Genomic DNA, 54070 nt, shown 5'->3' on the forward strand with positions numbered 1-54070 from the left:
TAGGCAGTGGCGATCGCATCGACGCGGCGCGCCAGCAGGCGGTTCACCCGGCCCAGCACCGCGTTCTGTTCATGAATGGCGGTTGGAATGCCGTCTGCCAGCGCGCCCAGCAGCGCAGGCATCGCGGGGTAGCCGCCGAAGCCGACAACGGCGGTCGGGCGGAATGTCTCGTTCAGCCGCCGCGCCATGGCCCGCCCCGCCAGGATCGCCTTCAGCGCGCCCAGCCAGCTTTTCGGATTCCTGGTCATCCGCCCGGCGGGCAGCACATGGACCTGCGCCTTGTCGAAGATGCCGGGAATCTTGGCGCCGCGTTCATCGGTCACCAGCGCGACATGATGGCCACGCAGCATCAATTCCTCGGCCACGACGTGCGCCGGAATCATGTGACCTCCCGTCCCGCCGGCGGCGAGGACGAAGTGTCGGGAAATGCTCATCGACCACTCCATTTGACGACCGTGTGCCGACCCATGAAGGGGTTGCGCCGCGTGAACGCGAGCAGCAGGCCGACGCCGATACAAAGCGCCAGCATAGAGGAGCCGCCATAGCTGATAAAGGGCAGCGTCATGCCCTTTGAAGGAAATATCTGCGCATTGACGCCCATGTTGATGATCGCCTGCAGCCCGAACTGGGTGGTAAGGCCCGCTGCGGCCAGGATGGTGAAATTGTCGTCCTCGTCCAGCATGCGCAGCAACACGCGCACCACCACCGCGAGATAGACGCAGGCGATGGCGATACAGGCGAGCAGCCCGAATTCCTCGCCGATGACGGAGAAGATATAGTCGGTATGCGCTTCGGGCAGGCGGAATTTGTTCTGGCCCCCGCCCGGCCCCACGCCTGTGAACCCGCCATGGGTGATGGTGCGAAAGGCCAGCTCCGTCTGGTCGGGCCCGCTATCCTGCGCCGCGCCGATGCCCAGGAAGTCGTTGATGCGCTGGCGCCCATTTTCATAGAACATGTACATCACCACCAGCCCGGCGAGGCCGGCGCCGGCAAGACCGCCGATCGCCTTCATCGGCACGCCCGACAACAGGAGCAGGCAGCTCCAGCAGGCGAGGAAAATCACCGTCTGTCCGAAATCCGGCTGCTTCATGAGGATGGCGGCAATCAGTGCGGTCAGCACCCCGGTGAGCGGGATGACGGGCAGGCTCACGTCCTTGCCGCGCAGTGACAGCAGCCAGGCCGTGGAGACGACATAGACCGGCTTCAGGAATTCCGAGGGCTGGAACCGGAAACCGGGCAGATCGATCCAGCGCCTCGCGCCGTTCACCGTCGATCCCAGCAGGGGAACGCACAACAGCATCAGGAAGAAAAAGACCGAGAGGAACAAGGCCAGCCGGCGCGCTTGCTGACGCGGCAGCATGGAAATGACGAGCATGATCGGCAGGCCGATGAACACCCACATCAGCTGGCGATAGAAATAGATGAGCGGAGTCACCGAGACGGTGCTGGTGGACCGATCGATAGCCGCGACCGGCGATGCGGCGGCCACGGCGACGAGGCCGATCGCCATCAATGCGACAATCAGCGACAGAAGGAGCCGGTCGATCTCCCAGAACCAAATCGCAAGCGCCGTGCGCTCGCGCGGAACGGTGCGGTTCCTGAACCCCTTCACAAGTTCGCCTGGCCTGAACATAGCCTGTGCCCCCTCTTCGCCCGCCTCAGCCGTCCATGTCGCCGTCTTCCAATGCCGCGACGGCCGCGACGAACGCATCGCCCCGGGCCTCGAAATCACGGAACTGGTCGAAACTCGCGCAGGCGGGCGACAGCAACACCACGTCCCCCGGCTGCGCCACCCGCGCGGCACGGCGGACGGCGGCCGACAGCATCTCGCTATCGTCCACCGCCATATGCGGACGCAGCAGGTCGGCAAACATATGGCCCGCTTCACCGATGGTATAGGCGTGGGCGATATTGCCGAAGTGCGGCGCGCACTCGTCGAGATTGTCCGTCTTGGCGAGGCCGCCGACGATCCAGTGAAGGCGCGGGCGGCCGTTGACCGGCGGATAGGCGGCCAGCGCCGGGGCCGTCGACGCGGGATTGGTCGCCTTGCTGTCGTTGACGTAGAGCACGCCGTTCAGCTCGCCGACCCGCTGCATCCGATGTGGCAGGCTGGCATAGCTTTGCAGGGCCTGGCCGATGATCGCGACATCGATTCCGAGCGCGCGACCGACCGCGATCGCGACGGCCGCGTTCTGGGCATTATGCGGGCCTTGCAGCGCGGGCCAGCCAGCCTGGGCAGCGGAGTCGATGTCGCTCGCCTTTACCTCTACGCGGCGAGCGCCCGGCGTGGCGGCAATGGAGCGGCTTGGGTCGTCGTCGGTGGCGATCACGGCGACATGATCGGCCGACTGCATCTCGAACAGCCGCGCCTTGGACGCCACGTAGCCGTCAAAGCCATTGTAGCGGTCCAGATGATCCGGGGTGATGTTGAGCAGCACCGCCACGTCGCAATCGAGGCTGTGCGTCAGGTCGATCTGATAGCTGGACAGCTCGAGCACATAGATGCCGCCTTCGGGCAGCGGGTCCTGACCAAGGATCGGCAGGCCGATATTGCCACCCATCCGCGTGGGAATGCCGGCCGCTTCAATAATGTGGTGGACAAGCGCCGTCGTGGTCGACTTGCCGTTGGTGCCGGTGATCCCGACGACGCGATGCGCCGGGAGCGTGGGGCGAGCCAGAGCGAACAACTCTATGTCGCCGATCACCGGCGTGCCGGCGAGCTTCGCCTGCATGGCGATAGGGTGCTGGTTGAGCGGAACACCTGGAGAAACCACTACGCCGTCGAAACCGGCCAGGTCGATTTCCAATGGGTCGGCGATCTCCGCCTTGTCGGCGGCGAGTGCGCGCGCTTCCTCCCGATTGTCCCAGGCGACAACGCCGGCGCCGCTGGCGACCAGCGCCTCGACCGTGGCCAGGCCGGACCGTGCAAGGCCCAATACCGCGTAGCGTTTCCCTGCGAAGGCGCTTGATACCAGCCCCATGCCGCTCACCGCAGCTTCAGCGTGGCGAGGCCAGCGAGCGCCAGCACGAAGGAGATGATCCAGAAACGGATCACGACGGTCGGTTCGGCCCAGCCAAGCTGTTCGAAATGATGGTGGATCGGCGCCATCCTGAATACGCGCTTGCCGGTCCGCTTGTAGAAGAAGACCTGAATGATCACCGACATGGCTTCTACCACGAACAGGCCCCCGATCACGCCCAGCACGATTTCATGATGCGCGGTAACGGCGATCACGCCGATCGTCCCGCCAAGCGCCAGACTGCCGGTATCGCCCATGAAGACGGCAGCAGGCGGCGCGTTGAACCATAGGAAGGCGAGGCCCGCGCCAATGATCGCGCCGCACAAGATGGTGAGATTGCCCGCGCCCTGGACATGCGGGATGCCCAGATAGGCGGCATAGTCGGCCCGCCCCACCAGATAGACGATCGCCATGAATGCCATGCAGGCGATGATCACCGGCATGGTCGCGAGGCCGTCAAGGCCGTCGGTCAGGTTCACGGCATTGCCGAACGCCACGATCACGAACGCCGCGAAAAGGAAGTAGAAAGGCCCCAGCTCGATCGCCGGACCATTGTAGAAAGGCAGGTAAAGCGCAGTGTTGCCATGCTGATTGACGATGAGCCAGGCGGCGAAGCCGGCGATCAGGAATTCGAACGCCAGGCGCATCTTGCCCGACAGTCCCTTGTGGCTGGCCTTCGTCACCTTGTCGTAATCGTCAAGAAAGCCGATCGCGCCGAAGCCGAGCGTCACGAACAGGCAGGCCCAGACATAAATAGAACTCAGATCCATCCACAGCAGTACCGACGTGATCATCGATGTCAGTATCATGAGCCCGCCCATCGTCGGCGTCCCGCGCTTGGCAAGATGCGTCTGCGGACCGTCATCGCGAATGGGCTGCCCCTTGCCCTGGCGCACGCGCAGCCAGCCGATGAAACGCGGGCCTACCAGCAACCCGATGATGAAAGCGGTGGCGATCGTCGCACCGGCGCGAAAGCTGAGATAGCGGACGAGGTTCAACACCCCCGCAAAATCCATGGTCTGGGCGAGCCAGTAGAGCATCAGTTCTTTTGTTCCCCAAGCGCCGCGACCAGCCGCGACAAGCCGATGCCGTTCGACCCTTTGACCAGGATCGCGTCGCCCGCGCGCATTTCCCTGACTATGAGGCTCGTCGCGGCCGCTGTATCGGGCACATGGTCAAATGCGACAACACCACTCACCGCGCTGGCGAGCGGTTTCATCTCATCCCCCACCAATATCGCATAATCTATGTTTGCCGCAGCGATCGGTTCGGCGAGGGCGGCGTGCAGCTCAAGACTGTGCTCGCCCAGTTCGCGCATACCGCCAAGAACGGCGATGCGGCGCGCCGCCTGCTCCTTGCCCAGTTGCTTGAGCGTCGCCGCCATGCTGAGCGGATTGGCGTTATAGCTTTCGTCGATCACCAGGGCCTCGCCACCCGCGACCGCGACCCGGCGGCGCTCGCCACGGCCCGGCAGCCCGGGCATTTCCGCAAGCGCAAGCCCCGCCGCGCCCAGGTCGCCGCCCAGCGCTTCCACGGCCGCCAGGACGGCCAGCGCATTGGAGACCCAATGCTCGCCCGGCGCGCCCACGGTGAAACACAGCTCCGCGCTCGGCAGCTTCGCGGTGACGAGTGTGCCGCCATTGGCCGCCGGCACCATGTCGCGCGCGCGGACGTCCGCCTCCTCATCGAAGCCGAAGGTCAGGATGCGCGCGGCGTGCTGCTCCGCCTTTTCATAGAGAATCGCCACATGGGGGCTGTCATAGGGGATGATCGCGGTGCCATCGGGCTCCAGCCCTTCGAAGATCTCCGCCTTGGCCTGCGCGATCCTGTCTTCGGTGCCGAAAAATTCGATATGGGCCGGCGCGATAGCGGTGACGATAGCGACATGGGGCCGTACCTGACGGGTAAGCTCTGCCAGTTCGCCGGCGTGGTTCATGCCCATTTCAAACACGCCAAAGGCCGAATCGCGGGGCATCCGCGCGAGGCTCAGGGGCACGCCGACATGATTGTTATAGCTCTTGACCGACCGATGCACCTCGTCCGGGCACATGCGGTCGAGCGCCTGGAACAGCGCTTCCTTCGTCCCCGTCTTGCCGACCGATCCGGTGACGCCGACGACCTTGCCCTGCATACGGGCGCGCGCGGCGCGGCCCAGCGCTTCCAGCGCGGCAGTGCTGTCCGGCACGAGCACATGAGGCTGGGCGATGGGTTCGCTGACAATCGCGCCGGCCGCGCCCTGGCCGAACGCCTTGTCAACGAAGCGATGGCCGTCCGTGCTTTCCCCCTTCATCGCGACGAACAGGTCACCGCCCGTCACTTCCCGGCTGTCGAAGGCCACGCCCGAAACGGCAAAGGGCGTCGAAGCGACGCCCCCCGTTGCCTCAACGATTTCCTGGGATGTCCAGAGCTTGCTCAACCCGCGCACTCCCGGGCCACGGTGACATCATCGAACGGCAGGACTCGGTCGCCGATGATCTGCCCTTGTTCATGCCCCTTGCCGGCCAGCAACACAATATCGTCGGCCCCCGCCTGGGCCAGCGCCGCCGCGATCGCCGCGCGGCGCCCGCCGATTTCCTCCGCGCCCGGCGCCCCGGCCATGATGGCAGCGCGGATCGCCGAAGGGTCCTCATTGCGGGGATTGTCGTCGGTGACGATGACATGGTCGGAAAGGTCGACCGCGACCTTGCCCATTTGCGGCCGCTTGCCCGGGTCGCGATCCCCGCCTGCGCCGAACAGCGTGATCAGGCGCCCACGCGTATGGGGGCGCAGCGCTTCTATGGCGGCGCGCAGGCCGTCGGGCGTGTGGGCATAATCGACATAGACGGGCGCGCCCGACCTGGCGATGACCGCCCGCTCCAGCCGGCCGCGCACCGGCTGCACCCGGCCGAGCAGGTCCAGCACCTTCGCCACATCCTCGCCGCCGGCGATCACCAGGCCGGCGGCGGTCAGCGCGTTCGCGGCCTGATAGGCGCCGATGAGCGGCAGGTTGACCTTGTAGGACGTGCCGCCCGCTTCGACTTCCAGCGTCTGGCCCAACTGGGTCGGGGTGCGGTTGGCAAGGCGCAGCGCCTGCCCCTGCACCCCGACGCTCAGCACACGAAGCCCCCGCTTCGTAGCCCGCTGGAGAACCTTGTCGGACCATGCGTCGTCGGCCCAGATGACCGCGGCGCCGTCGCTCGCCACAACCTCGTCGAACAGCCGCATCTTGGCTTCGAAATAGCTGTCCATGTCGCCATGGTAATCAAGGTGATCGCGCGACAGGTTCGTGAAGGCGGCGGCCGATACCGGCAGCCCTTCGGTGCGATATTGGGAAAGGCCATGGCTCGACGCCTCAAAGGCGGCGTGGGAGATGCCCTCGCGCTTCAGGCCCGACATGTTCGACAGGAAGGTGACGATGTCGGGTGTGGTGAGACCGGTCGACACCTGGTCGACCGACGTGGTGACGCCCAGCGTACCGATAGAGGCGGAATGATGGCCCAGCATCCGCCACAGCTGGCGGGCCAGCTCGACGGTGGATGTCTTGCCGTTCGTGCCGGTAACCGCGACGGTCACATCGGGGAAGGGCGCGAAATAGCGGGCCGCGAGCAGCGCGAACAGCCGACGCGGATTGGCATGGGCGATGTGCACCGCACCCGTGACCGTCGCCTCCGGCCGGGCGACGACCGCCACGGCGCCAGCGCGCACCGCATCGGCGATGAAATCCTCGCCATTCACCCGCATGCCCTGGAAGGCGCCGAAGACGGTGCCCGGTGCAACCTTCCGGTTATCGATCGCGAAGCCCGACACCAGTGCGTCGAGCGGCGCACCCGTGTCGAGCTTCGCATCCAGCCCCTCGATCAGCGACCCGAGGCGCATTTATTCCTTCTCCCCATCACCATGGAGCAGCGGCATAAGGTCCGAAATATCGACATCGCGGCGCTCGTCGGGCAGCACGCCGACCATCGGTCCGATCCGCTCGACAACCCGCTTCACCACGGGAGCCGCCGTCCAGGCCGCCGTGCGCAGGCCATATTGCCCCGTCGCCTCGTCCATCGTGACGAGGACCACGTAGCGCGGATTGTCCATGGGGAAGGCAGAAGCGAAAGTCGTCACCAGCGAAGTCTTGTTATACCGGCCCTCTTCGGCCTTTTCAGCCGATCCGGTCTTGCCGCCGACACGGTATCCCTTGGCATCGGCGCTGCGACCTGTACCCGCCGCGACGATCATGCGCAACAGCTGGCGCATCCGCGCGCTGGTGGCGGCGGAAAAGACGCGGCGTCCCTGCGGCACCTCATCCGGCTTGAGTTTGCGCAGGGTGGCGGGCCGCCACAGCCCGCCATTGACCAGCGCCGCATAAGCCGAAGCGAGATGCAAAGGCGTTACGGCGATGCCGTGGCCATAGGAAACGGTGAGCGTGGTGATGCGGCCCCAGTTGACCGGCCACAGCGTGCCGGCACGTTCCTTCAGCTCGATCGGCGCGCGCTCATTGAAGTGCAGCTCCCGAAACAGATGCTGCAGGGGCTCCGCACCCAGTTGGTCAGCAATGCGCGCGGTGCCGATATTGGAGCTGTGCACCAGGATTTCCGGCACATTGATCCAGCGCCCGAGCGGATGGTCGTCCTTGATATGGAAGCCCGCGATGGCCAGCGGCGCGGTAGCGTCGTAGGTCTTGGACATCGAGGTGACGACCCCCCGATCCATCGCCGCGCCAATCGACAGCGGCTTGAAGGCGGATCCGAGTTCGTAACGCGCCTGGACCATGTGATTGCACAGCGGCGATTCGCTACAGTTCTTCCCCGCGTAATTTTCCAGCTTGTTCGGGTCGAAGACGGGAATGGACGCCATGGCGATCACTTCGCCCGTATTGGCGTCCAGGATCACGCCGCCCGCGCCCTTGGCACGGGTCTGCACCAACTGGGCGTAAAGCTCGCTCTCCAGCGCGCCCTGCACGCGGCTGTCGATGGACATGAAGAAGGGCTGGCCGCGCAACGCCGGGTCGGTCAGCCGATCGTTGAACGCGGCCTCGACCCCCATGCCGCCCTTGCCGTCCGCGCCGGGAGCAAAGCCCAGCACATGCGCCGCCAGGGTCCGCTGGGGATACAGCCGTTCCTTCTCGCGCGGGAACTCTATCCCAATCTCGCCCAGTGCATTCACCGCCGCGACTTCCTCGGGCAGCGCGCGGCGACGCAGATAGGCCCAGCCTCTGCCGGTCAGCTTCTTGTGGAAATTGGCTTCCGGCTCGTCGGGAAAGATTTCATGCAGTTTGCGCGCGAGTTCAGCAGGGTCGCCGATCAGCCTGGATGGCCGCACCGCGATCGAATAGGCGTCCATCGTGCGCGCGAGCGGCACGCCGTTGCGGTCGACGATGTCGGCGCGCGCGGGCAGTAAGCCTGCCGCGCTGTCATCGCCGGTGCCGGCATGAGCGAAGATGCCGACCCATGTCAGCCGCAGGATCACCACCGCGGTTATGCCCATGAACAGGATCAGCAGCATCATCAGCCGATTATGCGCAATCGCCGTCAGGTCGACCCGCTGCTTGCCCGCCCGCGCGCCGCCCGGCTGAACGATGAGGGTTGCCATCAGCGTGCTCCCTTCTTGCGTTCGCGCGCCGCCTTGGCACTGATATCGCCCATGGTGCTGTCATCCAGCAACTTGGCGTCCAGCATCGCCATGCGCTCGGCCCGCCGCGCGACCGGGCTGGGCTTCGACACGTCGGCGTCGTCCTTCGCCTTTTCGGCTGGACTCTTCGACGGGGCCTTGGCGATCTCATCGACATTGTCGGCCGCGTGGGCTTCGCGAATGACGGCAATGTCGCTGCGGATCTGGCTGGCAGCAGGGCTGGCAGGCGCCGCCTGGGGCGCGGAGGGCAGATCGGCCGGGGTCTGCACCATCGCCACCATCACCGGCGGCGCGACATAGTCTGGGCCATTGGGCTGCACCCCGTCCAGATGCGCCAGCGCCTGTTCGCCCGCCAGATATTGCTGGGCGGTCGGCGTCGCATACATGAAATCGTCCTGATTCCAGCGTTCCAGCTGGCGCATGCTGGCTCGCGCGCTGAATTCCGTTTCCAGATAGCGGATGTCCGCCCGCGCCCGCACGATCTGCGTCCGGACCTTCATGAGCTCGTTGCGCTCGGTCGCGACCTTCAGCGAAACGAGATAGGCTCCCAACGCCCCCAGTGCCACAAGCAGGATCCAGATCAGGCTCTGCAATCTCTTGACCGCGATCATGGACGGGCACTCCGGGGAGGTACGGGGGCGGACGTACGAATGGCGCTGCGAAGCGTCGCGGACCGGGCGCGGGGGTTGCGCGCCAGTTCGGTTTCGCCCGGACGTACGGCCTTGGCGGGCTTGTGGAAGGTGGGCGCGTTGCCGGCCTTGCGTTCGGGCAGGTGGCGCGATCCCGCCCCCTCCCGACCGCTGCGGTTGCGCAGGAATTGCTTGACGATGCGGTCTTCCAGACTGTGGAAGGTAACGACGGCCAGCCTTCCGCCTTCCTCCAGGATCGCCTCGGCCGCCTCCAGGCCCCGCTCCAGTTCCTCGAGTTCACGATTCACATGGATGCGGATCGCCTGGAAGGTACGGGTTGCCGGGTCCTTCTTGTCATGCGGCTTGTGGCCAAGCGCCCGGCGCACAACGCTCGCCAGCTGGCCGGTGCGTTCCAGCGGTCGCGCCTCGACAATCGCGCGCGCGACGCGACGTGATCGCGGCTCCTCGCCATAGCGATAGAGGACATCCGCAATCTCCTGCTCCGGGGCAGTGTTCAGGAAATCGGCCGCGCTCATCCCGTTCTGGCTCATCGTCATGGCAAGCGGCCCGTCCGACTGGAAGGAAAAGCCCCGCTCCGGCCGGTCTAGTTGCATCGAGGACACGCCGATGTCGAGCGTCACCCCCGCGACCGCCATCACTCCCCGCTCGGCCAGCAACGCTTCCATGCGGGAAAATTCGCCGGCGATCAGCGTGATGCCCTTCTCGTCGGCAAAGGCCTGCCCTTCCTTGATGGCATCAGGATCGCGATCGAACGCGAACACCTTCGCCCCCTTTTCCGCCATCGCGCCGGAATAGCCGCCCGCGCCGAACGTGCCGTCGACATGAAGCTCGCCGGGTTTGATGGCGAGGGCGTCAAGCACTTCGTCAAGGAGGACCGGGATATGGCGCGCGGCATCTGTAACAGGGCCGGCGGACGCGCTCACTTGACGCCCCCCGCCGCCCGCTGGTCGAGCCAGCGGCGCACCTTGTTGCGGATCAGTTCGGGCCGGTCCTTGCTGTCGACCAGCGTTTCAGGCTTCCAGATCTGGATATAGCGGCCCACGCCATAGAAGAAGACAGCATCGGCGATGCCATATTCGTCCTTGATGTCGGGGTGCATGGCGAAGCGGCCGCCTTCGTCGAAATTCACTTCCTCGATCGTGCCGAGGCGGCGTTCCATCTCCAGGTCGGCATGATAGTCGCGGCCCTGGGCGCGCGCCTCGCGGGCCAGGTCCTCGACCTCGTCGAACAGGAAACGGCGGTGCGACTCGCCAAAGCCGGTGGCGCAGGGGTTGTCGCCATGGACCGAGAGATAGAGCCGGTTTTCATTGCCGCTGGAAAGCTTCACCTGCCGGCGCATCTCCAGGGGCAGCACGAACCGGCCCTTGCCGTCCGCGACGCTGAACGCGTTGCCCGTAAAGAGAATGACGTCCGACACTTTTGGATGCTGCCCCTCTGTTCGCAGGGGCGCAGGCCGTCGTCCACCAAACCGCGCTCGTCACGGCCTGGTGCACAGGACTAGCAAAGCCTGACAACCCCTATGGCTTTCAAATACCAAGCCATGGGCGTCAAGAAAAGGGAAAAGTCGGGAGATTTTGGGAAATCCTGTTTTGTTCTGGTTCTTATCTCATTTTCTTTGTCATGACGGGGTCGGAAGGACGTTCGCGCGCGCCAAATAGACGCTGGTGCCCGGCGCGAAACAGCATCGCGCCCACCATTGCCCAGATAATCCCGACCAGGGCCGCCCAACGAACGGCGCTGACCAGCACGGGGCCCGACCAAAGCCAGCTTCGGCGGCCTGGAAGGTCTGCGCCAAGCGCCTGCGCCGCGAACTGCGGGGTGTCGGCCGTCCACTGGCCCGTGTCGAGCGGGCGGGCCGGGTCCGCCAGCCACATACGGTCGTCAATCAGGTCAGCGTCCGCCACGATCGTGGCATTTCCCTTGCCGACCTTGCATCGGGCGACGGCGCCTTGATCAAAGACGTGGCAATCAGGTCCTGTGGCCCGGAGGGAGGATGCCCCGTAGAGGGTGAGGAGCCGGCCGTCGACAAGGAAATGACGCCGCTCGTCCCTCTCTCCATCGCCGGGGAGCAGGCGGACGCCCCAATGGCCGAGCAAGCCGGCGAGCAGCGTCACAGGCGGCGGCCTTCGTCGGTCACCCATGGGCAGCGCCATCGGCCAATGCAGCTGAGGATCGGCAAGGAACAGAGCCTGCCCGCCCCCACGCACCCATTGGTCGAGCGCGACAAGCTCGACGGGCGACAGAGCGCGCGGTTGCGCCAGCAACAATCGCGGTGCCCCCGTGCCTGCCAGCGCGAGCGGACCGTCAACCGGCCGAACCTCAAATCGCTGGCGCAGCACGGTGATGATCGGCGCATCGGCGCGCGCAGCCGGGCCGGAAACGGCTTCCTCCCAGAACAACGGCAGGCTGGTGATGACGGCCAATGGGGGCCGCGCGCCGGCAATCGGCCCGATATGAGGGGCCTTCGCCTCCCGCCACGCAGCCAGAGCAAGGGCCGCGATTGCCAGCCCGATGCCAAGCCGCGCGCCCGCATTTGCGGGAAGAGGACGACGGCAAAGCAGAAGGCCCGCCGCGGTCGCCATCAGCGCCACGCCGGCGAACCCAAGCGCGCCGACAAAGGCCGGCGGCCGGACTGTCGCCAGACCTGCGAAGCTCATCACCGTCGCTATGGCGCCCAAACTCGCCCAGCAGGCAGCCCCGGCCCCTCGCCGCGCCTTGAGCAAGGCAGCGGCCGGCGGCAGCACGAGCAGCGTGGCGAGCGCCCAGCCACGCAGTTCCACCTGGCCGGTGCGAAGCAGCGGAACGAGACCCCCCACCAGCACCGCCAGCGCGGACCATCCCAGCAGGACGAAACTGCGCAGCGTGGCGGTCAAACCATCAACCCGGCATCAATGCGCCCCAGCTTGCGGGTCCTGGTCCATCGGCTTCTTGAGATTGGGATCGGGTTGAAGATCGGGCACGATCGGCACCTGCTCCGGCGCGGGCTGGACCCCCAATTCCGCCAGCGGTTCCTTGGGCGCCACGGCATTGACCTCCAGCGTCGGTACAGTCGGTGGCGGCAGGGCTGGATCGTCGATCCGCGCCTTGTCGATCACGATATTTGCGAGGCCGACGAGCAGCACCACGCCCGCCAGCCCGGTGAGACCGATCTGGACGCGCTGCAACCCTTCCTGTCGGCGGGATTGGTCAGCCATCAAAAAAAGCGCTCTTTTTATCGTCGCCGCGACCCGTGTCAGCGATCAACGATTGTGCGCGAGCCAGGGGAAGACCGTCAAGCCCTTCGATTCCAGCCATTCGCGATTATAGAGGGTCGACAGATAGCGGAATCCCGTGTCGCACAGGATCGTCACGATCCGCTTGCCCGGACCAAGCTCCCTGGCGAGCGCCACCGCGCCGGCGACGTTGATGCCCGATGACAAGCCCAGGCACAGCCCCTCTTCGGCCAGCAGCCGGCGCACCCAATAAAGCCCTGCCTCGTCCGAGATGCGGAACTGGGTGTCGATGGGCGCGCCTTCCAGATTGGCGGTGATGCGCCCCTGGCCAATGCCTTCGGCCACCGACGACCCTTCGGCTTTCAGTTCGCCATGGGCGTAATAATTGTAGAGCGCGGCACCATAGGGGTCGGTCAGCGCGATCGTGATGCCCTCGTCATGCGCCTTGAGCCCCAGCCCGACACCCGCGATCGTGCCGCCGGTCCCCGCCGCGCAGGTGAATCCGTCGATCTGGCCGTCGAGTTGCGTCCAGATTTCCTCGGCAGTGCCGACGATATGCGCCTTGCGATTGGCGATATTGTCGAACTGGTTGGCCCAGATCGCGTTTTCCGTCTCTTCCGCGATACGGCGAGACGTATGAACAAAGTGGCCGGGATTGGAATAGGCCGCGGCCGGCACCGTCACCAGTTCGGCGCCCAATGCCATCAACGTGTCCATCTTTTCCCGGCTCTGCGTCTCGGGCATGACGATGATCGTCTTGTATCCCTTGGCATTGGCGACCAGCGCCAGACCGATGCCGGTATTGCCCGCTGTCCCTTCGACGATGGTTCCGCCCGGCTGGAGCAATCCCTTTTCTTCGGCGTCGTTGACGATGAACAGGGCGGCGCGATCCTTCACGGACGCGCCGGGATTGGCAAATTCGCACTTGGCGTAAATCTCGCAGCCCGACTCTTTCGATGGCCCGGCAAGGCGGACCATCGGCGTGTTGCCAATCAGGGCGAGGCTATCTTTCTGCACCAGCATGTCTCTCGCATAGCGGAGCGGACGCATGCTTGCCAAGCGAGGGAATGCTGATTGGGCAAAAGACACATTTGCCACCGTTAACCCTTGACACTTCCGATGTCCCGGCGCGGGACGCGGGAACATCTGGTGAGGAAGTGGCAAGGCTTTTGGGTTAGGCGACTCCGGCATTGAGGAAGGAAGCGGACGATCTTGGCGACGCGCGAGCAAGGATGGTGGCACGGGGCCATGGCTTCCCTCGCGCTGCTCGCGCTTGTGGTCCCGCGTCTCATCACTGCTGCGCCGCTCGACCTGCTGGCCGACGCCTCCGCGCGTATTGACCCGGCCGAACAACCCGGCGCGAATTTCCCCGGTTCGGCCTTCTTCTTCGCGCAGGGCATGTTCGACGACTTGCCCGCGCGCGCCGGCGGCAACGCACATGTGCTGGCGCTGGACCAGATTCAGGCCGCGCCCGCCGCCATCTTTCGTGGTGCGACCCCGCTCGACGGCTATCGGGCGCTCAACTGCCTGACCTCCGCCATCTATTATGAGGCCGGGAACGAACCTGAGGAGGGGCAGCGCGCCGTTGCCCAGGTCGTGCTCAACCGGGTACGCAGCCCGCTCTGGCCGCACAGCGTCTGCGCGGTGGTTTACGAAGGGTCCGACCGCACCGACACGCTTTGCCAGTTCACCTTCAGCTGTGACGGATCGATGGCCCGGGGAAGCAACCCGCAGGCGTGGGCACGCGCTCGGCGGATCGCCGCGCAGGCGCTCGCTGGACAGGTTTACGCGCCGGTCGGCGTCGCGACCTTCTACCATACGCTGGCGGTCCACCCGGCCTGGGCGTCATCGAAACGGCCGGTGGCGGTAATCGGCGCGCATATCTTCTACCGCAGCGCAGGCTTCCAGGGTAGCGCAGCCGCTTTCCGCATCCCCTATTCAGGTCGGGAAATGCAGTCGGGGCCAGCGTGGCGAGCCTGGCCTGTCCGGGTGGTTGATGCCCCGTCGCAGCCGCTGTTCCGCTCCGCCGCCGCGCCCCTGCCCAGCCTGACGCCTGTGGAAGCGCCTCCCGAGCCGGTCCTGCCGCCCTCCACCATTCGGCCTGAATATCGCAATAGCGGACGGCCGCTGCTTTGATCGGAAACCGCCGCAGTCCAAAGGCTTTGGCTCCGAAAATGTGTAAGCATCTGAAACTCAAGAAAATAAAATCTGATTTTTTTTTAGCTTATGGTGGAACCAAATTTGCGGACCATTGGTTCTGCACCTCGGATAGCAAATCTTTTGCCCCCCGCTCTTGCTATCCAAAAAAACATGAGCCCGGAACGCATCTCCCCCCCCGACGCGTTCCGGGCTCAGATTTTTTGAGCGAAATCCCTGAAAACAAAGATCTTTGCGATGGCGGAACGTATCGCGGGTCCGCGGGTTGTCCTTTCGTCGCCGATCTGGCGAGACCAATCGGCTGAGTTTTTCCAAGGAGACGATCATGACCAAGAAGATCCTGGCCGCCCTGCTGCTCTCGGGCTCCCTGATGGTGGCGGCGTGCAACACGGTGGAAGGCGCGGGCAAGGACGTGCAGAGCGCTGGCGCAGCAGTCGAGAATGCTGCCAAGTAGGCCGCGATCGCCCCAGATTTCCCCTTCCCCTTGCAAGGCCCGCTTTCCGGCGGGCCTTTTTTTGGCGCCAGGCTGTTCAGGCCGGTGCGTCGCTTGCCGCCGCTTCGCGCGCCGCCTTGCGGTCGGTGAACCAGATCGCGACGATCGTGATTTCGTACAGCGCCAGCAGCGGGATCGCCAGCATCAGCTGCGAAACCACATCCGGCGGCGTCAGCACGGCAGCGAGGATGAACGCGCCCACGATCATGTAGCGGCGCAAACCGATCAGCTGGACGCGGCTGACGAAGCCGGCACGGTTGAGCAGCATCAGAAGGACCGGCATCAGGAAGCTGATCCCGAATGCCAGAATGAACTGCATGACCAAGGTGAGATAGGCATCGGCGCTGGGCAGAGCCTCGACCTGAAGGCCGCCGCTATTGCCTTGATATTGCAGGAAGAAGTGAAAAGCGGTCGGCATCACCACGAAATAGGCCAGGCTGGCGCCCATCAGGAACAGCACCGGCGTCATGACGAGGAAGGGCAGCAGCGCCTTTTTTTCCTTCGCGTACAGGCCGGGCGCAATGAAGGCCCATAGCTGGTTCGCGATGATCGGGAAGGACAGGCAAAACGCCCCGAAGACCGCGATCTTCACCTGGACGAAAAAGGCCTCATACAATTTGGTATAGACCAGCCGCCCGCCGCTATCGCCGAAGGCTTGCTTCAGTGGATGAACGAGAAAGCCGAAAATCTGCTGCGAGAAATAAAAGCAGACCGCGCCGCTGATGACCAGCGCCCACACGCATTTCAACAAACGGCCCCGCAATTCGATGAGATGGTCGAGCAGCGGCGCCTTGCTATCGTCAATGTCCTTCATGCCGGCGCGTCGCCCTTCCCCTGGCCGGCATTGGTCGCGATGTAGGGCGGCCCGTCAGCGGCCGATGCGGGCCGCGCGCCGGGAGCGGGCGCGGATTGCGCTACAAAAGGCGGGGGCGGCGCGTCAGCGCGGGGCGCGGGCAGCGGCTCCATCTGCGGCGCGGCCGGAATGCTTTCGGGCGGATGCTCCTGCATGATCCGGCGGTTCTGCTCGCCCCACTTCTTTTCGAGCTCTTCCATTTCGACTTCACGCACCATGGCGTCGATCCCGGTGCGGAAATGACGCGCCATGCCGCGCGCCTTGCCGACTATCTGCCCCACCTTGTAAAGTGCGCGCGGCAGATCCTTGGGCCCGATCACGACCACCGCAACGATCACGATCAGCAGAAATTCGGACGAACCGATGTCGAACATGCCAGGCTACCGCCGCTGGAGGAAATATCAGGCCTTGGTCTTTTCTTCCGCGGTCGCGGTCGGCGCGTCCTGCTCCGGCACCCGGTGACCTTCGATCCGGGTCGCGGGCTTGGCGGGCGTGACGTCGTCATCATCCTCGGCCATGCCCTTCTTGAAGCTCTTGATGCCCTTGGCAACGTCACCCATCAGCCCGGAAATGCGGCCGCTACCGAACAGCAGCATGACCACCAGGAGAACGATGACCCAGTGCATCAATGAAAAGGAACCCATTTTGACTTTCTCCTGAAACTAAGCCCTTTCTAGGCTTCTTCTTCATCATTTTCCAGAACGGATTGGGCGCCTAGACCCTCCAGTGCAAGATCGACCGGGTCGAGCAATCCGGCGGCGCGCAGATCATCAATTCCCGGCAGGTCGCGGCGGCTGCCAAGCCCGAAATGTGACAGAAATTCGTGGCTGGTCGCGTAAGTGAGCGGTCGACCCGGCACTTCACGGCGCCCGGCGGGCCGCACCCATCCCGCCTCCATCAGCACGTCCAGCGTCCCCTTGGCCACCTGCACGCCGCGAATGGCCTCTATCTCGGCGCGGCTGACGGGTTCGTGATAGGCGATGATCGCCAGAGTTTCCATCGCCGCGCGCGACAGCTTGCGGGTTTCGTCCTTTTCCCGGCGCAGAATATGGGCAAGGTCGGCGGCCGTCTGGAAATGCCAGCGCCCGCCCCGTTCGACCAGGTTGATGCCGCGACCGGCATAATGATCCGCGAGCGTGGCGAGCGCGGCGGAAAGGTCGCCGGCCTCACCCACATGCAACCGCAGGTCGCCCAGGGTGAGCGGATGTTCCGCGACGAACAGGGCAGCCTCCACCGCGCGCAGGAAATCGTCGGGTTCCTGGGTCACAGCAGCCTCTCCCCTTGTTGATCCGGCAGCGCCGCGCGCAGATAGATGGGCTGGAATATGCCGTCCTGCTGTATTTCCAGCCGGCCCTGCCGCGCCAGTTCCAGGGCAGCGACGAAGCTGCTCGCCAGGGCGGAACGGGCCATTGGACCGTCCTGATTGTCAGGCAGGAAAGATTCGAGCGCGGTCCAGTCGATCGCGGAGCCAACCAGCATGCTGACACGCTGGATCGCCTCATCCAGCGTCATGACCGGCCGCGCGGCCACCATGTGGACCACCGGCTGGGTGCGCGCCCTGATCTGGCCATAGGATTGCAGCAGGTCGTAGAGGCTGGCCGCCCATCTGGCCTTGCGCACCAGCCTCAAACCCTCGGGCCGGGGCCGGACGAACACGTCGCGGCCGATGCGATCGTGCGCCATCAGCCGCGCGCCCGCCTCGCGCATCGCCTGGAGCCGCTGCAGCCGCAACTGCAGCCGCAGCGCCAGTTCCTCCGGATCGGGATCGGGCTGGGCCTGCTTTGGCAGAAGCAGCGCTGATTTGAGGTAGGCGAGCCATGCTGCCATGACCAGATAGTCGGCAGCCAGTTCGAGTTTCAGCTTTCGCGCCCCTTCGATATGGGCGAGATATTGTTCGACCAGCGCCAGGATCGAAATTTCGCGCAAGTCGACCTTTTGTGTGCGGGCGAGCGCGAGCAGCAGGTCGAGCGGCCCTTCCCAGCTTTCGAAACTGACGGTGAGCATGTCCGGGCGGGGCGTCGAAGCCGGGGTAAAAAGCTCGTCCACCCTTCAACGCCTTCCCAACGAGGGGAAATGGCGGGTGAAGCCCGATGGAAACGGGTTTGCGCCATGGCAAGGGCGATATCCCTGCATCGGCCTTGCCGGTCCTCCCGTTGCCGGGGAGGATGTGAAAGCAAGCCCCTTCACGCCGCGACCGGCGCCAGCAGCGCATCGCGAGTGGCGAGCAACTGCTCGAGCGGCGGGCCATTTTTGCTGCCGCCAGCATGAGCCATCGCGCGATCCAGCCGCGCCCGCGACACCACACTGATGTCGGGGATCCGACTGGCGATCCCGATCATGTCATCCATCTTCGCCCAGCAGTTCAGCGCGAGGTCGCAACCCGCCGCCACGACGCCGGCGGCAAGGTCGGGGATGCTGCCCTGCAATGCCTTCATGTCGAGATCATCAGACATCAGCAAGCCGTCAAAGCCGATGCGCTGGCGGATGATCGTTTCGATGACCGAAAGCGACAGGCTGGCCGGCAGCTCGGGGTCCCAGGCCGTATAGACGACATGGGCGGTCATCCCGATCGGCGCATCCTTCAGCGCCCGGAAGGGTGCAAGGTCGGTCGCAAGCGCCGCATCGTCGGCGGTCACCACCGGCAAGTCCAGATGGCTGTCGACCATGGCCCGGCCATGGCCAGGCATGTGCTTGACGATGCCGACGACGCCGCCCTCGCCCAGCCCTTCGATGATCGCGCGGCCCAGGGCCGCCACGCGCATCGGTTCAGCGCCCAATGTGCGGTCGCCCATGATGTCGCTTGCGCCCTCCTGCCGGACATCGAGCAGCGGCAGCGCGTCGACGTTGATCCCCGCTTCGGCGAGCGTGACGGCAATCGCCTGGGCATTGGCCCGGGCGGCTGCCATCGCGCTGGATGGGGCGATATCATAGAGACGGTCGAACAGGGCGCCGGGCGGGAAGCTGGGCCAGACCGGCGCCTGCATCCGCGCGACGCGCCCGCCCTCCTGGTCGATCATGATGAGCAGGTCGTCGCGGCCATGCAGCGCCCGCAGGGAATCGGTCAGCGCCCGAAGTTGCGCCTTGTCGGCGATGTTGCGGCGGAACAGGATATAGCCAGCGGGCTGGGAATCGAGAAAGAAGGCGCGCTCGTCGGGAGTGAGGGTCTCGCCCGAAAGGCCGAAGATAACGGGTTTCATGGCGGCGGATGGTAGCGGGTGGAAGGCGCGGTGTCGAAGGGGTTTGTGCCGGGTCAGCGCGGGAGTCGCGGTTCCCGCCCCTTATGCGAGAGGGAGGAAAGCCCGCATCAGTTGACGACGATGCAGCTTTCTCCCGCCACCTTGAGCTTGCCGCACAGGGTGCTGGCCTGCTTGCCCGCCGTGGCGCGCAGGCGGTATAGGGTGCCGCCACCGACCTCCGTGGGCTCCACCGACATGGTGAGCGGGGCGAGGTAGGCGAAGCGTTTGGACAGGCGGGTCCAGGCGTCCCGCGCACCCGACTGACTGCCATAGGCGCCCAGCTGGATAACGGACCCGCCGGCGGTGCGACCGGGTTGCGCCGCCGCGGGCGCCACATGGGTTTCATCGGCCACGCGCGCGGTCACGCTCTGCGACGGCTTGCCCGGATGCGCCGGCGGCGTGTGCGCGGGCGCCGTCTGTGTGATCGGCGCTTCGGGCACGCGGCTGGGATCGATACGACCGTCGCGGGCCACGCCTTCGCTCGCGGCGAAACTGGCGTCGCCTTCGCCATCGAACTTTTTCGCGTCGGCCTGCGCGGCCGGAACCTTATAGTCTCCCGCCGGCGCCGCGATCAGCTTGCCTTCGCCAGCGTTGCCGCCATGCCGGTTCTGCAACAGCCAGACCGCGCCGACCACGCCAGCGACCAGCAACAGGCCGCACAGGATGAAGCCCAGGATCGGCGACAGGCGCCTTTCCTCTTCCTCCTCAATCGCGGGCTCGAGCCAGGGCAGACGCTCTTCGTCATCCAGATCGAGCCGCCCCCTCGCATAATCGCCCATCGTCGCCGTGCCTCCGCCCAAGCTCACTGCATTTCGGTCAATGCGGTCACGCCCATAAGGGCAAGGCCGTTGCGGATGATCTGCCCGATTCCGCGGCTCAAGAAAAGGCGTGCGGAAGTTGTAGCCGGATCGTCCGCCAGGATAACGCGCGCGGCCGGATTGTCGTTGCCGAGATTCCACCAGCTGTGGAATTCAGAAGCCAAGTCATTGAGATAAAATGCAATTCTATGGGGCTCGCGGGCTGATGCCGCCCCTTCCACCACGCGCGGAAACTGGGCTGCCAACTTAACAAGGTTAAGTTCGCTCGTCCCAAGGCGGGACAAATCCGGTGCGGAAAGATCAATTTGCGACTCCTGCGCGCGGCGGCCGAGCGAGGAGATGCGCGCATGGGCATATTGCACATAGAAAACCGGGTTGTCCTTAGATGCCTCCACCACCTTGGCGAAATCGAAGTCCATCTGCGCGTCCGCCTTGCGCGTCAGCATGGTGAAGCGGACGACATCCTTGCCCACTTCGCCCACGACGTCGGCCAGCGTCACGAAATTGCCGGCGCGCTTGGACATCTTCACCGGCTCGCCATCCCGCAGCAGGCGGACCATCTGGATCAGCTTCACGTCGAAGCGCGCCTTGCCCTCGGTCAGGGCGGCGACGGCGGCCTGGATGCGCTTGACCGTGCCGGCATGATCGGCGCCCCAGATGTCGATCAACTGGTCGGCGCTTTGCGCCTTCTGGAAATGATAGGCCATGTCGGCGCCGAAATAGGTCCAGGCGCCGTTCGACTTCTTGATCGGGCGATCCTGGTCGTCGCCGAATTTCGTCGATCGGAACAGGGGAAGCTCCACCGGCTCCCAATCCTCGGGCGTTTCGCCCTTGGGCGCTTCGAGCACGCCGTCATAGACAAGGTCGTGCGCGCGCAACCACGCTTCGGCCGCCTCGGGCTTGCCGGCGGCCTGGAGTTCGGCTTCGGAGGAAAAGACGTCATGGTGGATGCCGAGCAGCGCCAGATCGCTGCGGATCATCTCCATCATCGCGGCGACCGCGCGGGTGCGGAACAGGACCAGCCACGCGCTTTCGGGCGCGCCGACATAGGCGTCGCCATAATCGGCCGCCAGCGCCTGACCCACCGGCACCAGATAGTCGCCGGGATAGAGGCCCTCTGGGATGTCGCCGACTGCCTCGCCCAACGCCTCGCGGTAGCGCATATGGGCCGATCGGGCGAGCACGTCGACCTGGCCGCCGGCATCATTGATATAATATTCGCGGATGACCTTGTGCCCGACATATCCGAGCAGGGTCGCAAGCGCATCGCCGACCACGGCGCCCCGGCAATGGCCCATATGCATGGGGCCGGTCGGGTTGGCGGAGACATATTCGACATTGACCGTGACGCCCCGGCCGACATCGGAACGGCCATAGTCGGCCGCTTCGGCATGGATCGCCGCCAGTTCCGCGCGCCAGGTCCCGTCGGTCAGGCGCATGTTGATGAAGCCGGGGCCGGCGATCGCGGCGCTTTCCACCTCTTCCAGCTTTTCAAGACCGGCGACGATCCGTTCGGCCAGCGCGCGCGGGTTGGTTCCGGCGGGCTTGGCCAGCACCATCGCGGCGTTGGTGGCCAGGTCGCCATGGCTTGCATCGCGCGGCGGCTCGACGGTCACGGACTTGCGGTTGAGGCCCGCGGGCAGCGCCCCGTCAGCCTCCAGCGCGTCCAGCACGGCGTTCAGATGAGCGGTGAAACGGATATAGAGGGACATAGAATGATCCTGCATCACAAAAATCCGGTCGTCCTGAGCAGCCATTGAGCAAAGTCAAAATGGCGTATCGAAGGACTGTCGTGGTGCAAGATGCTTCGATACGGGCCTTCGACTTCGCTCAGTCCCTACTCAGCACGAACGGGAAAAATCAAAGTGGGCGCACCAGATTAACGGGTCGCGTTATAGCGGAGCTGATCCTGGGTCAGGTTGAACCCCACGAGCAGCTCGAAACTGGTTCGCTGCAACGCCGCCTTGACGTCCGGCCGCGCGAAGGGATCGATCGCCGCATCGGCGTCACCCGCCTTGCGCTTTTCCGTGATCTTGGCCTGAATGTCGGCGGGCAGCGTGGCGGCGGCCTTGTCGACATAGGCCCCGGCCTTGGCCGTCGCGCTGGCGCGATATTGGCCGGCGGGGAAATCCAGCACCACCTGGCCGACGCGCTTGGCGACCACGGCATTGCCGCCGCGCACGACGGCCGAGAAGAAGGGCAGCGTCACCTGCCGCGCGGCGGTCGCATCGCTGCGGCGCGCGTTCACGGTGAAGCTGGCTTCGCTGTAGAATTGCGCCCCTTCCGAGCAGGTAGAGCGAAGGTCGGTGATGTTCGCCACCACATCGATCGCGCGGGCCTCGGTGCTCTGCGGCGGATTGAACAGGGTGATGTCGCCGGTATAGGCCGGGACCGCCGCGACCGGGCAGGCGGAGCGGACGGCCACGATGCCGCCGGTGGGATCGATCTCCCCCCGCCGCGAACAGCCCGCAAGGGCAAGGGCCAGCATTCCGGTCAGCGCGATACGAGAAAAGGTCACGAGATAATCCCTTGGGGAACAGGCGTCGGGCTTCATTATCCGCACCCTGCCCGCCGCGCAACCGAAAGGAACAGCGCGCCTCCCCCTTCCTTCCGGCGTGACATTGGCCTAAGCGGCTTGGCATGTCAGCGCCTGCACAATCCAGCCGTCCGCCCCTGAAACTGCTGATCGCCGCGCCGCGCGGCTTTTGTGCCGGGGTCGATCGCGCGATCGTCATCGTCGAAAAGGCGATCGAGAAATATGGCGCGCCTGTCTATGTCCGCCATGAAATCGTGCACAACAAATATGTCGTCGACGGCCTGAAGGCCAAGGGCGCGATCTTCGTCGAGGAACTGGACCAGGTGCCCGACGGCGTGCCGGTGGTTTTCTCGGCCCATGGCGTGCCCAAGGCGGTGCCGGCCAAGGCGAGCGAACGCGGGCTGGACTTTCTGGACGCCACCTGCCCGCTGGTCAGCAAGGTCCACCGCCAGGCCGAACGGCTGGTGGATGCCGGCCGCCACATCCTGTTCATCGGCCACAAGGGCCATCCCGAAGTCATCGGCACCTTCGGCCAGGTCGATCAGGGCCATATGACCCTGATCGAAACGGTCGGGGATGCCGAAGCCTTCATCCCCGCAAACCCGGACAATCTGGCCTTCCTGACCCAGACGACGCTGTCCGTCGACGACACGGCGGCGATCGTCGCGACGCTGCAAAGGCGATTCCCCGCCATTCAGGCGCCCAAGGGGGAGGATATCTGCTATGCCACCTCCAACCGTCAGGCGGCGGTCAAGGCCATCGCCGCCGCCTGCCAAGCGCTGTACGTCATCGGCGCGCCGAACAGTTCCAACTCGCTGCGCCTCGTCGAAGTGGCCGAGCGCGAGGGCATCCGCGCCCGCCTGATCCGCCGCGCCGATGACATTGATGTCGCCTGGCTTGCCGGTGTCGGCACGCTTGGCCTGACAGCCGGCGCCTCCGCTCCCGAGATATTGGTGCGCGAAGTGGTCGACTGGCTCGCCGCCCGCTTCGACGTGACCGAGGAGCAGGTGGAAACGGCGCGCGAAACCGTCGCCTTCAAACTGCCCCGCGGACTGGAGGCCGCCTAAGTCCATGGCGGTCTATACCCATGTCCCCGCCGAGGAGATCGACACCTTTCTCGGTCGCTATGACGCAGGCCGGCTGGTGTCGGCAAAGGGCATCGCCGAGGGCGTCGAAAACAGTAATTATCTGCTGGAAACTACTGGCGCGGACGGCAGCGGCCATCGCTACATCCTGACGCTTTATGAAAAGCGGGTGGATGAAGCGGACCTGCCCTTCTTCATGGACCTGCTCGATCATCTGGGCGCGCGCGGCTGCCTGGTGCCCCGCTTCATCGCCGATCGCGATGGCCGCCGGCTCCAACAGCTTGGCGGACGCCCCGCCTGCCTCATCGAATTCCTGACCGGCATTTCCGTCACCGAGCCGACAGCGGCACAGGCCCGCGCGGCAGGCGCGGCGCTGGGGCAGATGCATCGGGCGGCAGAGGGCTTCGCCGGCGAACGGCGCAACGCGCTCGACCTTCCCGGCTGGCATGATCTCGCGGCGCGATGCGGTGACCATTTCGACGAGATCGCGCCGGGCCTCGGTGCACGGGTCGCCGACGAACTCGCCTATCTCGACGCCCATTGGCCCGCCGACCTGCCCCGCGCGGTGATCCACGCCGATCTGTTCCCGGACAATGTGCTGATGCTGGGTGACGAGGTGACCGGCCTCATCGACTTCTATTTCAGCTGCACCGACATCCGCGCCTATGACCTTGCGGTGACGCACAGCGCCTGGGTGTTCAGCAATGACGGCGTGCAATTCTTCGCCGAGCGTTCCGACGCCCTGCTGGCAGGCTATGCCGCGACGCACGGCCTGTCAGACGCTGAGCGCGCGGCGTTTCCGACGCTCTGCCGAGGCGCGGCGCTGCGCTTCCTGCTGACCCGGGCCTATGACTGGATCAATACCCCGCCCGACGCGCTGGTGACGCGCAAGGACCCGCTCGCCTATCTGCGGCGGCTGGATTTCTACGCCCGGTCCGGCGCGGACCTGTTGCGCGCGTGAGCGATCTTCCCCTCGTCGAAATCTTTACCGATGGCGCGTGCAAGGGCAATCCTGGGCCGGGGGGCTGGGGCGCGGTGCTGCGTTTCGGCGCCACCGAAAAGGAAATTTCAGGCGGCGAAGCGCAGACGACCAACAACCGCATGGAAATGACGGCGGCGCTAGAAGCGCTCAACACCCTCAAGCGACCCTGCCAGGTCACGCTCTATACCGACAGTAAATATGTGATGGACGGCATCACCAAATGGGTGTTCGGCTGGCAGAAAAATGGGTGGAAGACGGCCGACCGCAAGCCCGTCAAGAATGGCGAACTCTGGCAGGCGCTGCTCGTCGCGACCACGCGTCACAAGGTGACGTGGCAATGGGTGAAAGGCCATGCCGGCCACCCGGAAAATGAGCGCGCGGATCAGTTGGCCTGCGCCGCGGCCGAACAGTTTCGATCATAGCCCGGCGAAGGGAGAGCGGGCGGGCCGCTCCCCCTTGCCTGACTCACGGGTAGCGCCTGGCCCAATCCTCCGGATAAGGCGGCTGCCAGCGCGTGGGGGCAACCCAGGTCGTGCCGCGCGGCGCGAACCCTTCCTCGATCGTTCCAACCCGCTGCATCGCGTCCCGGACCGCTGCATCGCGGCAGGATGGCGTGACGGGCGTGGCCGCATCGGTTTCGCCCATCTTCTCGCACAGATAGCGCGCGGTCAGCGACACGCGATGGCGAAGTTCGTCCTTCCCGGCCGCGGTGCTGAGGTCGAGGTCGGCATAGCTGACCGGTTGAGACAAGGACTGAACGCTGTCTGGAACCCGGCCGTAGCGGCCTGTAATGATGATTTCCTCCGGCGGCTGGGCAATGCCGGCAGCGGCGCTGACGAATAGCAAGCCGGCGGTGAACAGGGCCGGCACCGTAACTATAGGCTTTCTCATCGGGGCATCCTCCTCTTCAAGGACAGGCCGCCCTATTATTTCCGCGCATCTCGGGGTGAGCGGCCGGTGACCTAACGTGATCGCGACAGGTTCGTTCCGGAAAGGATGCAGTGTTTGCAGGGGGAAGGAGTCAGCGCTGAAAACGCGACGGCGCATAGCGCGCCACGTCAATGCCGGCGACCGGGTGCGCCGCCACTTCCCCTGCCAGCAGGCTCGCACCCAGCAGCGCGGCCGCCGGGGCCGTCTGGATGCCGAATCCCCCCTGTCCGGCAAACCAGAAAAAGCCCGGCACGTCCGCGTCAAAACCATAGACCGGCGCCCTGTCGGGGGCGAAGCTACGCAGACCCGCCCAGCGGCGCTCGACCGCGACGACCGGCCAGTCAACCACCGTTTCGAACCGCGCGATCGCTTCAGCAACCGCCAACTCCTCGGGCGCGGCGTCGCAGGGCGGCGATGGCTCCTCGTCATGCGGGGTCAGCCAGACGCGCCCTTCCCCCTCGGGCTTGAAATAGAATCGCCCGGCCAGGTCCATGACCAGCGGCAGGTTCGCCGCTGGCATTTTCGGCACGCGCAATTGTGCGACGGTGCGGCGTAGCGGCGTTATGCCGATCGGCGCGACGCCGCTGCGCGCGGCCACATCATCCGCCCAGGCTCCCGCGGCATTGACCAGAATGCCGCAGGCGATCGCTTCCTTGCCGGTATCGACCTGCCAGCCGCCCGATTTCCTGCGCGCGCGCTCAAGGCCGGTCGAAAGGCGCAGTTCGCCTCCCCGCCGACGCAACAGCCGCATCCATGCCTGGTGCAGCGCCGCCACGTCGATGTCGCACACGCCGGTTTCCAGCACCCCCAGCGTCCATTCCGGCCGCAGCCCGCGCATCAGGGACGCAGGATCGACCAGCTGCAATTCCACCAGCCCGGCAAAATCTGCCAGCAGGCGGTCGCGCGCGACTTCATCCCCCGCCTGGCCAATATGCAACGCGCCGCGCGGCGAAAGAAAAGGCCGATCGGCAAAGTCAGGATCGGGATGACACAGCAAAGGACCGGAGGCCGTGGTGAGCGGCTGCACCGCGCGGCCGCCATAGCTTTCCTCCCAGAAAGCGACGGAGCGGCCCGTGGCGTGATAACCCGCGCTCGCCTCCCGTTCCAGCACCAGCACGGAACCGTGCCGCGCCAGTTCCGCGCCCAGGCTGACGCCGGCGATGCCGCCGCCCACGACCACGATGTCGAAGCGGGTCATGCCGGCGCCATTTCATCCAGAAAAGCGTCGATGCGACGCAGCGCATCCAGCCGTACGGGGTCCAGCTCGCGCAATATCTCGTGCGCCGCCTCCCTGCCATAGACATGCAGTCGCGCGCCAGGAATGCGCGCCGCAATTCTTCGGATCGCGGGGGTCGACACCAGCTGGTCCGCGTCGGCCGCGAGGATCAGCAGCGGCACGGCGATGCGATCGATCCCGGTGCCCCGCTCCAGCGCCCAGGTCGAAGCGAGCGCCTGCTCCACCCAGCGCCAGCTTGGCGGACCCAGCGCCACGTCACGGCTATGGTCGCGCCACCACAGCTCGTCGGCATAACGGTCCGGGTCGTGCGTCAGCCGCTTCTGCCGCATCAGCCGCTGCCGGGCGGACTCCTCCTTCTGCGTCCACGCCTGTCGGCGCGAAAGGCCGAGTCGGCACATGGCGTTGGCGATGCCGACGGCGAGCCATCGCGGCAGCGGCGCGGAATGGACGTCCATCATCGGCGCGACGGTGACGGCCGCGTCCGGCGGAGACATGCCTTCGGCCAAGGCGCGCAATAACAGGTGCCCGCCCATGCTGTGCGCGACGATGGCGGTCGGCCCCGATCCTTCGCTCCGCCAATCGGCCGCGAACGCATCGAGGTCCGTGATCCACTGGCCGAAATCCTCGACATGGCCACAAAGCGGGTCGCCGGTCAGTCGCCCCGACCCGCCCTGCCCGCGCCAGTCGAAGCTGGTGACCGCCCAGCCGCGCTCCGCCCAATGGTGGATCACCTCCAGATATTTCTCGATCATGTCGCCGCGCCCGCCCAGCAGCAGCATTCGGCCCCGCCTGCCCTCACCCAGCCGGTAGCGGCGCAGCGGCCAGCCGTCAGGCGCGCTCCAATAGTCCAGCCGCCCGTTCATCGGCCAGGCGCGGCGGTCAAAGGCCGGGGCTTTGAAGGCGGGCGAATCCATGGGGCGCATGGTTACGGTTTGGTAAGCCATCGGGTCTAGTGTGTACTGTCATGTGGGGGGAATATTTCAAATTGGCGCTGCTGGGCGTCCTGGGCCTGCTGCTCGTGATCGTATGCGTCACGGACCTGCGGTCGCGCACCATCTCCAATCGGCTGAACCTGATCGTCGCCGCGCTGGCGCCGCTGTGGTGGATGGCGAATGGGCTCGACCTCTGGCCGGGCATGGCGTTCCAGCTGATCGTTGCCCTTGTTGTGTTCCTGGCCTTCGCCGGGCTCTTCGCCATCGGCTGCATGGGCGGCGGCGACGTCAAACTGCTGGGCGCGCTGGCGCTCTGGTTCCCTTGGGCCGCCGTTCTGTCGATGGTGATGCTGATGGCGGTGATCGGCGGCCTGGTGACGATCGTCACCGTCGTTCATCATCGCATGACAAGGCGGCTGGGGCAGCCGCAGATCCCGTACGGGATCGCAATATCCGTCGCCGCGCTGTGGTTGATTGGCGAACGATATCTTAACCATTTTGCGTAAAATTCGGGGCTCGGGCGCATGGTCGCCTGATTGAGGGAGACGAATTTCATCATGGACGCCAAGAAAATAGTCTTGCTGGTGGGGGCGCTTGTCATAGCGGTCACTACAGCTCTTCTCGCGCGCAACATGCTGAGTTCGTCAGGTGCGCCTCAGGCCGCTGCCTCGGCGATGCCGGTGGAAGCCGATCAGCCGCATGTGCTGGTCGCGACCAAGGCGCTCCCCGTGGGCACCATCCTGGATGCGGAAGCCTTCCGCTTCCAGCCCTGGCCCAAGGATCTGGTCGAGCAGGCCTATTATATCCAGGGCCAGGCCGATCCCGCCAAGCTGGTGGGCAGCGTCGTTCGCACCGCCATCTCGGCCGGCCAGCCGATGACCATGGGCAGCGTGATCAAGCCCGGTGAGCGCGGTTTCCTCGCCGCTGCTCTCGGGCCGGGCATGCGCGCCGTGACGGTGCCGGTGTCAGCGCAAAGCTCGGTTGCGGGCTTCGTCTTTCCCGGTGACCGCGTCGACCTCATGCTGACGCAGAGCGTCAACGGCGGCGGCGACGGCGATCCGCTCAAGGTTTCCGAAACCATCCTGCGCAACCTGCGCGTGCTCGCCACCGACCAGCGCATGGACGCGATGGGCGCGGACGGCAAACCGGTGGTCCAGACCTATTCCAACGTCACGATCGAAGTGACGCCCAAGATCGCTGAAAAGATCGCGGTCGCGCAGACCATCGGTTCGCTTTCCATGTCGCTGCGCTCGATCGCCGACAATGCGTCCGACCTCGACGCCGCCATCGCCGGCGCTGATGTCGACCTGCCCGACGGCGCCAATCCGAACGCGGAAAAGAAGATCATCGCTCACCTGGCCTCTCGCCCGGTCGACAAGGGCACCACCTATTCCACCGGCGCCGACGTGTCTCGCTACCAGCGCAGCTCCGTCCCCGCCAAGCCTCTACAGACCGCTGCCGCCACCGCAGTGCCCGCCGGCGGCGCTCTGGCCGGCACGGGCGCCGTCAGCGGACCCGTGATCCGCATCGCCCGCGGCACCAATGTGACCGTCGTACCGGTCGGGGGGAAGTAAGATGAAGCGTTTGAACATGCATGCGGGCAAGGCGGCGGTGAAGCCGCTCGTCGCCCCCGCGATCGCGCTGGGCCTGGCCATCGCCATGGCCGCCACGCCGACCACGGCCCTGAACGCCGCGCCGGCTTCGATGCAGGACAATGCGATCCTGATGTCGGTCGGCGGCAGCAAGGTCATCAACCTGAATGCCAAGATGTCGGACGTGGTGATCGGCGACCCCAATGTGGTCGACGTCCATGTCCGGGCCCAGAACCAGCTCTACCTGATCGCCAAGGCAGCCGGTGAAACCACGGTCTTCGTTACCGCGACCAACGGCAAGGTGCTGTTTTCCGGCACCGTCCGGGTCGGCAACAACCTGACCAGCGTCGACGAGATGCTGAAGCTGGCGATGCCGAACGCCGACATCGCGGTCAACAAGATGAACGGCATGGTCCTCCTGACCGGCACGATCGCCGCGCCCGAGGACGCCGCCGAAGCCGAACGCCTGACGCAGGCCTTCGTCGGCAAGGAAGTGACGGTCGTCAGCCGCCTGCGCACCGCGACACCGCTGCAGGTCAACCTGCAGGTGAAGATCGCTGAGGTGAGCCGCGACCTTGGCCACCAGATCGGCATGAACATCTCGGCGCTGGCCTCGGGTCCGGGCCGCATCATCGATCATATCGGCCGCGCCGACCGCGATTTCGTGACGCGGGGCAGCAATTCGCTCGGTCAGACCACCTACACCTTCAACCAGCCTACCAACGGTTCGACCAGCCTTGGCTTTGTCGCCAATCTGCTGGGCATGGACGTGGCAGGGGCCCTCGACCTGGCCGAATCGTCGGGTCTTGCCACCTCGCTCGCGCAACCGAACCTGACCGCGCTGTCAGGCGAAACGGCCAGCTTCCTGGCGGGCGGAGAATATCCCTACACGGTCAGCAACGGCACACAGGGCAACAGCATCGAATTCAAGCAATATGGCGTGCAACTGGCCTTCACGCCGACGGTTCTGGCCGATGGCCGTATCTCGCTACGCGTCCGCCCAACCGTGTCCAGCCTCGACTTTTCGGTGAACGCGTCCGTCCCCGCGCTGAAAAGCCGCACGGCCGAAACCACTGTCGAACTGGGGTCGGGTCAGGCCTTCATGATCGGCGGCCTGCTCAACGCGGACACCGCCAATTCGATCAGCAAGACGCCGGGCCTCGGAGAAATCCCGATCCTCGGCAGCCTGTTCAAATCGCGTCGCTTCCAGCGGCATGAAACCGAACTGGTGATCGTCGTCACGCCTTATCTGGTGAAGCCCATGAACGCATCGGACGTGCGTCTGCCGACCGACGGCTTCCGCAACGCCGATGTCGGCCAGGGCCTCATCATGCAGCAGGGCAATGATGGCGTCAGCGGTGCGCGCGCCCCGATGCCGCACCGCGATCCGGTTGGGCCGGTGCCCGCTCCGGGTCCGCAGGCGTCAGCCGCCACCCCCGCGCTTGCCACCCGTGACGGCGCCAAGCGCTCGGCCAAATTGGCCGCCGCGCCTGGCTTCAGCTTCTGATCCGAAGGACGACAGACATGATCGCATTGTCCAGCAAGACCCTCGTCCGCCTCGGTGCCCTCGCCGTGCTGGCGCTGCCGCTCGGGGCGCAGGCCAAACCGAACCGCAGTGTGGATTCGGTCCACCAGCCGGTGGTCAGCCACACCGCCTTTACCTATGACGTGCGGGCCGGAGCCGACGGCAGCCTGTCCGCATCGGAAGCGCGCCGCCTGGACGACTGGTTCGTTTCGATAGGCATGGGTTACGGCGACCAGGTCGCGATCGTGACAGACGGCTATTCCACCTCCTCTCTGCGGGAAGGCATCGCCGATGTCGTTGCCCGGCACGGCATGCTGGTGGGCGAAGACAGTTCCGCCGCCGCCGGCACCGCGCCCGACGGCAGTGTCCGCTTGGTCGTACGCCGCGCCATTGCCAGCGTGCCGGGTTGCCCGGACTGGTCGGGCAAGAGCGAGACCAGCTGGCAGCTCGGCGCCACCTCCAACTATGGCTGTGGCATCAACGGCAATCTCGCCGCCATGGTCGCCAATCCCGAAGACCTGGTCCGTGGGCAGAGCAGCGACAGCGACCTGCGCACCGCCACGTCGAACCGCGCCATTTCCACCTATCGCGAAAAAGCGCCCACCGGGTCGGGCGATCTCAAGACCCTGTCGGGAGGCCACTGATCATGAACGCACCCTGGAAACCTGCCATGGCCGGACATCGCGATCCCTTCCACGCCTTCGTCTGCGACGATCACAGCCACGACCTGCTTGCCATGGTCGCGGCCGAAATGGGCTGGGCACCCGAAAAGGTGCACAAGGGGGGCATGCGCAACGCGGTGCAAAGCCTGTCGATCAGCGCATCGCCCCAGATCCTGTTCGTCGACATGTCGGAAAGCGGCGATCCGCTCAACGACATCAACAGTCTTGCCGAAGTGTGTGAACCCGGCACGGTGGTGATCGCCGCTGGCCAGGTCAACGACGTGCGCCTCTATCGCGATCTGATCACCAGCGGCATCCAGGATTATCTGCTCAAGCCTTTCGGCGCGGATCAGCTGCGCGACGTGCTGGCGCAGGCGCAGGCCGTGTTCTTCGCCCCGCGTGACGCGGCGCCCGAGCGCCCGCACATGACCGCAGCCATCATCGGGACGCGCGGCGGCGTTGGCGCGTCGAGCATCGCCACCTCGCTCGCCTGGCTGTTGAGCGACAAGCAGAAGCGGCCGACCGCGCTGCTCGACCTCGACGTTCATTTCGGCACCAATGCGCTGGCGATGGACCTGGAGCCGGGCCGCGGCCTGACCGACGCGATCGAAAATCCCAGCCGCATCGATGGCCTGTTCATCGAACGCGCGATGGTGCGGGCGAGCGACACGCTGGCGCTCCTGTCGGCCGAAGCGCCGATCAGCCAGCCGATGCTGACTGATGGCGGCGCCTTCTACCAGTTGCTTGAGGAATTTCGCGCGGCCTTCGAATGCAGCGTCATCGACCTGCCGCGCAACATGCTGATCCAGCATCCGCACCTGATGAGCGACGTCAATGTCGCCGTGGTGGTCACGGAACTGACGCTGGCGGCGGCGCGCGATTCGATCCGCATCCTCTCCTGGCTCAAGACCAACGCGCCGCAGTCGCGCGTGCTGGTGGTCGCCAACCGCGTCCATGCCGGCGCGCAGGAAATCAGCCGCAAGGATTTCGAAACGTCGATCGAACGCAAGGTCGACATCGTCATACCGTTCGACCTGCGCGTCGCCGCCCAATCAGCCAAGCTGGGCAAGACGATCGCCGAAACCGCCAAGGGCAGCAAGGTGGGCGCCGCCTGCACCAGCCTGCTGGACGCGGTGATGGGCGCGGCGGACGAAACCCAGGCCGGCGACGGCAAGGCGGCGAAGAAGAAGGGCGACTCCCTGCTCGGCAAGATCGGCGACCTCAAAAGCCTGATCCCCGCACGCAAGGACAAGGCCACGGCTTGATTATCGCGATCGCGCCGCCGGTCGGTGGCGCGGTCCCTTCACGGAACGGGCTATCACATGGGCAATATCCTCCTGCTGATGATACTGCTGGCAAGCTGCCTCGGGCTGCTTGCCATGGCTTTTGCCGGCCCGTCCGCCGAAAAGGCGACCAAGCGGCGTGTCGCGCTGATCCGCGAACGTCATAGCGGCTCGACCGATACCGTGCTGGAAGCGCGCATGCGCCGCGCCATTTCCAACCGCCAGCCCGTCACCGAAATGAAGATGCTGGTGTCGCTGGTTCCCAACCCGGAAAATCTTGCCAAGCGCATCCGCATGACCGGCAAGAAATGGACGGTCAGCCAATATATGACCGCCTGCGCCGTCATCTTTCTGTTGATCTGCGCGACCATGTTCATCCGTGGCTTCCCTCCCCTGCTGGCGGTCATGGTGAGCCTGGCGGCGGGCCTTGGCTTTCCGCATCTGTGGGTCAGCCGCCTCATCAAGAAGCGCGTGCAGAACTTCACGGCCAAGTTTCCCGACGCGCTTGAACTGCTGACGCGCGGCCTGCGATCCGGCCTGCCGATCACCGAAACGCTGGGCGTGGTCGCGACCGAAGTGCCCGGCCCGGTCGGCGAGGAGTTCAAGCTCATCACCGAGCGTATTAAGATCGGCAAGACGATGGACCAGGCGCTGCAGGAAACGGCCGACCGGCTGGGCACGCCGGAATTCCAGTTTTTCGTCATCAGCCTGGCAATCCAGCGCGAAACCGGCGGCAACCTTGCCGAAACCCTGTCGAACCTGGCCACCGTGCTGCGCCAGCGGTCGCAAATGAAGCTCAAGATCCGGGCGATGTCATCGGAATCAAAGGCGTCGGCCTATATCATCGGCGCCCTGCCGTTCCTGGTCTTCGGCATGATCTGCTACATCAATTTCAACTATATGCATCCCTTCTTCACGCCAGATCCCGCCGGGATCTTCGGGATGTCGACGATGCAGGTCATCGGCTTGGGCGGCATGTGCTGGATGGCGATCGGCGTCTTCATCATGGCGCAGATGATCAACTTCGAAATCTGACGGGAAAGACACAGTCATGGAAACCGTCCCCATTCCCGCAGGCACCCTCTTCGGAATGACCGCCACGGACTTCGGCACGCTGCTGGCCGCCGTCGCGACCATGGCAATGCTGTTCGCGCTCTATTCGGTCATGACCGTGCGCGATCCCATGGCCCGGCGCGTCAAGGCGCTCAACGAACGGCGCGAACAGCTCAAGGCCGGCATCACCGCCTCGACAGCGCGGCGGCGCGCCAAGCTGGTCAAGAAGAATCAGGCCACCGACCAGATGCGGTCGTTCCTTTCCAGCCTGAAGGTGCTGCAGGACGACCAGCTCAAGGACGCGCAGAACAAGCTCGCCCAGGCAGGCATCCGGTCGAAGGAATGGGCGGTTGCCGTCATTTTCGGCCGCATGGTCCTGCCGATCGTCATCGGCGGCATGGCGACGTTGCTGCTCTATGGCGCGGGCATCTATCCCGACTGGGGCGGGGCCAAGCGCTTCATGGTCTTCGCCGGCGCACTGCTGCTGTCCTACAAGGCGCCCGATCTGTTTCTCGACAACAAGATCCAGAAGCGGTCCGCCGCGATCCGCAAGGGCTTGCCGGACGCGCTCGACCTGCTCGTCATCTGCGCCGAAGCGGGTCTGACCGTCGACGCCGCCTTCGCCCGCGTGTCGAAGGAACTGGGCAAGGCTTATCCGGAACTGGGCGACGAATTCCAGCTGACGGCGATTGAGCTGAGCTTCCTTACCGAACGGCGGATGGCGTTTGAAAATCTGGCGAACCGCGTGAAGCTGGATGCGCTCAAGGGCGTGGTCACGACCATGATCCAGACCGAGAAATACGGCACGCCGCTCGCCTCGGCGCTGCGCGTCCTGTCGGCCGAATTCCGCCACGAACGCATGATGCGCGCCGAGGAAAAGGCCGCCCGTCTGCCCGCCATCATGACCGTGCCGCTGATCCTTTTCATCCTGCCGACGCTGTTCGTCGTCATCCTCGGACCTGCCGCCTGCTCGATCAGCAAGGCTTTCTGACCGCTCAAAGGGGAGGAAGGGGGCGCCCGCAAGGCGTCCCCTTTTTGTGCGCGGCTCGCCCTGCCCCGTGTCGTGTCGCGACGCGCTCGTACGAACGGGTGGGGTGCTAATCCCCCAGGATGACATCCACGCCGGCGCGGGCGTGAATCGCGGTGCCGTCATAGATGGGCAGCACATTCGCCTTCACGTCGACGATCATCTCCAGTTCGGTGCAGGCCAGGATCGCGGCCTGCACATTCTCCTTGGCGATGTCCGTCAGTTCCGATCGCATATAGCGTTCCGACTCGCGGCTGACCTTGCCGATGGTCAGTTCGTCATAGACGATCCGGTCGATCCGCTCGGCCAGCTCCATGTCGGGGGGCAGCAGCGAAATGCCGTGCGCCACCAGCCGCTGGCGGTAGAATTTTTCCGTCATGACGTTGCGCGTGCCGATCAACGCGGCCTTTTCAATGCCGTCCGCCTTCATCTTGCGCCCGACCGTGTCGGCAATGTTGATGATGGGCGTGTCGATGCCCGCCTGCACTTCGTCATAGACGCGGTGCATGCTGTTGGCGCAGATCAGCAGCGCCGCCGCCCCCGCCTGCTCCAGCCGCCGCGCCGAAGCGGTCAGTATCTGGGCGGCATGGTCCCATTCCTCGTCGGTGGTCGACCGGCCGATATCCGCGAAATCCAGGCTTTCGATCAGCAGCGGGGCGCTGTGCCGCCCGCCCCTGGCGCGATACACGGCCTGGTTGATGATCTGGTAATAGCGTGCCGTCGAAGTCCAGCTGAGCCCACCGATCAGACCAAGTTTACGCATCTGTTGCCCTGTCCCACATAAGCCGGCGACGAAGCGCACCAGCCCGCCTGCCGTCAAGCGTTAGGCATGGCGTAGCCGGTCGGCAAGCCCCTTCCCGCGTGCCGGACGTTGAGACGGACGGCAAGCAGCGTCCCGGCCGAACCGGCAAGCCCGGCCGCGACGATCAGCCCCGTATTTTCCAGCAGCAAGGCGACGGCAGCAGCCGACCAGCCGACCAGCCCGACGACCGCCGCCAGGATCGCGGCCTCACCCCCGGTTGCCGCACGAGCGCCCAGCAACGCGCCCGCGGGCGCCGCGAGGGCAATGCCCGTGGCAAGCCAGGGGAGCCGTTCGCCCGCCCCGGACATGGCGAAGCTGGCGCCCGCCAGCAGCGCGAGCAGTCCGGGTGCGATCAGTCCCGCCGCGCCGCCGATCCGCCAGCCAGGACGCGCCATTCCCGCGCCAGCTGCCAGCACGCCGGTCAGCAGGGCAATGACCAGCGCCGCCACGCCCCATGGTGCGATCTCCGGCTGATCCTCGCCCAGCAGGCCGAACGCATAGGGGTTGAAACGGATCGCGAGCGCCGCGCAGGCGAGCGCCGCGCCGGCTCCCCCAGCCAGCACCCGCATCATCAGCGGCAGCCGCCGCATCGGCAACTCCCGCGCGAGCAGCAGGCCGATGGCCGCCCCGATCACGAGCGCGCCGGCAATTTCCGGCAGGTTCATGATGTCGGCACCATAGATCGCCGCGCCGGCAAGGATGATCGCGCCAGCCACGGCCGCGTGGCGCCGCCGACGTCCAGGCCCGGCGGCCGGTCCTGCCAGCGCGAGGAAGAAGAGCAGCGCCGCCAGCGCCCAGCCCAGCAAGATCGCGTCGAACATGCCGCTCACGGCCGGTCGGCCTTCCGCCCGGCGTCGGTGCGCCGCCCCGCGAAAAAGGCGCCCGACAGCGCCGCGCTTGCCAGCAGCACGGCAATCAGGCCGAGATAGCGCGCAGCGGCGCTCCCCGCCTCTGCGGCGACGCTGACCGTCCCCGCGACGATCGCGGCGGCGAGCAGGAAGAGGATGGTCGCAAGCGCCGGCGCATCGGCCCGGGGGACGCGCCACGCCGCCCTGCCGCCGACAATGCAGGCAAGAGCAAAGGCGATGACCAGAAATGCGTTCATTCGCTCACCCCGTCGCCGGTACCGGCCGACGCGATCAGACCAGCCGTTTGACGACGATGTGGCGCGCGCCCTAGCTGGCGATCAGCAGCACCACCAGAGCGGCCACGATCGCGCTGGCGATGGTGCCCCACTTCATCAGGGAAACAAAGCTCGTATAGGTCTGCGCCGCGCTGTCCAGATTGTGTTCCGCCGCCATGTCTATCCCTCGTCAGCCAGTGTTCTGAGCGCTTCCTTATCGACAAGCCCGCCCCCCCTCAACCCGGAACCGGCAAGAAAATCTTTCGGGTTAAGGGCGCCTTTACCCCCCTGGCCCTAGGATAGCGGACCAGTTCAAGAAGAGGGGCAAGATGGCGCGCGACGGCGTTCCGATGCTGATGCTGATCGATGACGAGCCCGCGCAACGCCGGCTCGTGTCCGCGCTTGCCGCGCGAGCAGGATGGCGCACGATCTTCGCCAATGACGGCGACACCGCCATTGCGACGCTTGGCACGCAGGATGGCATGCGCCTGGATGCGGTGGTGCTGGACCAGTGGAGCCCGGATTATGATTCCGCCAGCCTGATCCGCGAACTACGCAGCCGCCGTCCCGCGCTGCCGATCCTCATCCTCACCGCGCACAACAGCGTCGCCATCGCCGTCGAAGCGATGCGCGCGGGCGCCAGCGATTACCTCGCAAAGCCGATCGCGCCCGAACGGCTACTCGCGGCGCTCAACGCCACGCTGTCGCCCGAACATGGCCGGGGCGAATTGCGCCCGCTGACGGAAAAGATTTCCGCTGCCCTTTCATTCGAGGACATTGTCGGCGCCGCGCCCCAGTTCCGCGCCGCGCTCGCCATTGCAGCCAAGGCGGCGCGCGCCCGCGTACCTGTGCTGATCGAAGGCGAAAGCGGCGTCGGCAAGGATGTGATCGCCCGCGCCATTCACGCTGCCTCCCCCCGGCACAAGCAGGCGATGGTCACCGTCAACTGCGGCGCGATTCCCGCCAATCTCGTCGAATCGGACCTGTTCGGCCATGAACGCGGCGCCTTCACCGGCGCGTTCGACCGGCAGGTTGGCAAGTTCGTGTCCGCCGACATGGGCACGATCTTCCTCGACGAAGTCAGCGAGATGCCGCTCGACGCGCAGGTCAAGCTGCTGCGCGTGCTCCAGGATGGGGAAGTGCAGCCGATCGGCGCCCGCCGCCCGGTCCATGTCGACGTGCGCGTCATCGCGGCGACCAACAAGCGGCTGATCGACGAGATCGAGGCCGGCCGCTTCCGCGAAGACCTTTATTATCGCCTGAACGTCGTCCAGCTGACCGTCCCGCCGCTGCGCGACCGGCTGGGGGATGTGCCCGCGCTCTGCCGCCACCTGCTTGCCCGAATCGCGGTGCAGCCGGGCCTGCGGAGCCTTGGCCTTACCGACGACGCGCTTGCGCTGCTGATGCAGCATGACTGGCCGGGTAATGTGCGCCAGCTTCAGAATGCGCTCTTCCGCGCTGCGGTGCTATGCGAAGGCGATGCGCTGACCCCGCTCGATTTCCCGCAGATCGCCGCGCAGATCCGCACGCGCGCCCCTGCGGTGGACGGCGAAGCATCGTTCGCGCGGCTTCGGCCCGTGGCCCAGTCGCCCCGGGAAGCGGCCGGCATCACCCTGTTCGAAGGCGACGGCCATGTCCGTCAGTTGGCGGAGATCGAGGCGGACGTCATCCGTCTGGCCATCGGCCATTATCGCGGCCGCATGACCGAAGTCGCCCGCCGCCTGGGGATTGGCCGGTCGACCCTTTACCGCAAGCTGGCGGAACTGGGCATCGACAGCGCCGCCTGACGGCGCTTCTCCCGCTCGGGCGCCTCCCTGGTCGCCCAAGCGGCGGTTGCGCGTTGAAATGTCGTGCCGGCTATGCTTTGGAAAGGCGATGAAGATCCGTCGCCTCGCTGCCCCGCTTTCCGTCCTTCTGCTGGTCGCCTGCGGCCGCGCCGAGCCGGTGGAGGACTTGCCGAGTCAGGAGGAACTGGCCGCTGCCGCCAATGCCGCCGCGGCCAAGGCCGTCGCCGGGGACAAGGCGCTGGAGGCCGAAAGCCGCAACTATGTGAATGTGGAGCGCGGCTTTTCGATCACCTTCCCTGAAGGTTGGCAGAAGGACGCGTCGGCCAGCACCGCCGATGGGGTCGTCTATCAGGACCCCGGCGCCGGCGCCGACGTGCGCGTATTCTGGCAGGCCAATCACGACAAGCAGACGCTGCAACAGATTGTCGCCGACATGAGCAGCGGGTCGGAAGGGGTCGATGGCGATTATGTCGGCGACAACGAATATCGCGGCACCGCCAATGACGGTGAGGGCAACAATGTCAGCGTGCAGCTGATGCGAAAGCCCGATGGAACCATCGTTTCGGCCAGCTTCGTCTTTCCCGAAATGCTGAGCGAACAATATCAGGCGATCGCGGACAAGACGCTCGACAGCCTGCGCATCTTCGCCGCGAAGGCGGAAACGCCCGAGGGTGGCGATATCATGCCTGGGGGAAAAGCGGCTGGGGTGAAAGCGGACTGACTGCCTGCCAAAGCACGCGCGCGCTGGTATTCGGGAGGGAAAGGGCCGATATGCCAGCCTTCGCTGGCATGACGGAAAGGGTGGAAGCGGACAGGCCGGATAGTACCCATCCACCCTTCATTTAATCCACCAGTCCGAAAGCGACTTTCAAAATGACCTGGAACCGGTCGACTTTCTGATTTGCGATCGCGCCTCGTGTCTGGATCACTTCGAACCACTGCAAATTGTCCAGGGTTTCGGAAGCCTTGGCTATTGCGCCTTTGATCGCGTCGTCAATGCTGACCTCAGACGTACCGACGACTTCGATGATCTTCGCAACATGATTGTCCATGGGCTGCTCCTTTTTTCAGTCTCCCGTCGCACCGGGAACAGCCTAAATTCCTGCCTTCCCTGAACGGTTCCGAAAGTGGTGGAGAATGTCAGGGATGGGGGAGCAACCGGACTCGCTCGCGCTTTCAGACCGCGCTTAGCCCCGCGTCCGCCAACCCGCGCCACAGGTGCAGCGCCTGCACACTTTCCTGCACGTCATGGACGCGCACCATTTGCGCCCCCAGCTCGGCCGCGCGAAACGCCAGAGCCACGGATCCGCCCAGCCGATCGGCAGCCGGCGCCTCGTTCGACAGGGCGCCGATCAGCCGCTTTCGGCTCCCCGCGAAGAGCAGCGGCACGCCCAGCCCCTGAAAGGTCGCGAGGCCGTTCACCAGCGCCAGATTGTCGGCCAGCGACTTGCCAAAGCCAAGGCCCGGATCGACAATGATCCGCTCGCGCGGGATGCCGGCCGCGAGGCAGGCGGCAATGCGCGATTCAAGATGATCGAACACGTCGGCGACGACATCGCCATAGCCCGTGGCGCCAAGCGCGCTGCGATCATGCGGATCGTCCCCGGCCGACGGCGCGTGCATCAGGATCACCGGACACCCGGCGCGGGCGACGACGTCCAGACTGCGCGGATCATGGGCCAGTGCCGACACATCATTGACGATGGCCGCGCCGGCCGCGAGCGCCGCTTCCATCACCGCTGCCTTGCGCGTGTCGACGGACACCGGCACGCCAGCGGCGGCGAGCCGTTCGATCACGGGCACGATGCGGGCGATCTCGTCACCCTCCCATATTTTCTCCGCCTTGGGCCGGGTCGATTCGCCGCCCACGTCGATCAGGGCCGCGCCGGCCGCCGCCATGGCGAAACCGGCGTCTGCCGCTGCTTGCGGATCGCCGACATTCCGGCCGCCATCCGAGAAGCTGTCGGGCGTGACGTTGAGGATTGCCATCAGCTGAGGCGAATCAAAACGGATGGTCCGCTCGCCAAAGCCGATGGGCGGCCGCAACGCGGAGATGCGAGCGGCCAGTTGCCGCGCCCGTTCCGCGAGCGATTCGGGCAGCGCCGCCGTCGCGTCGTCAAACCCGGCCACCGGCACAACCTGCCGCGCGATCCGGCGCGCGCCGTCGAGCGCCGTCAGTTCAAAGCCCTGGAACCAGATAAGGCCATTGGCCATGCGGGCGGCCGATCCGTCGGGCAGGCCGATGGGCGATGGTATGAACCATGTCGGCTTGAGATAGATCCGGGCGTGGGCCGGGATGTGGGGCAGCACCTTAGAAACCTCCATTCGGCCGACCTGACGAAGCTCTTCCTTGCTCCCAGCAAGACCCCTTCGACAAGCTCAAGGGCGGGCGGGGTCAAAGCTTACGGCTCGTTCGCCAGCAAATAGGTCTGCCGCGCGGCATCGATCGGCTTCAGCGCGCCATCCGCTTCCTGATGCCAGAAGGTCCAGCCGTTACAGCTCGGCGCATTCTGGAGCGTCGCGCCCATTTTGTGGATCGATCCCACATCCTTGCCGATGGTGAGCGACCCGTCGGCGCGTACCACCGCGTGCCAGCGGCGCTTTGCGTCGGTCAGTACCGTGCCGGCGGGCACATAGCCCGTCTCGACCAGCGTACCAAAGGCAACCTTGGGCTGGCTCCTGGCACTCTGCATGATGGTCAGCGCCGATTCGTCCAGCGGCAGGGCAGCCTCGATCCGCTCCATCGCGACTTCGATATAATTGTCCTCGCGCTCGATGCCGATCCACTTGCGGCCCAGGCGCTTGGCCACGGCGCCCGTGGTGCCGGTGCCGAAAAAGGGATCGAGCACCACGTCGCCCGGCTTCGTGCAGGCCAGCAGCACGCGGTAGAGCAGCGCCTCGGGCTTCTGCGTCGGGTGCGCCTTGGTGCCGCCCCGCTTCAGCCGCTCCTGCCCGCCGCAGATCGGCAGCACCCAGTCGGACCGCATCTGCAACTCGTCATTGAGCGTCTTCATCGCCTTGTAGTTGAAGGTATATTTCGCGTCCTCGCCCTGGCTCGCCCAGATCAGCGTCTCATGCGCGTTGGTGAAGCGGGTGCCCTTGAAGTTGGGCATGGGGTTGGACTTGCGCCAGATGATGTCGTTGAGGATCCAGAAGCCCTCATCCTGCAGCGCGGTCCCGACGCGGAAGATGTTGTGATAGCTGCCGATCACCCAGATCGTGCCGTTCGGCTTCAGGATGCGGCGGGCCTGCGCCAGCCACGCCTTGGTGAAGCGGTCATAGGCGCCCAGCGTGTCGAACTTGTCCCAGTCGTTGTCGACCGCGTCCACGCGCCCGCCTTCGGGACGGAAAAGGTCGCCGCCCAGTTGCAGATTATAGGGCGGATCGGCGAAGATCATGTCGATGCAGCCGTCGGGCAGCTTCGCCATCTCGGCGATGCAGTCGCCCCGCAGCAGGCAATCGGTCGCAATGTCGGAAGCCTTGATCCCGGCCGGCGCGCCCGCCTTTTTCCGCCGCGGCGCGACGCGCTCCATTACACCCATAATCTGACCCCCATTCGTTTCGAGGCCCAGCGTTGAGTCCTCGGGAGTCCGCCGTCAAGATCAGCAGCTTAGCCGACAAGCTTCACAGAAAAGTTAACGCGCCCGGGAACGAACAGGGTAGCCACGACATGTTGAGTCCCTTGCACCGTCTGGGACTCAACATGAAGTAGTGTGCCATAAAAGACTCAACCGCTCGACCCGCCGAACTTTTTTTGGTTAACGGCTTCCGGCGGGTCGAAATCCACACCGGGCTTGATCCTTTCATAACGATATGGTTATGAATTCGGATGACTGATGCTGCTTCCTCCGGTGATCGTTCCGCCGCCTGCGATGAATTGTTCAAGGCCCTGTCCGACGGCACACGCCGCGCTCTGCTGGAATATCTGGTGCGCGAAGGGGAACAGACCGTCCATGCCCTTACCGCCATATCCGACGTGTCGCAGCCGATGGTGTCGCGTCACCTCGCCAAGCTCAAGCGCGCGCGCCTCGTCACCGCGCGCCGGGCGGGCCGCGAGACCTATTATGCGTCCCGGGTGAAGGGCCTTGCCCCGATCGTCCAGTGGATGGCGGTCTACGGCGCCCTCTGGTCGCAACGATTCACCGCGCTTGAGGCGCTCGAGACCGTATAGCCCGGCTTGTCCCCCTAGCGACAATAACCCTCCTGCCCCGCCGCGACGATCAGGCACTCATTCTTGCCGGCGAGATATTTGAAGCCAGTCTCGGCGCCGCTGCCCGCGCGAATCATAAACCTCTTCCCGTCGCGGGTGAAGCCGATGGCGTCGCCTTCCGCCACGCCGGCATATTCGGCCTGCCGATCAAGCGTATCGCGATTGGTGATCGCATAATGGCCTTCGCGCCCGTTCGGCGACCGCTGGATGTCGAGGAACAGCCCTTCCGGCCCGGTCCAGCGGCCAACCCACTGGTCGGTCGGGACGCCGCCCTCGCCCCCGCCGTCATTGTCAGGACGAACCGAATCGGGTTCGCCGACTGCCTCGACGGACGGCGGCGCGACGGCATTTGCCGCCGCGTCCTTTCCCGCCGGCTTTGAGCATCCGCCCGGCAACCCCGCAACCAGCAGGATCGCCAGCAGCGCGCTTGGGATCGGCTTGCCTTCCATCCATCTTTCCCCTTGCAATTACGTGCTCAACAGGGTGAACGCTGAACCCGATCCATTGTTGCGGGAAGTGGCGGCCGGGGGCCGTTCAAGGGGGGCGCAACCATGGTCATGGGAAGAGGTTGTGGAACATAAGATGGCAGGTCGCCCCATCAGGGCCCACACGCGGGCCCGGTTCGTCAGGGAATCGGCTGATGTAAGAAGGCAGGCGCTGATCGACGCCACGGCGCGGTGCCTCGCGGAAAAAGGCGTGGGCGCCATATCGGTTCGGGGCATCTGCGCCTGTGCGGGCGTGTCGGCTGGCCTGCTCACGCATTATTTTGAGGGCGTCGACGCGCTGATCCTCGCCACCTATCGCGACGTGGGGCAGAAGGTCGCGGCGGCAATGGAACAGGCCGTGGCGGCGGCGGGCCCCGATCCCAGGGCGCGGCTGTGGGCCTATCTTCGCGCCAATTTCATGCCGCCGGTGCTGGACCCCAATCTGCTCGCGACCTGGATCTCTTTCTGGAGCCTGGTCAAGACCAGCCCTGAGATCGCCGCCACCCATGCGGAAACCTATGGCGCCGGCCGGCAGCGACTGGAGGTGCTGCTGCGTGAGGCCGCGCCGCAGGTGCCGCGCCCGGCCGCCCGTGTCGCCGCCATCGCGCTCACCGCCATGGTCGACGGTCTGTGGCTGGAACTGTGCCTCGATTCCTCCACTTTCTCGACCGAGGAAGCCTTGGCCATGGTGCATGAAGCCATGACCTATATCGTGGAAAAACCCAGGGATCAGGGAGTCGATCAACAATCGGGTGATTGATCGCTTTTCTCAATAAGGACCCACGAGAAAACCAATTTCCCCTCGAACACCCCCTCCCCTACATAGGCCGGGCAACAGCAAACCTCCGAAAAAGGAACTGGAAAAGCCCATGGCGCTCATCAACACCCCCATCAAGCCGTTCAAGGCCACCGCGTTCAAGGAAGGCAAGTTCGTCGACGTGACCGACGCCGATGTGAAGGGCAAGTGGGCGATCTTCTTCTTCTATCCCGCCGACTTCACCTTCGTTTGCCCGACCGAACTGGAAGATCTGGCGGGCATCTACCCGACGCTGCAAAAGCTGAACGTCGAAGTCTATTCGGTCTCGACCGATACGCATTTCAGCCACAAGGCCTGGCACGACACCTCGCCGGCGATCAGCAAGATCAACTATTATATGCTGGGCGACCAGTCGGGCCAGATCACCAACAATTTCGACGTGATGCGTCCGGGCGTGGGCCTCGCCGACCGCGCGACCTTCCTGGTCGATCCCGAAGGCGTGATCCAGTTCATGGAAATCACGTCGGAAGGCGTCGGCCGCAACGCCACCGAACTGCTTCGCAAGGTCAAGGCCGCGCAATATGTTGCCGCGCATCCCGGCGAAGTCTGCCCGGCCAAGTGGGAAGAGGGTGAAGAAACGCTCGCCCCCAGCCTCGACCTCGTCGGCAAGATCTAGGACCTGACAAGGCACCTGCCGGGCCGGGTCGAGCCGCCTCCCTGGCCCGGCGGGGTTTTACGCAAGCAAATCGTCGCTATCTCGGCACCGCCGGACTTCGGGTCGCAGTCCGGCGCCAGGGAAGCCGCGTGCCCCGGACCGGCGCGCCAAATCAATGGAGCTATGACAGGATGTTGGACGCAAATCTCAAAGGCCAGCTGAAGGCCTATATGGCGAACATCACCCAGCCCATCGAGCTGGTGGCGTCGCTGGACGACAGCGCGAAAGCGCGCGAACTGGAAGGGCTGCTGAACGAGATCGCCGAACTGTCGGACAAGGTTTCGCTCGTGCTGGCCGGCACCGACAAGCGCAAGCCCAGCTTCATGATTCGCCGCGCTGGCACGGACATCGGCGTGACCTTCGCTGGCATTCCCATGGGTCACGAATTCACCTCGCTGGTGCTCGCCCTGTTGCAAGTGGGCGGTCATCCGTCGAAGGCGGCGCAGGATGTGATCGAACAGGTCCGGAATCTGGACGGCGACTTCACCTTCGAAACCTATTTCTCTCTCTCCTGCCAGAATTGCCCGGACGTGGTGCAGGCGCTCAACCTGATGAGCGTGCTCAACCCGCGCATCCGCCACATCGCCATCGACGGCGCGCTGTTCAAGGAAGAGGTCGATGCCCGCCAGGTCATGGCCGTGCCGACCGTGTTCCTGAACGGCGAGCCTTTCGCCAGCGGCCGGATGGAACTGGAGCAGATCGTTGCCAAGATCGACAGCGGCGCGGCGGATCGCGCGGCCGATAAGATCCGCGGCCAGGACCCGTTCGAAGTGCTGATCGTCGGTGGCGGCCCTGCCGGCGCGGCGGCGGCCATCTATGCCGCGCGCAAGGGCATCCGCACGGGACTCGCGGCGGAGCGGTTCGGCGGCCAGGTGCTCGACACCATGGATATCGAGAATTTCATCTCGGTCAGCCACACCGAAGGCCCGAAATTCGCCACCGCGCTCGAACAGCATGTGAAGGATTATGATGTCGAGATCATGAACCTGCAAAAGGCGGCGAAGCTGATCCCGGCGAAGAGCGAAGGCGGTTATCATGAGGTGGTGCTGGAAAATGGCGCCTCGCTGAAAGGCCGCACCGTCATCCTCTCCACCGGCGCGCGCTGGCGGCAGATGGGCGTGCCGGGCGAAGACGACTATCGCAACAAAGGCGTGGCCTACTGCCCGCACTGCGACGGCCCGCTCTTCAAGGGCAAGCGCGTGGCGGTGATCGGCGGTGGCAACAGCGGCGTCGAGGCGGCGATCGACCTCGCCGGTATCGTCGCCCATGTGACGCTGATCGAATTTGACAGCCAGCTGCGCGCCGACGCTGTGCTCCAGCGGAAACTGGCGAGCCTGCCCAATGTCCGCATCATCACTTCAGCGCTCACCACCAGGGTGGACGGCGACGGGACGCGGGTGACGGGCCTGTCCTACAAGGACCGCAATCACGGCACGGAACATGATGTCGAGCTGGAGGGCATTTTCGTCCAGATCGGCCTCGTCCCGAACACGGAATGGCTCAAGGACGCGACCGCCCTGTCTCCACGCGGCGAAATCGAGATCGACGCGCGCGGCGAAACCAGCCAGCCTGGCATCTTCGCCGCCGGCGACTGCACGACCGTGCCCTACAAGCAGATCGTGATCGCTTGTGGAGCGGGCTCGACGGCGGCGCTCTCCGCCTTCGACTATCTCATCCGCCTGCCCACATCAGCGGAAACCGCCGAGGCAGCCTGACAGTGCAACTCCCCGGCCGGCGGTTGGGGAGCGGTCGGTCCCAGGCCGGACCGGCCGTTTCCTATTCTGGCTATTCCGGCACAAGGCGCTCCGGGTCGACCAACGGCCTTCCGACGGCCGGGACAGGAACGTCAGGTGCCGGCATTCGTTCTATCGGGCCTGGCCATTGGAAGGACATATGATGACCGAAGCTCAGTCCAAGGCGAGCCTGACGAAAGTGCCGGCAGTCACATTCGGTTTCTGGATCATCAAAATCCTTGCGACCACGCTGGGCGAAACGGGCGGAGACGCCATCAGCATGTCCTGGCTGGGCGAAACGACAGCGGGCGCCGGACAGGCGGGAGTCAATGGCTATCTTGCGGGCACCGCAATCTTCGGCCTGTTGCTGCTTCTGCTGGTGTGGGCTCAGATCCAGGCCCGCCGCTTCAATCCTTGGCTCTATTGGGCGACGATCATTGCCTCTACCACCGCAGGCACAACCTTGGCGGATTTCACGACCCGCTCGCTTGGGATAGGCTATCCCGGTGGTTCGGTGCTGCTGCTCGCCTGTGTGCTCCTGTCACTGTTCAGTTGGCACCGCAGCTTGGGGAGCATCTCCGTCAATACGGTGGCGGAGCCCCGCGCCGAACTGTTCTACTGGATCACGATCACATTTTCCCAGACGCTGGGCACGGCCCTGGGTGACTGGATAGCGGACGGCAGCCTCGGCTATTCGGGCGCGGCATTGCTTTTCGGGGGCGCGCTCGCCATCGTCGCGGCCCTCTATTTCTGGACCGGCGTCAGTCGAGTGGCCCTTTTCTGGACGGCCTTCATTCTGACCCGGCCGCTGGGCGCTACCGTCGGCGACTTTCTCGACAAGCCGATCGCCAAGGGAGGCCTGGATTTCAGCCGCCCACTGGCCACCGCCACCCTTGCGGGATTGATCATCCTGCTGATCGTCCTTGTGCCCCAACGCGCCGCCCGGCAGCTTCATTAACGAGAACGCCGCATGGAAATAGGCGCGGCAGCTTTGCCGGCTAGCCTTACCAGCGTCGCAGATGCGGCCTGAACACGGCGGGATCGACCGTCAGCAGCGGCGGCTCCTGCGCCGCCAGTTCGACCGTTTCCTTCTTCGCGGGCGCCGGCTCCGCACCCGGCGTGAAGGTGACGATCGCGCTGCCGGGATCATTGAGCACCAGCGTGTCGAGCATCAGTGCGGGCCGCAGTTCGTCGCCCGTCACCCGCACCAGCGTGCCCAGTGCGGTCAGCGCGAACAACTGCCTCGCAAATTCATGGGGCAGGCGGATGCAGCCATGGCTCGCCGGATATCCAGGATTATGCCCCCCATGCAGCGCGATCCCGCCCCAGGTCAGCCGCTGCATGAAGGGCATCGGCGCATTGCTGTAGATGTTCGACCGATGCCATTCGCGCTTCTGGAGGACCGCGAACTCGCCCCTCGGCGTGCGGTGGCCGGTCATGCCGGTCGACACACTCGCCATGCCGACCAGTCGGTCGCCGTCATAGACGTGCATCATCTGCCGATCGACGCTGATGATCAGGTAGATCGGCCCGGTGAATGGCCCCTCTTCCAGCCAGCGATACCCACCCGGCCTGATCGGCGCCTCCTGGGCGGCCGCGGCGGGCTGCGCCAGCATCGGGGGCGCCAGCGCCGCCAGCAGGAGCATTCTCCAGACCAATCGGTGGTTAAGAAAGGACATATACCCTTTCTTAACCACAAGACATCCCGACGCCAAGCCGGAGTCAGGTTCGCGATCAAAAGCTTATCCCAGGCCGGGACAGCACGGCCATATCATTACGATATCGAAATGACATGGCCGTCGAAAAAAAGCTGCCAATTCACGATTTCATTCATGACTTCACAGAAGAACCAACTGCGCCACCGGCCCGAAGCTCTTGCGGTGCAGCGGCGTCGGCCCATGTTCCCGTAGCGCGGCAAGATGGTAGGGACTGCCATAGCCCTTGTTGCTTTCCCAGCCATAATGCGGATGCGCCATCGCCGCTTCCACCATCATCCGGTCGCGCGTTTCCTTGGCCAGGATGGATGCCGCCGCGATCGACAGGCACTTGGCATCCCCCTCCACCACCGCCGTCGCCGCCCACCGCCATTTCGGGCAGCGATTGCCGTCCACCAGCACATGCGCGCAATCGTGGGACAAGGCTTCCACCGCCCGTGTCATCGCCAGCATCGTCGCCCACAGAATGTTGATTTCGTCGATCTCCTCGACCGACGCGACCCCAATGCCCCAGCACAGCGCCCGCGCCTTGATCTCGACCTCAAGGGCGGCCCGGCGCGCGGGCGTCAACTGCTTGCTGTCATTGAGGCCGTCGGGGCAATCCTCCTGCCGCAAGATGACGGCAGCGGCGACCACCGGCCCCGCCAGCGGGCCCCTCCCCGCCTCATCCACCCCGGCAACCAGTCCGGGATGATGCAGCCGCTCATGCGCGAAGTCAGGCATAGGCGTGAAATCCGAAGGGCGATCCCATCGGACCATGCCCCTGCCCCAGGCCGGGCGCCAGCAGCAGCGCCTCGCGCACATATTTGCGACCGCGCTCGATCGCGTCGATCAGGTCCCAGCCCTGACCCAGGCCCGTGGCTATGGCGCTGGCCAGCGTGCAGCCCGTCCCATGAGTATGTGGCGTGTCGATGCGGGCGTTGCTCCACGCCTTGCGCACACCCTGCGGACCGATCAGCCGGTCGGTCAGCATCGGCCCTTCCCCATGACCGCCCTTCGCCAGCACATGGGTGGCGAAGCGCACCGCGACATCCTCCCCGCCGAGCGCTTCGAGTTCCGGGATATTGGGCGTCACCAGCGTAGCGAGCGCCATCAGTCGCTCGAACGCGGCGATGGTCGGCGCATCGGCCAGTACCGATCCGCTGGTGGCGACCATGACCGGATCGAAAACGATCGGCACCTTGTCCAATTTCGCGAGCCCGTCCGCGACGGCGGCGGCCGTTTCCGCGCTGCCGATCATCCCGATCTTCACCGCGTCCACGCCGATATCGTCGATCACGCTGTCCATTTGCCGAATCACCATTTCCGTAGGCACGGCATGGACCCCCTGCACCCCCAGCGTGTTCTGCGCCGTGATCGCGGTGATCGCCGTCATCGCATGGCCGCCCAGCAGCGTCACCGTGCGGATATCCGCCTGGATCCCCGCGCCGCCGCCGCTGTCCGAACCGGCGATGATGAGAATGCGGGCAATGCTCATGCCCTATGGCGGCGCTCGGTCGAGGCGGGATTCCGGGCGAGCGCGTCTCCCGTCCGCGTCGGACGGTCCATCAGTTCGCCGCCACAATTGGGGCAGCGATCATCCAGTGCCTCGGCGCAAGGCGCGCAGAAGGTGCATTCGAAAGAGCAGATGAACGCCCCCGGTGCATCGGCAGGCAGGCCGATCCCGCATCGCTCGCAGTCAGGACGCATCTCCAGCATCAGGCAGCGACCCTCGCCACCGCCTCGCATATGCGCTCGACAACCTCCTTTACCTGATCCTCCCGGTCGCCCTCGGCCATGACGCGGATGACCGGTTCCGTGCCCGACGGGCGGATGACCAGGCGGCCACAGCCGTTCAGTTCGGCCTCCGCCTGGGCGATGACCTGTTTGACCGAGTCATGTTCCAGCGGCTTGCCGCCGGCAAAGCGGACATTCCTGAGCAGTTGCGGCACGGGATCGAACTGGTGCAGCACCTCGCTCGCGGGCTTGCCCGATCGCACCAGCGCCGCCAGCACCTGCAACGCGGCCACGGTGCCATCGCCGGTCGTCGCATAGTCGCTCAGGATCATGTGGCCGGACTGTTCGCCCCCGACATTAAAGCCCCCTTCCCGCATGCGTTCGAGCACATAGCGGTCGCCTACCTTCGTCCGTTCGAGGGTGATGCCCTGGCCGGCAAGATGACGCTCCAGCCCCAGGTTGGACATGACTGTCGCCACCAGCCCACCGCCGCGCAGCAATCCGTCGCGCGCGAAATTGCCGGCGATCAGCGCCATGATCTGATCGCCATCGACGATCTTGCCCTGCTCGTCGACCACGATCAGGCGGTCCGCATCGCCATCGAGCGCGATGCCGATGTCCGCGCCAGACGAAACCACCGTTTCCTGGCAGAGCAGCGGCGAGGTGGAGCCGCACTGGTCATTGATGTTGGTGCCGTTCGGACTGACCCCGACGGCGATGACGTCAGCGCCCAGTTCCCAAAGGGCAGACGGCGCGACCTGATAGGCGGCGCCATTGGCGCAATCGACGACGATCTTCAGTCCATCCAGGCGAAGGTCGGCCGGGAAGCTGGACTTGACTGCGTGGATATAGCGGCCGCGGGCATCCTCCACGCGGCGGGCCCGCCCGATGTCGGCGGCGGCGGCGAGCGGGATATCCTGCTCCAGCATCGCCTCGATCTTCATCTCGTCCTCGTCCGACAGCTTGTATCCATCGGGCCCAAACAGCTTGATTCCATTATCGGCATAAGGGTTGTGGCTGGCCGAGATCATGACGCCCAGGTCCGCACGCATCGAATGGGCGAGCAAGGCAACGGCCGGCGTCGGGATCGGGCCGAACTGCACGACATCCATGCCCACGGCCGTGAAGCCGGCCACCAGGGCGTTTTCGACCATGTAGCCAGACAGGCGCGTATCCTTGCCGATCACCACGCGATGACGATGGCTGCCGCGCTGGAAATGCTTCCCCGCCGCCATGCCGACCTTCATCGCCAGTTCCGCTGTCATCGGCCACTGGTTGGTGCGGCCCCTGATCCCGTCAGTGCCGAAATACCGCCTGCTCATGATTCGTGCCTTCAAGGACTTAAACTGCCGCCATCCATAGCAATCTTTGTTCGACTTTCCACCGGCGAGCAGCCATTCCTTGGCCAATGGACGGGTTCAATGCAGCGGTGGACGCGCTTTCCGGCGCGGTCTTTTTCAAGGTGCCGCTGCTGGGCACGGATATCGAGCTGATCGTCCTCTACCTCGCCCTGCCGATGCTGTTCTTCACGCTCTGGCTGGGCTTTCCCAATGTTCGCGCGGTCGGCAGGGCGATCCGCATCCTGCGGACGCAGCCGGGCGCCAGCGAGGCGCAGGGCGATGTCAGCCAGTGGGGCGCCCTGACGACGGCGCTCGCCGGCACAATCGGCCTTGGCAATATCGCAGGCGTTGCCGTCGCGCTGACGATGGGTGGACCGGGGGCGATCCTCTGGATGTTCATCATCGGCTGGTTCGCCATGACAGTGAAGATGGCCGAGGTGACGCTGGGGCTCAAATATCGCATGTTCGACAGCCGAGGCCATGTGCATGGCGGGCCGATGTATGTGCTCAAATCGGTCGGTGCTGCCCGAGGATGGCCGAAGCTGGGCGCTGCATTGGGCGGACTTTACGCCTTTTTCGCCCTTTTCGGCGCCGTCCCGATGGTGCAGGTCAACCAGAGCTTCGCGCAGGTACGCGTGGTGACGGGCTTGACGCAGGGCTGGACCTACGGCGTCCTGCTTGCCGCTGCGGTCGCGCTGGTGACGCTGGGAGGCGCTGCCTGGCTGGGCGAGGTAGCGAAGCGACTGACCCCGCTCAAGGTCGCGGTCTATCTGGCCGGCGTAGCGGCCGTGCTGGTCTTTCACGCGTCCGCGATCCCTGCCGCCCTCACGGAAATATGGCACGGCGCCTGGAATGGCGGGGCCGCGACGGGTGGAGCGGTCGGCGCCTTGGTGGCAGGCATGCGACGGGCGGTCTTTGCGAGCGAGGCGGGTGTCGGATCGGCGGTGATGGCGCACAGCCTCGCCCGGGTCCGGCATCCCGTGTCCGAAGGGCTGGTCGCGCTGCTCGAACCGCTATTGGGCACGATGATAGTCTGCGCTTTGGGAGGACTGGCGCTGGTCGTCGCCGGAACGTGGAAATCGGGGCTGGAGGGCGTGGCCATCACCTCGGCGGCTTTCGCGCAGGTATCGCCCTGGTTCCCCTGGCTGCTCGCGATCGTTGTCGTGCTGTTCGCCTATTCGACGCTGGTCGCCTGGGGCTTTTATGGCCTTCAGGCCTGGGGCTATCTGTTCGGCAATGGTCCCAAGGCGCAGTGGAGTTACAAGATCCTCTACATCCTCGCCCTGCCCCCGGCAGCGGCGATCGACCTTGGCCGGGTGGTGGATATAGTCGACAGCAGCTTCTTCCTGATGGCCATACCCAATGTCATCGCACTTTATCTGTGCGCGGGGGAGTTACGGCGAGACGTGTTTGCCTATCTCCGCGAACCGGACGTCAAACCATTGGTCCCCGCACCTGACGCGCCCGGATAAAAAAGACCCCGCTGGGAAGCGAGGCCTTTTCCCGGATGTCAGCTTCTCGTCATATCTTATCGCCCAAGGCGCCCTTGACCGATCCCTTGATGTCCTGGGCCGTGCCCTTCGCCTTCTGCGCCTTGCCCTTGGCGGCGAGATCCGCGTCGCCCTGATTACGGCCTACGGCCTCTTTGACGGCACCGACGGCCTTGTTCCCAGCGGCTTTGGCCTTGTCAGTCAGTTCACCCATTGAGTCCTCCTGTCGATGGTACGGCAGATCAACAACCCAGGCGAGACAAGGTTGCCACCGACACGGATACGGAACGGAAGACGGCAACGAAAAGGGGCCGGAAACACCGGCCCCTTCCAATTTTGTATTGATCTGCCGATCAGCGCTTCGAGAACTGGAAGCTGCGGCGGGCCTTGGCCTTGCCATATTTCTTACGTTCAACGGCACGGCTGTCGCGGGTCAGGAAGCCTTCGGCCTTGACCGCGCTGCGCAGCGCCGGCTCGTATTTCGAGAGAGCCTGGGCGATGCCGTGCTTAACGGCGCCGGCCTGACCCGACAGACCGCCGCCCTTGACGGTGGCGATGACATCATACTGACCGACGCGATCGGTCACGCCGAACGGCTGGTTGATCACCAGACGCAGGGTCGGGCGGGCGAAATAGATTTCCTGATCGCGGCCATTGACCGTGATCTTGCCGGTGCCGGGCTTGACCCAGACGCGGGCGACGGCGTCCTTGCGGCGGCCGGTGGCATAGGCGCGGCCGAGGCTGTCGATTTCCTGCTGACGCAGCGCAGCGGCCGGCTGGGCGGGAACGATCGGCGCGTCAGAAGCGGAGACGGCAGCAGCGGCAGGCGCCGGAGCGTTGGCGGTCAGCGACGCGAGGTCGGACAGGGACTGGCGGTTATCGGACATTAGGCACCCACCTTGTTCTTGCGGTTGCGCGACGCGAAATCGAGCACTTCGGGGTTCTGCGCGGCGTGGGGATGTTCAGCGCCGGCGAAGATGCGCAGGTTGCGCATCTGCTGACGGCCGAGCGGGCCACGGGGGATCATGCGCTCAACGGCCTTTTCCAGGACGCGCTCGGGGAAACGGCCTTCCAGAACCTTCTGGGGGGTGGTTTCCTTGATGCCGCCGGCATAGCCGGTGTGCTTGTAATAGACCTTGTCGGTCAGCTTGCGGCCCGTGAACTTCACCTTTTCCGCGTTGATGATGATGACATTGTCACCGCAATCGACGTGGGGGGTGAAGGACGTCTTGTGCTTGCCGCGCAGGATGTTCGCGACGGTCGAGGCGAGGCGGCCGACGACGAGACCATCCGCGTCGATCAGGATCCACTTCTTT

Annotated in this window: 61 protein-coding genes (2 of these 61 cut by a window edge); 20 read left to right on the forward strand and 41 right to left on the reverse strand. The window is 65.3% G+C overall.

Going from position 1 to position 54070, the window contains the following annotated elements; genetic code table 11:
* From murG to AAC640_RS07565, 13 genes are all read right to left on the reverse strand, one after another.
* A protein-coding gene (murG, locus tag AAC640_RS07505; RefSeq protein WP_340265494.1) for an undecaprenyldiphospho-muramoylpentapeptide beta-N-acetylglucosaminyltransferase crosses the window boundary here: on the reverse strand, positions 1-434 show its 5' end (the start). It extends 733 nt beyond the left edge of the window; the window shows 434 of its 1167 coding nt (coding positions 1-434); the start codon lies at positions 432-434; the stop codon falls past the left edge of the window.
* Complete coding sequence (locus AAC640_RS07510) at positions 431-1633, reverse strand: FtsW/RodA/SpoVE family cell cycle protein (protein WP_340265495.1); 1203 nt, start codon at positions 1631-1633, stop codon at positions 431-433. The genes murG and AAC640_RS07510 overlap by 4 nt, the downstream gene beginning before the upstream one ends.
* 25 nt (positions 1634-1658) lie before the next feature.
* Positions 1659-2981 (reverse strand): UDP-N-acetylmuramoyl-L-alanine--D-glutamate ligase, encoded by a 1323-nt coding sequence (gene murD / locus AAC640_RS07515; protein ID WP_340265566.1) that lies wholly within the window; start codon positions 2979-2981, stop codon positions 1659-1661.
* 5 nt (positions 2982-2986) lie between these two features.
* Positions 2987-4060: a phospho-N-acetylmuramoyl-pentapeptide-transferase gene (gene mraY / locus AAC640_RS07520; RefSeq protein ID WP_340265496.1), complete on the reverse strand. Its 1074-nt coding sequence runs from the start codon at positions 4058-4060 to the stop codon at positions 2987-2989.
* Positions 4060-5436, reverse strand: a complete 1377-nt coding sequence (locus tag AAC640_RS07525) for a UDP-N-acetylmuramoyl-tripeptide--D-alanyl-D-alanine ligase (RefSeq protein WP_340265497.1) — start codon at positions 5434-5436, stop codon at positions 4060-4062. The genes mraY and AAC640_RS07525 overlap by 1 nt, the downstream gene beginning before the upstream one ends.
* Positions 5433-6875, reverse strand: coding sequence for a UDP-N-acetylmuramoyl-L-alanyl-D-glutamate--2,6-diaminopimelate ligase (locus AAC640_RS07530; RefSeq protein ID WP_340265498.1), 1443 nt, complete (start codon positions 6873-6875; stop codon positions 5433-5435). The genes AAC640_RS07525 and AAC640_RS07530 overlap by 4 nt, the downstream gene beginning before the upstream one ends.
* A complete protein-coding gene (locus AAC640_RS07535; RefSeq protein WP_340265499.1) occupies positions 6876-8579 on the reverse strand; it encodes a peptidoglycan D,D-transpeptidase FtsI family protein in 1704 nt (567 codons plus the stop codon). It lies immediately after the preceding gene.
* A complete protein-coding gene (locus AAC640_RS07540) occupies positions 8579-9229 on the reverse strand; it encodes a colicin transporter (RefSeq protein ID WP_340265500.1) in 651 nt (216 codons plus the stop codon). Before AAC640_RS07540 ends, AAC640_RS07535 begins: the two co-directional genes overlap by 1 nt.
* A complete protein-coding gene (rsmH, locus tag AAC640_RS07545; protein ID WP_340265501.1) occupies positions 9226-10191 on the reverse strand; it encodes a 16S rRNA (cytosine(1402)-N(4))-methyltransferase RsmH in 966 nt (321 codons plus the stop codon). Before rsmH ends, AAC640_RS07540 begins: the two co-directional genes overlap by 4 nt.
* Entirely contained in the window at positions 10188-10685 is a 498-nt protein-coding gene (locus tag AAC640_RS07550) for a division/cell wall cluster transcriptional repressor MraZ (protein ID WP_340265502.1), read from the reverse strand. The genes rsmH and AAC640_RS07550 overlap by 4 nt, the downstream gene beginning before the upstream one ends.
* 184 nt (positions 10686-10869) lie before the next feature.
* Positions 10870-12141, reverse strand: coding sequence for a Gldg family protein (locus AAC640_RS07555; RefSeq protein ID WP_340265503.1), 1272 nt, complete (start codon positions 12139-12141; stop codon positions 10870-10872).
* Between the two features lie 15 nt (positions 12142-12156).
* Positions 12157-12462 (reverse strand): hypothetical protein, encoded by a 306-nt coding sequence (locus AAC640_RS07560; RefSeq protein WP_340265504.1) that lies wholly within the window; start codon positions 12460-12462, stop codon positions 12157-12159.
* Between the two features lie 45 nt (positions 12463-12507).
* Entirely contained in the window at positions 12508-13503 is a 996-nt protein-coding gene (locus AAC640_RS07565; RefSeq protein ID WP_340265567.1) for a cysteine synthase A, read from the reverse strand.
* Positions 13504-13728: 225 nt separating this feature from the next.
* Here AAC640_RS07565 and AAC640_RS07570 point away from each other — a divergent pair, with 225 nt between their 5' ends.
* Together AAC640_RS07570 and AAC640_RS07575 are read left to right on the forward strand one after the other, a co-directional pair.
* Positions 13729-14616 carry a cell wall hydrolase gene (locus AAC640_RS07570; protein WP_340265505.1) on the forward strand — a complete coding sequence of 296 codons (888 nt, stop codon included), beginning with the start codon at positions 13729-13731 and terminating at the stop codon, positions 14614-14616.
* A gap of 346 nt (positions 14617-14962) precedes the next feature.
* Positions 14963-15091, forward strand: a complete 129-nt coding sequence (locus AAC640_RS07575; protein WP_340265506.1) for an entericidin A/B family lipoprotein — start codon at positions 14963-14965, stop codon at positions 15089-15091.
* Positions 15092-15167: 76 nt separating this feature from the next.
* Here the strand turns inward: AAC640_RS07575 and tatC are convergent, their stop codons facing one another.
* The 9 genes from tatC to AAC640_RS07620 form a co-directional block, all read right to left on the reverse strand.
* Entirely contained in the window at positions 15168-15944 is a 777-nt protein-coding gene (gene tatC / locus AAC640_RS07580; protein WP_340265507.1) for a twin-arginine translocase subunit TatC, read from the reverse strand.
* Complete coding sequence (tatB, locus tag AAC640_RS07585) at positions 15941-16357, reverse strand: Sec-independent protein translocase protein TatB (protein ID WP_340265508.1); 417 nt, start codon at positions 16355-16357, stop codon at positions 15941-15943. The genes tatC and tatB overlap by 4 nt, the downstream gene beginning before the upstream one ends.
* 27 nt (positions 16358-16384) lie before the next feature.
* Positions 16385-16627 carry a twin-arginine translocase TatA/TatE family subunit gene (locus AAC640_RS07590; RefSeq protein ID WP_340265509.1) on the reverse strand — a complete coding sequence of 81 codons (243 nt, stop codon included), beginning with the start codon at positions 16625-16627 and terminating at the stop codon, positions 16385-16387.
* 29 nt (positions 16628-16656) lie between these two features.
* A complete protein-coding gene (scpB, locus tag AAC640_RS07595) occupies positions 16657-17250 on the reverse strand; it encodes an SMC-Scp complex subunit ScpB (protein ID WP_340265510.1) in 594 nt (197 codons plus the stop codon).
* A complete protein-coding gene (locus AAC640_RS07600) occupies positions 17247-18029 on the reverse strand; it encodes a segregation and condensation protein A (RefSeq protein ID WP_340265511.1) in 783 nt (260 codons plus the stop codon). Before AAC640_RS07600 ends, scpB begins: the two co-directional genes overlap by 4 nt.
* Before the next feature lie 137 nt (positions 18030-18166).
* Positions 18167-19180, reverse strand: a complete 1014-nt coding sequence (gene nagZ / locus AAC640_RS07605) for a beta-N-acetylhexosaminidase (RefSeq protein ID WP_340265512.1) — start codon at positions 19178-19180, stop codon at positions 18167-18169.
* 107 nt (positions 19181-19287) lie between these two features.
* On the reverse strand, positions 19288-19998 hold the full coding sequence (locus tag AAC640_RS07610) for an SPOR domain-containing protein (protein WP_340265568.1): 711 nt from the start codon (positions 19996-19998) through the stop codon (positions 19288-19290).
* A gap of 23 nt (positions 19999-20021) precedes the next feature.
* Complete coding sequence (argS, locus tag AAC640_RS07615) at positions 20022-21749, reverse strand: arginine--tRNA ligase (RefSeq protein ID WP_340265513.1); 1728 nt, start codon at positions 21747-21749, stop codon at positions 20022-20024.
* A 167-nt stretch (positions 21750-21916) separates the two neighbouring features.
* Entirely contained in the window at positions 21917-22525 is a 609-nt protein-coding gene (locus AAC640_RS07620; protein ID WP_340265569.1) for a hypothetical protein, read from the reverse strand.
* Between the two features lie 152 nt (positions 22526-22677).
* On the opposite strand from AAC640_RS07620, the gene ispH reads away from it, so the two are divergent.
* Genes ispH through rnhA form a run of 3 tightly spaced genes read left to right on the forward strand, consistent with a single transcriptional unit; the run spans position 22678 to position 25062 of the window.
* Entirely contained in the window at positions 22678-23640 is a 963-nt protein-coding gene (ispH, locus tag AAC640_RS07625) for a 4-hydroxy-3-methylbut-2-enyl diphosphate reductase (protein WP_340265514.1), read from the forward strand.
* Between the two features lie 4 nt (positions 23641-23644).
* Entirely contained in the window at positions 23645-24619 is a 975-nt protein-coding gene (gene thrB, locus AAC640_RS07630; protein WP_340265515.1) for a homoserine kinase, read from the forward strand.
* Positions 24616-25062 carry a ribonuclease HI gene (rnhA, locus tag AAC640_RS07635; protein ID WP_340265516.1) on the forward strand — a complete coding sequence of 149 codons (447 nt, stop codon included), beginning with the start codon at positions 24616-24618 and terminating at the stop codon, positions 25060-25062. The genes thrB and rnhA overlap by 4 nt, the downstream gene beginning before the upstream one ends.
* A gap of 43 nt (positions 25063-25105) precedes the next feature.
* Here rnhA and AAC640_RS07640 read toward each other — a convergent pair whose 3' ends face one another.
* The 3 genes from AAC640_RS07640 to AAC640_RS07650 all read right to left on the reverse strand — a co-directional run bounded on the left by AAC640_RS07640 (position 25106) and on the right by AAC640_RS07650 (position 27730).
* Positions 25106-25531 (reverse strand): UrcA family protein, encoded by a 426-nt coding sequence (locus tag AAC640_RS07640; RefSeq protein WP_340265517.1) that lies wholly within the window; start codon positions 25529-25531, stop codon positions 25106-25108.
* A gap of 130 nt (positions 25532-25661) precedes the next feature.
* A complete protein-coding gene (locus AAC640_RS07645) occupies positions 25662-26768 on the reverse strand; it encodes an NAD(P)/FAD-dependent oxidoreductase (RefSeq protein ID WP_340265518.1) in 1107 nt (368 codons plus the stop codon).
* Positions 26765-27730: an alpha/beta hydrolase gene (locus AAC640_RS07650; RefSeq protein WP_422794963.1), complete on the reverse strand. Its 966-nt coding sequence runs from the start codon at positions 27728-27730 to the stop codon at positions 26765-26767. Before AAC640_RS07650 ends, AAC640_RS07645 begins: the two co-directional genes overlap by 4 nt.
* 41 nt (positions 27731-27771) lie before the next feature.
* Between AAC640_RS07650 and AAC640_RS07655 the strand changes: the two genes are divergently transcribed.
* Genes AAC640_RS07655 through AAC640_RS07685 form a run of 7 tightly spaced genes read left to right on the forward strand, consistent with a single transcriptional unit; the run spans position 27772 to position 34845 of the window.
* Positions 27772-28245: an A24 family peptidase gene (locus AAC640_RS07655; RefSeq protein ID WP_340265520.1), complete on the forward strand. Its 474-nt coding sequence runs from the start codon at positions 27772-27774 to the stop codon at positions 28243-28245.
* A gap of 51 nt (positions 28246-28296) precedes the next feature.
* Entirely contained in the window at positions 28297-29313 is a 1017-nt protein-coding gene (gene cpaB / locus AAC640_RS07660) for a Flp pilus assembly protein CpaB (RefSeq protein ID WP_340265521.1), read from the forward strand.
* 1 nt (position 29314) lies between these two features.
* Positions 29315-30838, forward strand: a complete 1524-nt coding sequence (locus tag AAC640_RS07665) for a type II and III secretion system protein family protein (RefSeq protein ID WP_340265522.1) — start codon at positions 29315-29317, stop codon at positions 30836-30838.
* A 17-nt stretch (positions 30839-30855) separates the two neighbouring features.
* Positions 30856-31500: a CpaD family pilus assembly protein gene (locus AAC640_RS07670; protein WP_340265523.1), complete on the forward strand. Its 645-nt coding sequence runs from the start codon at positions 30856-30858 to the stop codon at positions 31498-31500.
* 2 nt (positions 31501-31502) lie between these two features.
* Positions 31503-32783, forward strand: coding sequence for a pilus assembly protein CpaE (locus tag AAC640_RS07675; RefSeq protein WP_340265524.1), 1281 nt, complete (start codon positions 31503-31505; stop codon positions 32781-32783).
* 57 nt (positions 32784-32840) lie between these two features.
* Positions 32841-33836 (forward strand): type II secretion system F family protein, encoded by a 996-nt coding sequence (locus AAC640_RS07680; RefSeq protein WP_340265525.1) that lies wholly within the window; start codon positions 32841-32843, stop codon positions 33834-33836.
* A gap of 16 nt (positions 33837-33852) precedes the next feature.
* Positions 33853-34845, forward strand: coding sequence for a type II secretion system F family protein (locus AAC640_RS07685; protein WP_340265526.1), 993 nt, complete (start codon positions 33853-33855; stop codon positions 34843-34845).
* Between the two features lie 106 nt (positions 34846-34951).
* Here the strand turns inward: AAC640_RS07685 and AAC640_RS07690 are convergent, their stop codons facing one another.
* From AAC640_RS07690 to AAC640_RS07705, 4 genes are all read right to left on the reverse strand, one after another.
* Positions 34952-35644, reverse strand: coding sequence for an aspartate/glutamate racemase family protein (locus AAC640_RS07690; protein ID WP_340265527.1), 693 nt, complete (start codon positions 35642-35644; stop codon positions 34952-34954).
* A 53-nt stretch (positions 35645-35697) separates the two neighbouring features.
* A complete protein-coding gene (locus AAC640_RS07695; protein ID WP_340265528.1) occupies positions 35698-36513 on the reverse strand; it encodes a hypothetical protein in 816 nt (271 codons plus the stop codon).
* On the reverse strand, positions 36510-36788 hold the full coding sequence (locus AAC640_RS07700; RefSeq protein WP_340265529.1) for a proton-translocating transhydrogenase family protein: 279 nt from the start codon (positions 36786-36788) through the stop codon (positions 36510-36512). The genes AAC640_RS07695 and AAC640_RS07700 overlap by 4 nt, the downstream gene beginning before the upstream one ends.
* Positions 36789-36858: 70 nt before the next feature.
* The gene (locus AAC640_RS07705; protein ID WP_340265530.1) at positions 36859-36984 is read right to left on the reverse strand and encodes an aa3-type cytochrome c oxidase subunit IV; all 126 of its coding nucleotides are present in this window, start codon (positions 36982-36984) and stop codon (positions 36859-36861) included.
* Between the two features lie 151 nt (positions 36985-37135).
* On the opposite strand from AAC640_RS07705, the gene AAC640_RS07710 reads away from it, so the two are divergent.
* Together AAC640_RS07710 and AAC640_RS07715 are read left to right on the forward strand one after the other, a co-directional pair.
* Positions 37136-38593 (forward strand): sigma-54-dependent transcriptional regulator, encoded by a 1458-nt coding sequence (locus AAC640_RS07710; protein ID WP_340265531.1) that lies wholly within the window; start codon positions 37136-37138, stop codon positions 38591-38593.
* A gap of 88 nt (positions 38594-38681) precedes the next feature.
* A complete protein-coding gene (locus AAC640_RS07715) occupies positions 38682-39314 on the forward strand; it encodes a hypothetical protein (protein WP_340265532.1) in 633 nt (210 codons plus the stop codon).
* A 121-nt stretch (positions 39315-39435) separates the two neighbouring features.
* On the opposite strand, the gene AAC640_RS07720 is transcribed toward AAC640_RS07715, so the two are convergent.
* The 3 genes from AAC640_RS07720 to AAC640_RS07730 form a co-directional block, all read right to left on the reverse strand.
* Positions 39436-39645: a dodecin gene (locus tag AAC640_RS07720; RefSeq protein WP_340265533.1), complete on the reverse strand. Its 210-nt coding sequence runs from the start codon at positions 39643-39645 to the stop codon at positions 39436-39438.
* Positions 39646-39769: 124 nt separating this feature from the next.
* Complete coding sequence (gene folP, locus AAC640_RS07725; RefSeq protein WP_340265534.1) at positions 39770-40903, reverse strand: dihydropteroate synthase; 1134 nt, start codon at positions 40901-40903, stop codon at positions 39770-39772.
* A gap of 92 nt (positions 40904-40995) precedes the next feature.
* Complete coding sequence (locus AAC640_RS07730) at positions 40996-42135, reverse strand: site-specific DNA-methyltransferase (RefSeq protein WP_340265535.1); 1140 nt, start codon at positions 42133-42135, stop codon at positions 40996-40998.
* 287 nt (positions 42136-42422) lie between these two features.
* On the opposite strand from AAC640_RS07730, the gene AAC640_RS07735 reads away from it, so the two are divergent.
* Positions 42423-42764, forward strand: coding sequence for an ArsR/SmtB family transcription factor (locus AAC640_RS07735; RefSeq protein WP_340265536.1), 342 nt, complete (start codon positions 42423-42425; stop codon positions 42762-42764).
* Between the two features lie 14 nt (positions 42765-42778).
* Here AAC640_RS07735 and AAC640_RS07740 read toward each other — a convergent pair whose 3' ends face one another.
* A complete protein-coding gene (locus tag AAC640_RS07740) occupies positions 42779-43252 on the reverse strand; it encodes a hypothetical protein (protein ID WP_340265537.1) in 474 nt (157 codons plus the stop codon).
* A gap of 133 nt (positions 43253-43385) precedes the next feature.
* Here AAC640_RS07740 and betI point away from each other — a divergent pair, with 133 nt between their 5' ends.
* The 4 genes from betI to AAC640_RS07760 all read left to right on the forward strand — a co-directional run bounded on the left by betI (position 43386) and on the right by AAC640_RS07760 (position 47451).
* Positions 43386-44048, forward strand: a complete 663-nt coding sequence (gene betI, locus AAC640_RS07745) for a transcriptional regulator BetI (protein ID WP_340265538.1) — start codon at positions 43386-43388, stop codon at positions 44046-44048.
* 109 nt (positions 44049-44157) lie between these two features.
* Positions 44158-44721 (forward strand): alkyl hydroperoxide reductase subunit C, encoded by a 564-nt coding sequence (gene ahpC, locus AAC640_RS07750; RefSeq protein WP_340265539.1) that lies wholly within the window; start codon positions 44158-44160, stop codon positions 44719-44721.
* A gap of 170 nt (positions 44722-44891) precedes the next feature.
* Positions 44892-46475 (forward strand): alkyl hydroperoxide reductase subunit F, encoded by a 1584-nt coding sequence (gene ahpF, locus AAC640_RS07755; RefSeq protein ID WP_340265540.1) that lies wholly within the window; start codon positions 44892-44894, stop codon positions 46473-46475.
* 181 nt (positions 46476-46656) lie between these two features.
* A complete protein-coding gene (locus AAC640_RS07760) occupies positions 46657-47451 on the forward strand; it encodes a COG4705 family protein (RefSeq protein WP_340265541.1) in 795 nt (264 codons plus the stop codon).
* Between the two features lie 46 nt (positions 47452-47497).
* Here the strand turns inward: AAC640_RS07760 and AAC640_RS07765 are convergent, their stop codons facing one another.
* The 5 genes from AAC640_RS07765 to glmM form a co-directional block, all read right to left on the reverse strand.
* The gene (locus AAC640_RS07765) at positions 47498-48172 is read right to left on the reverse strand and encodes a L,D-transpeptidase family protein (protein ID WP_422794964.1); all 675 of its coding nucleotides are present in this window, start codon (positions 48170-48172) and stop codon (positions 47498-47500) included.
* Between the two features lie 159 nt (positions 48173-48331).
* Positions 48332-48931, reverse strand: a complete 600-nt coding sequence (locus AAC640_RS07770; protein ID WP_340265542.1) for a ribonuclease HII — start codon at positions 48929-48931, stop codon at positions 48332-48334.
* Complete coding sequence (gene thiD / locus AAC640_RS07775; protein ID WP_340265543.1) at positions 48924-49685, reverse strand: bifunctional hydroxymethylpyrimidine kinase/phosphomethylpyrimidine kinase; 762 nt, start codon at positions 49683-49685, stop codon at positions 48924-48926. The genes AAC640_RS07770 and thiD overlap by 8 nt, the downstream gene beginning before the upstream one ends.
* Positions 49682-49906 carry a DUF1272 domain-containing protein gene (locus AAC640_RS07780; protein ID WP_340265544.1) on the reverse strand — a complete coding sequence of 75 codons (225 nt, stop codon included), beginning with the start codon at positions 49904-49906 and terminating at the stop codon, positions 49682-49684. The genes thiD and AAC640_RS07780 overlap by 4 nt, the downstream gene beginning before the upstream one ends.
* The gene (glmM, locus tag AAC640_RS07785) at positions 49906-51246 is read right to left on the reverse strand and encodes a phosphoglucosamine mutase (protein ID WP_340265545.1); all 1341 of its coding nucleotides are present in this window, start codon (positions 51244-51246) and stop codon (positions 49906-49908) included. Before glmM ends, AAC640_RS07780 begins: the two co-directional genes overlap by 1 nt.
* Positions 51247-51332: 86 nt before the next feature.
* Between glmM and AAC640_RS07790 the strand changes: the two genes are divergently transcribed.
* Complete coding sequence (locus AAC640_RS07790) at positions 51333-52736, forward strand: alanine/glycine:cation symporter family protein (RefSeq protein WP_340265546.1); 1404 nt, start codon at positions 51333-51335, stop codon at positions 52734-52736.
* 49 nt (positions 52737-52785) lie between these two features.
* Here AAC640_RS07790 and AAC640_RS07795 read toward each other — a convergent pair whose 3' ends face one another.
* The 3 genes from AAC640_RS07795 to rplM all read right to left on the reverse strand — a co-directional run.
* The gene (locus AAC640_RS07795; RefSeq protein ID WP_340265547.1) at positions 52786-52968 is read right to left on the reverse strand and encodes a CsbD family protein; all 183 of its coding nucleotides are present in this window, start codon (positions 52966-52968) and stop codon (positions 52786-52788) included.
* 139 nt (positions 52969-53107) lie between these two features.
* The gene (gene rpsI / locus AAC640_RS07800) at positions 53108-53641 is read right to left on the reverse strand and encodes a 30S ribosomal protein S9 (protein WP_340265548.1); all 534 of its coding nucleotides are present in this window, start codon (positions 53639-53641) and stop codon (positions 53108-53110) included.
* Positions 53641-54070 carry the 3' portion of a 50S ribosomal protein L13 gene (gene rplM / locus AAC640_RS07805; RefSeq protein ID WP_340265549.1) on the reverse strand. The gene runs 50 nt beyond the window's last position, so 430 of the gene's 480 nt are visible here — the last part of the coding sequence; its start codon lies beyond the right edge, outside the window; it ends in the stop codon at positions 53641-53643. Before rplM ends, rpsI begins: the two co-directional genes overlap by 1 nt.

It is taken from the genome of Sphingobium mellinum (assembly GCF_037860795.1).
In the GTDB taxonomy this organism is placed as follows: domain Bacteria; phylum Pseudomonadota; class Alphaproteobacteria; order Sphingomonadales; family Sphingomonadaceae; genus Sphingobium; species Sphingobium mellinum.

Excerpts from the sequence above, each read along its gene's own strand:
- AAC640_RS07770 (WP_340265542.1), bottom strand. The coding sequence starts at position 48,931 with ATGCCTGACTTCGCGCATGAGCGGCTGCATCATCCCGGACTGGTTGCC.
- AAC640_RS07680 (WP_340265525.1), top strand. The coding sequence starts at position 32,841 with ATGGGCAATATCCTCCTGCTGATGATACTGCTGGCAAGCTGCCTCGGG.
- AAC640_RS07665 (WP_340265522.1), top strand. The coding sequence starts at position 29,315 with ATGAAGCGTTTGAACATGCATGCGGGCAAGGCGGCGGTGAAGCCGCTC.
- AAC640_RS07720 (WP_340265533.1), bottom strand. The coding sequence starts at position 39,645 with ATGGACAATCATGTTGCGAAGATCATCGAAGTCGTCGGTACGTCTGAG.
- AAC640_RS07610 (WP_340265568.1), bottom strand. The coding sequence starts at position 19,998 with ATGGGCGATTATGCGAGGGGGCGGCTCGATCTGGATGACGAAGAGCGT.
- AAC640_RS07795 (WP_340265547.1), bottom strand. The coding sequence starts at position 52,968 with ATGGGTGAACTGACTGACAAGGCCAAAGCCGCTGGGAACAAGGCCGTC.
- AAC640_RS07710 (WP_340265531.1), top strand. The coding sequence starts at position 37,136 with ATGGCGCGCGACGGCGTTCCGATGCTGATGCTGATCGATGACGAGCCC.
- AAC640_RS07620 (WP_340265569.1), bottom strand. The coding sequence starts at position 22,525 with ATGCTGGCCCTTGCCCTTGCGGGCTGTTCGCGGCGGGGGGAGATCGAT.
- mraY (WP_340265496.1), bottom strand. The coding sequence starts at position 4,060 with ATGCTCTACTGGCTCGCCCAGACCATGGATTTTGCGGGGGTGTTGAAC.
- thiD (WP_340265543.1), bottom strand. The coding sequence starts at position 49,685 with ATGAGCATTGCCCGCATTCTCATCATCGCCGGTTCGGACAGCGGCGGC.
- rpsI (WP_340265548.1), bottom strand. The coding sequence starts at position 53,641 with ATGTCCGATAACCGCCAGTCCCTGTCCGACCTCGCGTCGCTGACCGCC.
- cpaB (WP_340265521.1), top strand. The coding sequence starts at position 28,297 with ATGGACGCCAAGAAAATAGTCTTGCTGGTGGGGGCGCTTGTCATAGCG.
- ahpF (WP_340265540.1), top strand. The coding sequence starts at position 44,892 with ATGTTGGACGCAAATCTCAAAGGCCAGCTGAAGGCCTATATGGCGAAC.
- tatB (WP_340265508.1), bottom strand. The coding sequence starts at position 16,357 with ATGTTCGACATCGGTTCGTCCGAATTTCTGCTGATCGTGATCGTTGCG.
- ahpC (WP_340265539.1), top strand. The coding sequence starts at position 44,158 with ATGGCGCTCATCAACACCCCCATCAAGCCGTTCAAGGCCACCGCGTTC.
- argS (WP_340265513.1), bottom strand. The coding sequence starts at position 21,749 with ATGTCCCTCTATATCCGTTTCACCGCTCATCTGAACGCCGTGCTGGAC.
- AAC640_RS07575 (WP_340265506.1), top strand. The coding sequence starts at position 14,963 with ATGACCAAGAAGATCCTGGCCGCCCTGCTGCTCTCGGGCTCCCTGATG.
- AAC640_RS07700 (WP_340265529.1), bottom strand. The coding sequence starts at position 36,788 with ATGAACGCATTTCTGGTCATCGCCTTTGCTCTTGCCTGCATTGTCGGC.
- AAC640_RS07650 (WP_422794963.1), bottom strand. The coding sequence starts at position 27,730 with ATGCGCCCCATGGATTCGCCCGCCTTCAAAGCCCCGGCCTTTGACCGC.
- thrB (WP_340265515.1), top strand. The coding sequence starts at position 23,645 with ATGGCGGTCTATACCCATGTCCCCGCCGAGGAGATCGACACCTTTCTC.
- AAC640_RS07730 (WP_340265535.1), bottom strand. The coding sequence starts at position 42,135 with ATGGGTGTAATGGAGCGCGTCGCGCCGCGGCGGAAAAAGGCGGGCGCG.
- tatC (WP_340265507.1), bottom strand. The coding sequence starts at position 15,944 with ATGAAGGACATTGACGATAGCAAGGCGCCGCTGCTCGACCATCTCATC.
- betI (WP_340265538.1), top strand. The coding sequence starts at position 43,386 with ATGGCAGGTCGCCCCATCAGGGCCCACACGCGGGCCCGGTTCGTCAGG.
- AAC640_RS07540 (WP_340265500.1), bottom strand. The coding sequence starts at position 9,229 with ATGATCGCGGTCAAGAGATTGCAGAGCCTGATCTGGATCCTGCTTGTG.
- AAC640_RS07740 (WP_340265537.1), bottom strand. The coding sequence starts at position 43,252 with ATGGAAGGCAAGCCGATCCCAAGCGCGCTGCTGGCGATCCTGCTGGTT.
- glmM (WP_340265545.1), bottom strand. The coding sequence starts at position 51,246 with ATGAGCAGGCGGTATTTCGGCACTGACGGGATCAGGGGCCGCACCAAC.
- AAC640_RS07530 (WP_340265498.1), bottom strand. The coding sequence starts at position 6,875 with ATGCGCCTCGGGTCGCTGATCGAGGGGCTGGATGCGAAGCTCGACACG.
- AAC640_RS07780 (WP_340265544.1), bottom strand. The coding sequence starts at position 49,906 with ATGCTGGAGATGCGTCCTGACTGCGAGCGATGCGGGATCGGCCTGCCT.
- AAC640_RS07705 (WP_340265530.1), bottom strand. The coding sequence starts at position 36,984 with ATGGCGGCGGAACACAATCTGGACAGCGCGGCGCAGACCTATACGAGC.
- AAC640_RS07760 (WP_340265541.1), top strand. The coding sequence starts at position 46,657 with ATGACCGAAGCTCAGTCCAAGGCGAGCCTGACGAAAGTGCCGGCAGTC.
- AAC640_RS07510 (WP_340265495.1), bottom strand. The coding sequence starts at position 1,633 with ATGTTCAGGCCAGGCGAACTTGTGAAGGGGTTCAGGAACCGCACCGTT.
- ispH (WP_340265514.1), top strand. The coding sequence starts at position 22,678 with ATGTCAGCGCCTGCACAATCCAGCCGTCCGCCCCTGAAACTGCTGATC.
- AAC640_RS07590 (WP_340265509.1), bottom strand. The coding sequence starts at position 16,627 with ATGGGTTCCTTTTCATTGATGCACTGGGTCATCGTTCTCCTGGTGGTC.
- AAC640_RS07560 (WP_340265504.1), bottom strand. The coding sequence starts at position 12,462 with ATGGCTGACCAATCCCGCCGACAGGAAGGGTTGCAGCGCGTCCAGATC.
- AAC640_RS07655 (WP_340265520.1), top strand. The coding sequence starts at position 27,772 with ATGTGGGGGGAATATTTCAAATTGGCGCTGCTGGGCGTCCTGGGCCTG.
- AAC640_RS07535 (WP_340265499.1), bottom strand. The coding sequence starts at position 8,579 with ATGGCAACCCTCATCGTTCAGCCGGGCGGCGCGCGGGCGGGCAAGCAG.
- nagZ (WP_340265512.1), bottom strand. The coding sequence starts at position 19,180 with ATGAAACCCGTTATCTTCGGCCTTTCGGGCGAGACCCTCACTCCCGAC.
- AAC640_RS07790 (WP_340265546.1), top strand. The coding sequence starts at position 51,333 with ATGGACGGGTTCAATGCAGCGGTGGACGCGCTTTCCGGCGCGGTCTTT.
- AAC640_RS07690 (WP_340265527.1), bottom strand. The coding sequence starts at position 35,644 with ATGCGTAAACTTGGTCTGATCGGTGGGCTCAGCTGGACTTCGACGGCA.
- AAC640_RS07640 (WP_340265517.1), bottom strand. The coding sequence starts at position 25,531 with ATGAGAAAGCCTATAGTTACGGTGCCGGCCCTGTTCACCGCCGGCTTG.
- AAC640_RS07570 (WP_340265505.1), top strand. The coding sequence starts at position 13,729 with ATGGCTTCCCTCGCGCTGCTCGCGCTTGTGGTCCCGCGTCTCATCACT.
- AAC640_RS07675 (WP_340265524.1), top strand. The coding sequence starts at position 31,503 with ATGAACGCACCCTGGAAACCTGCCATGGCCGGACATCGCGATCCCTTC.
- AAC640_RS07765 (WP_422794964.1), bottom strand. The coding sequence starts at position 48,172 with ATGTCCTTTCTTAACCACCGATTGGTCTGGAGAATGCTCCTGCTGGCG.
- AAC640_RS07670 (WP_340265523.1), top strand. The coding sequence starts at position 30,856 with ATGATCGCATTGTCCAGCAAGACCCTCGTCCGCCTCGGTGCCCTCGCC.
- AAC640_RS07645 (WP_340265518.1), bottom strand. The coding sequence starts at position 26,768 with ATGACCCGCTTCGACATCGTGGTCGTGGGCGGCGGCATCGCCGGCGTC.
- AAC640_RS07715 (WP_340265532.1), top strand. The coding sequence starts at position 38,682 with ATGAAGATCCGTCGCCTCGCTGCCCCGCTTTCCGTCCTTCTGCTGGTC.
- AAC640_RS07735 (WP_340265536.1), top strand. The coding sequence starts at position 42,423 with ATGACTGATGCTGCTTCCTCCGGTGATCGTTCCGCCGCCTGCGATGAA.
- murD (WP_340265566.1), bottom strand. The coding sequence starts at position 2,981 with ATGGGGCTGGTATCAAGCGCCTTCGCAGGGAAACGCTACGCGGTATTG.
- AAC640_RS07685 (WP_340265526.1), top strand. The coding sequence starts at position 33,853 with ATGGAAACCGTCCCCATTCCCGCAGGCACCCTCTTCGGAATGACCGCC.
- AAC640_RS07565 (WP_340265567.1), bottom strand. The coding sequence starts at position 13,503 with ATGCTGGTGCAGAAAGATAGCCTCGCCCTGATTGGCAACACGCCGATG.